The sequence below is a fragment of the Paraburkholderia sp. genome (genome assembly GCF_036488505.1).
Lineage (GTDB): Bacteria > Pseudomonadota > Gammaproteobacteria > Burkholderiales > Burkholderiaceae > Paraburkholderia.
On the sequence record NZ_DASXHN010000360.1, the window covers coordinates 1 to 55303 of the forward strand.

48 protein-coding genes and 1 pseudogene are annotated in these 55303 nt (G+C 64.0%); 23 read left to right on the forward strand and 26 right to left on the reverse strand.

Going from position 1 to position 55303, the window contains the following annotated elements:
• Positions 1 to 758: flavin reductase family protein (locus tag VGH68_RS21280; protein ID WP_331605681.1), on the forward strand; the 758-nt coding region annotated here is incomplete at its 5' end.
• Positions 759 to 773: 15 nt separating this feature from the next.
• On the opposite strand, the gene VGH68_RS21285 is transcribed toward VGH68_RS21280, so the two are convergent.
• Both VGH68_RS21285 and VGH68_RS21290 read right to left on the reverse strand, forming a co-directional pair.
• The gene (locus VGH68_RS21285; protein ID WP_331605682.1) at positions 774 to 1163 is read right to left on the reverse strand and encodes a hypothetical protein; all 390 of its coding nucleotides are present in this window, start codon (positions 1161 to 1163) and stop codon (positions 774 to 776) included.
• Positions 1164 to 1253: 90 nt separating this feature from the next.
• Positions 1254 to 1886, reverse strand: a complete 633-nt coding sequence (locus VGH68_RS21290; protein WP_331605683.1) for a CGNR zinc finger domain-containing protein — start codon at positions 1884 to 1886, stop codon at positions 1254 to 1256.
• Between the two features lie 448 nt (positions 1887 to 2334).
• On the opposite strand from VGH68_RS21290, the gene VGH68_RS21295 reads away from it, so the two are divergent.
• Positions 2335 to 3165: an META and DUF4377 domain-containing protein gene (locus VGH68_RS21295; RefSeq protein ID WP_331605684.1), complete on the forward strand. Its 831-nt coding sequence runs from the start codon at positions 2335 to 2337 to the stop codon at positions 3163 to 3165.
• Positions 3166 to 3406: 241 nt separating this feature from the next.
• Here the strand turns inward: VGH68_RS21295 and VGH68_RS21300 are convergent, their stop codons facing one another.
• Entirely contained in the window at positions 3407 to 3691 is a 285-nt protein-coding gene (locus VGH68_RS21300) for a hypothetical protein (protein ID WP_331605685.1), read from the reverse strand.
• Between the two features lie 291 nt (positions 3692 to 3982).
• The gene (locus tag VGH68_RS21305; RefSeq protein ID WP_331605686.1) at positions 3983 to 4765 is read right to left on the reverse strand and encodes an ABC transporter substrate-binding protein; all 783 of its coding nucleotides are present in this window, start codon (positions 4763 to 4765) and stop codon (positions 3983 to 3985) included.
• 484 nt (positions 4766 to 5249) lie between these two features.
• Between VGH68_RS21305 and VGH68_RS21310 the strand changes: the two genes are divergently transcribed.
• From VGH68_RS21310 to VGH68_RS21340, 7 genes are read left to right on the forward strand one after another with little or no spacing between them, the layout of a single operon-like run.
• On the forward strand, positions 5250 to 5777 hold the full coding sequence (locus tag VGH68_RS21310; protein ID WP_331605687.1) for a Na+/H+ antiporter subunit E: 528 nt from the start codon (positions 5250 to 5252) through the stop codon (positions 5775 to 5777).
• A complete protein-coding gene (locus VGH68_RS21315; RefSeq protein ID WP_331605688.1) occupies positions 5770 to 6030 on the forward strand; it encodes a monovalent cation/H+ antiporter complex subunit F in 261 nt (86 codons plus the stop codon). Before VGH68_RS21310 ends, VGH68_RS21315 begins: the two co-directional genes overlap by 8 nt.
• A gap of 3 nt (positions 6031 to 6033) precedes the next feature.
• Positions 6034 to 6276: a hydrogenase subunit MbhD domain-containing protein gene (locus VGH68_RS21320; protein ID WP_331605689.1), complete on the forward strand. Its 243-nt coding sequence runs from the start codon at positions 6034 to 6036 to the stop codon at positions 6274 to 6276.
• 3 nt (positions 6277 to 6279) lie between these two features.
• Complete coding sequence (gene mnhG / locus VGH68_RS21325) at positions 6280 to 6624, forward strand: monovalent cation/H(+) antiporter subunit G (protein WP_331605690.1); 345 nt, start codon at positions 6280 to 6282, stop codon at positions 6622 to 6624.
• Positions 6621 to 7334 carry a Na(+)/H(+) antiporter subunit B gene (locus VGH68_RS21330; RefSeq protein WP_331605691.1) on the forward strand — a complete coding sequence of 238 codons (714 nt, stop codon included), beginning with the start codon at positions 6621 to 6623 and terminating at the stop codon, positions 7332 to 7334. Before mnhG ends, VGH68_RS21330 begins: the two co-directional genes overlap by 4 nt.
• Before the next feature lie 13 nt (positions 7335 to 7347).
• The gene (locus VGH68_RS21335) at positions 7348 to 7722 is read left to right on the forward strand and encodes a cation:proton antiporter subunit C (RefSeq protein ID WP_331605692.1); all 375 of its coding nucleotides are present in this window, start codon (positions 7348 to 7350) and stop codon (positions 7720 to 7722) included.
• Entirely contained in the window at positions 7716 to 10802 is a 3087-nt protein-coding gene (locus VGH68_RS21340; protein WP_331605693.1) for a complex I subunit 5 family protein, read from the forward strand. Before VGH68_RS21335 ends, VGH68_RS21340 begins: the two co-directional genes overlap by 7 nt.
• A gap of 48 nt (positions 10803 to 10850) precedes the next feature.
• Here VGH68_RS21340 and VGH68_RS21345 read toward each other — a convergent pair whose 3' ends face one another.
• Complete coding sequence (locus VGH68_RS21345; protein ID WP_331605694.1) at positions 10851 to 11693, reverse strand: EamA family transporter; 843 nt, start codon at positions 11691 to 11693, stop codon at positions 10851 to 10853.
• Positions 11694 to 11847: 154 nt separating this feature from the next.
• Here VGH68_RS21345 and VGH68_RS21350 point away from each other — a divergent pair, with 154 nt between their 5' ends.
• The gene (locus tag VGH68_RS21350) at positions 11848 to 12708 is read left to right on the forward strand and encodes a LysR substrate-binding domain-containing protein (protein WP_331605727.1); all 861 of its coding nucleotides are present in this window, start codon (positions 11848 to 11850) and stop codon (positions 12706 to 12708) included.
• A 2-nt stretch (positions 12709 to 12710) separates the two neighbouring features.
• On the opposite strand, the gene VGH68_RS21355 is transcribed toward VGH68_RS21350, so the two are convergent.
• The gene (locus VGH68_RS21355; RefSeq protein WP_331605696.1) at positions 12711 to 16829 is read right to left on the reverse strand and encodes a chemotaxis protein CheB; all 4119 of its coding nucleotides are present in this window, start codon (positions 16827 to 16829) and stop codon (positions 12711 to 12713) included.
• A 494-nt stretch (positions 16830 to 17323) separates the two neighbouring features.
• On the opposite strand from VGH68_RS21355, the gene VGH68_RS21360 reads away from it, so the two are divergent.
• Complete coding sequence (locus VGH68_RS21360; protein ID WP_331605697.1) at positions 17324 to 18397, forward strand: chemotaxis protein CheB; 1074 nt, start codon at positions 17324 to 17326, stop codon at positions 18395 to 18397.
• A 59-nt stretch (positions 18398 to 18456) separates the two neighbouring features.
• On the opposite strand, the gene VGH68_RS21365 is transcribed toward VGH68_RS21360, so the two are convergent.
• A complete protein-coding gene (locus tag VGH68_RS21365; RefSeq protein WP_331605698.1) occupies positions 18457 to 19365 on the reverse strand; it encodes an AraC family transcriptional regulator in 909 nt (302 codons plus the stop codon).
• Positions 19366 to 19520: 155 nt separating this feature from the next.
• Between VGH68_RS21365 and VGH68_RS21370 the strand changes: the two genes are divergently transcribed.
• Positions 19521 to 20354, forward strand: a complete 834-nt coding sequence (locus VGH68_RS21370) for an oxidoreductase (RefSeq protein ID WP_331605699.1) — start codon at positions 19521 to 19523, stop codon at positions 20352 to 20354.
• A 300-nt stretch (positions 20355 to 20654) separates the two neighbouring features.
• Positions 20655 to 21140, forward strand: a complete 486-nt coding sequence (locus VGH68_RS21375; RefSeq protein WP_331605700.1) for a DinB family protein — start codon at positions 20655 to 20657, stop codon at positions 21138 to 21140.
• Between the two features lie 73 nt (positions 21141 to 21213).
• Here the strand turns inward: VGH68_RS21375 and VGH68_RS21380 are convergent, their stop codons facing one another.
• The 4 genes from VGH68_RS21380 to VGH68_RS21395 all read right to left on the reverse strand — a co-directional run bounded on the left by VGH68_RS21380 (position 21214) and on the right by VGH68_RS21395 (position 26025).
• Positions 21214 to 23043 carry an ATP-binding cassette domain-containing protein gene (locus VGH68_RS21380; protein ID WP_331605701.1) on the reverse strand — a complete coding sequence of 610 codons (1830 nt, stop codon included), beginning with the start codon at positions 23041 to 23043 and terminating at the stop codon, positions 21214 to 21216.
• On the reverse strand, positions 23040 to 23915 hold the full coding sequence (locus VGH68_RS21385; protein WP_331605702.1) for an extracellular solute-binding protein: 876 nt from the start codon (positions 23913 to 23915) through the stop codon (positions 23040 to 23042). The genes VGH68_RS21380 and VGH68_RS21385 overlap by 4 nt, the downstream gene beginning before the upstream one ends.
• Positions 23916 to 24070: 155 nt before the next feature.
• On the reverse strand, positions 24071 to 24757 hold the full coding sequence (locus tag VGH68_RS21390; protein WP_331605703.1) for a glutaminyl-peptide cyclotransferase: 687 nt from the start codon (positions 24755 to 24757) through the stop codon (positions 24071 to 24073).
• Positions 24758 to 24771: 14 nt separating this feature from the next.
• Positions 24772 to 26025, reverse strand: a complete 1254-nt coding sequence (locus tag VGH68_RS21395; RefSeq protein WP_331605728.1) for a helix-turn-helix domain-containing protein — start codon at positions 26023 to 26025, stop codon at positions 24772 to 24774.
• A gap of 211 nt (positions 26026 to 26236) precedes the next feature.
• Here VGH68_RS21395 and VGH68_RS21400 point away from each other — a divergent pair, with 211 nt between their 5' ends.
• The 3 genes from VGH68_RS21400 (at position 26237) to VGH68_RS21410 (ending at position 28302) form a co-directional block, all read left to right on the forward strand.
• Entirely contained in the window at positions 26237 to 27001 is a 765-nt protein-coding gene (locus VGH68_RS21400) for a DUF899 domain-containing protein (protein ID WP_331605704.1), read from the forward strand.
• Positions 26998 to 27828, forward strand: a complete 831-nt coding sequence (locus tag VGH68_RS21405; RefSeq protein ID WP_331605705.1) for a DUF2182 domain-containing protein — start codon at positions 26998 to 27000, stop codon at positions 27826 to 27828. The genes VGH68_RS21400 and VGH68_RS21405 overlap by 4 nt, the downstream gene beginning before the upstream one ends.
• Before the next feature lie 207 nt (positions 27829 to 28035).
• Positions 28036 to 28302 carry a DUF4148 domain-containing protein gene (locus VGH68_RS21410; RefSeq protein ID WP_331605729.1) on the forward strand — a complete coding sequence of 89 codons (267 nt, stop codon included), beginning with the start codon at positions 28036 to 28038 and terminating at the stop codon, positions 28300 to 28302.
• Between the two features lie 148 nt (positions 28303 to 28450).
• Here VGH68_RS21410 and VGH68_RS21415 read toward each other — a convergent pair whose 3' ends face one another.
• From VGH68_RS21415 to VGH68_RS21465, 11 genes and pseudogenes are all read right to left on the reverse strand, one after another.
• Positions 28451 to 29893 (reverse strand): aldehyde dehydrogenase family protein, encoded by a 1443-nt coding sequence (locus tag VGH68_RS21415; protein WP_331605706.1) that lies wholly within the window; start codon positions 29891 to 29893, stop codon positions 28451 to 28453.
• A 60-nt stretch (positions 29894 to 29953) separates the two neighbouring features.
• Positions 29954 to 31150: a fumarylacetoacetate hydrolase family protein gene (locus VGH68_RS21420; protein WP_331605707.1), complete on the reverse strand. Its 1197-nt coding sequence runs from the start codon at positions 31148 to 31150 to the stop codon at positions 29954 to 29956.
• Between the two features lie 94 nt (positions 31151 to 31244).
• Complete coding sequence (locus tag VGH68_RS21425; RefSeq protein WP_331605708.1) at positions 31245 to 33029, reverse strand: IlvD/Edd family dehydratase; 1785 nt, start codon at positions 33027 to 33029, stop codon at positions 31245 to 31247.
• 5 nt (positions 33030 to 33034) lie between these two features.
• Positions 33035 to 34453, reverse strand: coding sequence for an MFS transporter (locus tag VGH68_RS21430; RefSeq protein WP_331605709.1), 1419 nt, complete (start codon positions 34451 to 34453; stop codon positions 33035 to 33037).
• Between the two features lie 216 nt (positions 34454 to 34669).
• Positions 34670 to 35665, reverse strand: coding sequence for a LacI family DNA-binding transcriptional regulator (locus tag VGH68_RS21435; RefSeq protein ID WP_331605710.1), 996 nt, complete (start codon positions 35663 to 35665; stop codon positions 34670 to 34672).
• A gap of 166 nt (positions 35666 to 35831) precedes the next feature.
• On the reverse strand, positions 35832 to 36716 hold the full coding sequence (locus VGH68_RS21440) for an SMP-30/gluconolactonase/LRE family protein (protein WP_331605711.1): 885 nt from the start codon (positions 36714 to 36716) through the stop codon (positions 35832 to 35834).
• Positions 36713 to 37480 (reverse strand): SDR family oxidoreductase, encoded by a 768-nt coding sequence (locus VGH68_RS21445; protein WP_331605712.1) that lies wholly within the window; start codon positions 37478 to 37480, stop codon positions 36713 to 36715. The genes VGH68_RS21440 and VGH68_RS21445 overlap by 4 nt, the downstream gene beginning before the upstream one ends.
• Positions 37481 to 37580: 100 nt before the next feature.
• Positions 37581 to 39998: a glycoside hydrolase family 3 N-terminal domain-containing protein gene (locus VGH68_RS21450; RefSeq protein WP_331605713.1), complete on the reverse strand. Its 2418-nt coding sequence runs from the start codon at positions 39996 to 39998 to the stop codon at positions 37581 to 37583.
• Positions 39999 to 40264: 266 nt separating this feature from the next.
• Positions 40265 to 41396, reverse strand: a pseudogene (locus VGH68_RS21455) (ABC transporter ATP-binding protein).
• A 131-nt stretch (positions 41397 to 41527) separates the two neighbouring features.
• The gene (locus tag VGH68_RS21460; protein WP_331605714.1) at positions 41528 to 42373 is read right to left on the reverse strand and encodes a carbohydrate ABC transporter permease; all 846 of its coding nucleotides are present in this window, start codon (positions 42371 to 42373) and stop codon (positions 41528 to 41530) included.
• A gap of 2 nt (positions 42374 to 42375) precedes the next feature.
• Positions 42376 to 42675, reverse strand: coding sequence for a sugar ABC transporter permease (locus VGH68_RS21465; RefSeq protein ID WP_331605715.1), 300 nt, complete (start codon positions 42673 to 42675; stop codon positions 42376 to 42378).
• 826 nt (positions 42676 to 43501) lie between these two features.
• On the opposite strand from VGH68_RS21465, the gene VGH68_RS21470 reads away from it, so the two are divergent.
• Positions 43502 to 43795, forward strand: coding sequence for a BON domain-containing protein (locus tag VGH68_RS21470; RefSeq protein ID WP_331605716.1), 294 nt, complete (start codon positions 43502 to 43504; stop codon positions 43793 to 43795).
• 323 nt (positions 43796 to 44118) lie between these two features.
• Here VGH68_RS21470 and VGH68_RS21475 read toward each other — a convergent pair whose 3' ends face one another.
• The 3 genes from VGH68_RS21475 to VGH68_RS21485 all read right to left on the reverse strand — a co-directional run bounded on the left by VGH68_RS21475 (position 44119) and on the right by VGH68_RS21485 (position 46706).
• Positions 44119 to 45684 carry an alpha/beta hydrolase gene (locus tag VGH68_RS21475; protein ID WP_331605717.1) on the reverse strand — a complete coding sequence of 522 codons (1566 nt, stop codon included), beginning with the start codon at positions 45682 to 45684 and terminating at the stop codon, positions 44119 to 44121.
• Between the two features lie 417 nt (positions 45685 to 46101).
• Positions 46102 to 46317, reverse strand: coding sequence for a YMGG-like glycine zipper-containing protein (locus tag VGH68_RS21480; RefSeq protein WP_331605718.1), 216 nt, complete (start codon positions 46315 to 46317; stop codon positions 46102 to 46104).
• Positions 46318 to 46328: 11 nt separating this feature from the next.
• Positions 46329 to 46706 carry a hypothetical protein gene (locus tag VGH68_RS21485; RefSeq protein ID WP_331605719.1) on the reverse strand — a complete coding sequence of 126 codons (378 nt, stop codon included), beginning with the start codon at positions 46704 to 46706 and terminating at the stop codon, positions 46329 to 46331.
• Between the two features lie 931 nt (positions 46707 to 47637).
• On the opposite strand from VGH68_RS21485, the gene VGH68_RS21490 reads away from it, so the two are divergent.
• Together VGH68_RS21490 and VGH68_RS21495 are read left to right on the forward strand one after the other, a co-directional pair.
• Complete coding sequence (locus VGH68_RS21490) at positions 47638 to 48147, forward strand: helix-turn-helix transcriptional regulator (RefSeq protein WP_331605720.1); 510 nt, start codon at positions 47638 to 47640, stop codon at positions 48145 to 48147.
• Between the two features lie 2 nt (positions 48148 to 48149).
• Complete coding sequence (locus VGH68_RS21495; protein ID WP_331605721.1) at positions 48150 to 49475, forward strand: type II toxin-antitoxin system HipA family toxin; 1326 nt, start codon at positions 48150 to 48152, stop codon at positions 49473 to 49475.
• A gap of 46 nt (positions 49476 to 49521) precedes the next feature.
• Here VGH68_RS21495 and VGH68_RS21500 read toward each other — a convergent pair whose 3' ends face one another.
• Positions 49522 to 50205 carry a FadR/GntR family transcriptional regulator gene (locus VGH68_RS21500; protein WP_331605722.1) on the reverse strand — a complete coding sequence of 228 codons (684 nt, stop codon included), beginning with the start codon at positions 50203 to 50205 and terminating at the stop codon, positions 49522 to 49524.
• A gap of 213 nt (positions 50206 to 50418) precedes the next feature.
• Here VGH68_RS21500 and VGH68_RS21505 point away from each other — a divergent pair, with 213 nt between their 5' ends.
• The 4 genes from VGH68_RS21505 to VGH68_RS21520 all read left to right on the forward strand — a co-directional run.
• Entirely contained in the window at positions 50419 to 52203 is a 1785-nt protein-coding gene (locus VGH68_RS21505) for a gamma-glutamyltransferase family protein (RefSeq protein WP_331605723.1), read from the forward strand.
• 139 nt (positions 52204 to 52342) lie between these two features.
• A complete protein-coding gene (locus VGH68_RS21510) occupies positions 52343 to 53770 on the forward strand; it encodes an MFS transporter (RefSeq protein WP_331605724.1) in 1428 nt (475 codons plus the stop codon).
• 27 nt (positions 53771 to 53797) lie between these two features.
• Positions 53798 to 54361 (forward strand): GAF domain-containing protein, encoded by a 564-nt coding sequence (locus VGH68_RS21515; RefSeq protein ID WP_331605725.1) that lies wholly within the window; start codon positions 53798 to 53800, stop codon positions 54359 to 54361.
• Positions 54358 to 55303: MFS transporter (locus VGH68_RS21520; RefSeq protein WP_331605726.1), on the forward strand; the 946-nt coding region annotated here is incomplete at its 3' end. The genes VGH68_RS21515 and VGH68_RS21520, both read left to right, overlap by 4 nt.

Here is a 55303-nt window from a genome sequence, read left to right on the forward strand (position 1 = left end):
TTCTGCAGCCCGGAACGGGGCCGGTGGTGCTGCTGAGCGCCGGCATTGGCGCTACGCCCGTGCTCGCGATGCTACATGCGCTGGCGGCCAGCGGTTCGACGCGGCAAGTGCTGTGGCTTCACGCGTCTCGGGACCGGCAACATCATCCGTTCGGGGCCGAAGCCCGCCGTCTGCTGCTCGCGCTGCCGCATGGCCGCGGCTTCGTCTGTTATAGCCGGCCCGATCCACTCGACCGGATCGACGAGGATTTCGACAGCACCGGGCATCTGTCGCAAGCGTTGCTGGAAAAGGCCGGCGTGCCGCGCGAAGCGGATATCTATCTATGCGGACCGGTCGGCTTCATGGCGGAGATGAAAGCCGCGCTCGCGGCGCTGGGCGTGGCACCCGAGCGCATTCACGCAGAAATCTTCAACGGCGGCGAATCGCTGACGCCGGGTATCGTCGGTGCGCCACGAAACACGCCGCATTTGCCGAGCGACGATGCCAGCAATGCCAACGCGGGGCCGCTGGTGTCGTTCGCGCGCAGCGGCATCAGCGCGCACTGGAACGGCTCTATCTATCACAGCATTCTGGAGCTGGCCGAGGCCTGTGACGTGCCGGTGCGTTGGTCGTGCCGCAGCGGCGTTTGTCATAACTGCGAAAGCGGCCTGATTTCCGGTGCCGTCAGCTACGACCCCGATCCGCTCGATCAGCCGGCTCAAGGCAATGTGCTGATCTGCTGCGCCCGGCCGCGAGACGACGTCGTCATCGATGTGTGAACCGCACCCGGCGAATCACGCGCAGTTGCGCTTGCCATTGCCGCCCGGCGCAACGTCTGGGCGCATATGCAACAGCAGTGCCGCGCATATCAGACCGAAGCTCACACGCGGCGCGACCAATGCACCGAGCATCGCGATCAGGAAGGTCGCGAGGACCGCGAGCGAGCGACGCCTCGCCAGCCGCCGTACGGGCGGGGGCCCCTGCGACGCGCTCGCTCCGGCCAGCACCTGCCGCTCGAACACGTTATAGGCAATATCGGTACAGACGAACAGTCCCGCGTAAAAGGCCACCGGGTTCGATGCGAGCTTCGTGCGCGCGACCCACGCGGTCGCGAACGGCAACAGCGATACCGCGAACAGATGGACGAAGTTGATCCACATGAGCCGCAGTCGTCTTTGCTTCACGCATGGCATGCTCCAGCAGCGAACAGCAGGGCTGTCGAGATCGATTCGGCAAAAACCGCCAAGCCCGGCACGACGGGTAGCGCTCAGGCCTCAACCGTTCGCCTGTTCCTTGAGCCGCTTGCGGTGAGCCGCTACCTTCGCGCGGTTGCCGCAAATCGCCATGCTGCACCAGCGACGCGCATGGCCTCGCGTGTGATCGGCAAACATCAACGTGCAGCGCGGCCCTTCACACGCCTTGACGTAAGTAAAGTCTTCGTCGCATACGAGTTTGGCCATCGCCTCGGCAATCGGCAGCAACAGCGATTCGGGCGATGTCCAGCGTCGATTCGTGCGCAATTCGAAAACCGTCTTGCCGCTGATGCTGCCCGCGACGACTTCTCCATACCGCTGGTCGCGCTCGAGCAATTGGTTCAAACCACCGAGTTCGCGCAAGTCGCGGGTGGCAAGCGGCTTGCCCTTGCGCTTGTGCACAAATCCCCTGAACCACTCGCGGAGCTCACGGGCTTGCGACGCCACCGCGTCCAGCTCGGCCGGCGTGGACTGTGCCCGCAGAGCCGACAGCGCGCCGGCCGGCACGAGCCCGGCCTGTTCCAGCCATGCAAGCAGACCTTCTCCGTCGCTGAGCCAGTCGACCTGCTCATCGACCGGCGTGGCGATCGAATTGAGAAAATCGAGGCCCGGTGCATCGGCCACGAATATCGCGGGAATCGGGTGGTAGTCCATCTCTACGGAAGCGCGTCAGTGAGTGATAGCGAATCGTAACCCTCAAAAGCTCGACTGACAAGTTACGCCGGCGCAAAGCAACCTTCGATATCAGGATCGCGGGGGCTGCTCGAAAACTGGCGATCGCGGGCGCGACAGCGCTTTGGCACCGCGTCGGCACCGCCGCCAACGGTGCAAGGACGATCAGATATCAAGCCCCATCCTCGACATGCAGCGGGGAACGTAAAAAGTTTTCTCATGCACCTGCGTTATCCTGTCGGGCGTTTAGTCAATATCGGCCATCGTGACGGCACAGATGCTCGGTGGGCTCCGGTAGGGGTACGGGGCGCCCAAACCCTACCGTGCGCCCGGCTTGCGGCTGTTCCTGTCAGCGATTTGGCTGCCCGTCCATCCGCCCTTAACGCGGCCAGCCCCCTGGCACGTCCGCAGAACGAACGGAGATAACGACGTGAAATTCCGCATGCTATTGCTGCCACTGGCCCTTGCCGCCTGCTCGCACACCCCGGTCGCGACCAGCCCCGCGCCGTCGATCAGTACGCCGGGCGCAGCCACCGTGGCTGCCGCGCGCGCGCCGTCGGCCAGCGGATCCACTGTCCTTAGCCAGTATCACTGGCAACTGAACGACGCAATCGACAGCGAAGGCAATCGCATCGAGGCGTTGTTCGTCCGTCCGGACCAGCCGCTGCAACTGGATTTCAGTGCCGACCGGCTCAACGTGGTCAACGGCTGCAACAACATGGGAGCGGGTTACCACGTCCGGAAGGGACGGCTGCAGATCGGGCCGATAACGAGCACGATGATGGCCTGCCACCAGCCCGCTCTGTCCGCACTCGACGACGCCATTGCACAGCGTCTGCGAGGCAGCGTCAGCGTGAACCTGCTGTCGCGCGACAACGCACCGCGTCTGCAACTCGTGACCGACAGCGGCGACACCCTCAGTTTCACCGGCGTTGCGACCGCTGAAACCCGTTACGGCGGCCCCGGCGAACGAGCATTCCTCGAAGTCGCGGCGCAGACCGTGCCGTGCAACCTTCCGCTGATGCCGGGCAAGCAATGTCTGCTGGTGCGCGAGCGTCACTTCGACGAGCAGGGGCTGCCGAGCGGCACGCCTGGCCAATGGCAACCGCTGCATCAGGATATCGAGGGCTACACGCATACGCCCGGCATCCGCGATGTGCTGCGCGTGAAGCGCTTCGACATCAGCAACCCGCCCGCCGATGGACCGTCGGTCGCTTACGTGCTGGACCTCGTGGTCGAATCGGAGAAGGTTTCGCAATAAGCGGCGCCGCCAGCTCGGCGCGTTTGCGCATGCGCAAGGGTGGCCGTTTTCTCGCGTTTGATGCGGTTGGCGGTTGGCGGTTGGCGGTTGGCGGTTGGCGGTTGGCGGTTGGCGGTTGGCGGTTGGCGATTGGCGATTGGCGGGTGGCGGGTGGCAGGCGGCCACTGGGCCGCCTCCGCTTTCGAGCGGGTTCAATCGCGGACTGCGCGGAAGCACCCCACAGCACCCTTCCCGCTCTGCCTTACTGGGTCGCCGACGCACCGCTTGCCGGCGTGGCCACGACCGGCGCTACGCCGCTCGCCGCCGGCGTAGCGCTGGCGCCTGGACCCGCAGCGCTATTCGCGCGATTCGCCGCGTCGCTGTCACCCGGCGTGCCCCTGGCGCTCGCCGAGTTGCTCATTACGCCGCTGCTCCCGGCGCTCATCGGCTCGTTGCCGTTATCGTTCGAGCGCTTGCAAGCGGACACGCCCACCGTCAATACGACGGCCGATAGCGCAATCAGCATATTTCTCATGACCTGAAGCATGATTCGCCCTCCTTGGGATGACAGTGCTCGATGCCGGCCTGGCCGTTTCGACGACGGCGCCGCACGGTGCGGCGACGAACCGGTCAACGCATCGCCGCGATAAGAGCAAGCATCCGACATGCCCGTGCGTCGGTCTCGTTAGCGCGCACGCGTGCGAGACGCTTCGGCGGCGCAGCGTGCAGCCCCAGGTTTTCGCCAACCGATTGCGCGGTGTAGACGCGCGAAGCGTCGCGCGGTGACGGGCATCGCCGATGAAAGATGCATCGGCGATGCGGTTACAGCCGGCCCGGCTTACTGACCGTACACGTCGAAATCGAAATACTTCTTCGCAATGCGATCGTAAGTGCCGTCCGCGCGCATATCGGCAATCGCCTTGTCGATTTCGGCGCGCAAATCGGTATCTTCTTTGCGCAAGCCAATTGCGGTGCCACTGCCGAGCGTTTTGGCGTCATAAAGCGGATTGCCGGCAAATGCGAAATCCTTGCCGCGCGGCGTGCGCAAAAAGCCGGATTCCGCTTGCACCGAATTTTGCAATGACGCATCGATACGGCCTGACAGCAGATCCGAATAGACGAGATCCTGATCCTGATAAGGCACGATCACGGCGCCGGCCGGTTCCCAATAGGTCTTGGCATAGGTTTCCTGGATCGTGCCCTGCTCGACACCGATGCGCTTGCCCTTCAGCGCCTGCGGCGTCGGCTCGATCGCCGAGCCTTTCTTCGCGACCAGACGCGTCGGGATGCGGAAGACTTTCGACGAGAACGCGATCTGCGCCTCGCGCGCGGGTGTCATCGACATCGTCGAAAGCACGCCGTCGAACTTGCGACCCTTCAGCGCCGGGATCATCCCGTCGAACGAGTTTTCGACCCACACGCATTTCGCGCTCAGACGACGGCAGATCTCGTTGCCGAGATCGATATCGAACCCGACGAGCTTGCCATCGGCCGCTTTCGATTCGAACGGCGGATAGCTCGGGTCGACGCCGAATCGCACGGTCGACCAGTCCTTGGCGATTGCGCTGCCGGACGAGACGGCGAGCAGCGCAATCGTCAGGGTTGCTAGCATGGCTTTCATTGTTGCTCCTTTGTGACTTTATTGAAGAGATGCGGGATGGTCTGCCAGGACTTGATAGCTCAGAGCGCTGGCGCGCGAAACCCGACATTCGACCGTGATCCGGCCGCCCGCACAAATTCAATTAACAAATCGATCCATGCGTGCCACGCATAGATGCACCGGAAGCTGCACGCGTTTAACCCATCAAACAGCTGGTAAGCCAGAACCGCGGCTATCGAACAGTAAAACCCTCGCTGCATCGTATTGGGACAATTACGGAAGAATCATTTTGGTAAATCGCGCGATGGCCTATTGTTTTGCAAAAGAAAAAGCACGCGCAAAATATCGGCTTTCACGTCATTCGTTGAATCACCAGATTCAAATAAGTCTGCATCCATTCATCAACGACCGAAGACCGTAATCAGCACGACGCCCCGCCGCTGTTGCTTTGCCAGAAATAGTCACCTAGAATTTTCGGCAGAGTCCTTTTTCAGGAACGAATGACGTGGCTTCGAACAACGGAAAACCGGTGTCGTCGTTTGTTCCTCAGGGGATGCTCGGCCTCTGGATCATTCTGTTCGTCATCTGGATGATCGCCAATGCGTCGCTCGCAATCCAACCCGCTGTTGTGGGTCTCGCCATTACATTCGTCATCGCTCACGCGTTCGCATCGTCGAGCGACGCATGGCGCCAACTTCGTCTGACACCGCGCGCGCTTTATCACTTCATCGCGTTTAGCGGAACCTTCTTCGTCGAGCTCGTACGCGCCAATCTGAACATGATGGCGTACGTGTACTCACCGCGCATCGACATCAAGCCCGGCATCGTCAAGGTTCGCACCCGTTTGCAAACGCCGCTCGGCCGGCTCGCGCTGGCCAATTCGATCGCGCTCACGCCAGGCTCCCTCGTGATGGAGATGCGCGGCAATGTCCTGTTCATCCACTGGCTCGACGTGCAGACGACCGATATCGACGGAGCCACCGAAGCACTCGTCGCGCAGTTCGAAAAACATCTGGAGAAAGCCTTTGGCTGAGATCATGCTGCGGGTCGCCGGCGTACTGATCTTCGTCGCGATCCTGTTCGGCGTGATCCGTCTGGTGATCGGCAGGACACTGATCGACAGAGTGGTCGCGATCGACATGCTCACGGTCGTCTCAATCTCGCTGATCGCGCTTTACGCGCAGGTGTCGGGGCGCTTCGTCTATCTCGACGTCGCGCTCGTCTACGCGCTGCTCAGCTTTCTCGCGGTGCTCGCGATTGCCCGCTTTCTCGAAAGGGGGCTGTGAGCGATGCTCGAACTGCTCCTGGTGCTGATGTGCGCGAGCATTCTCGTGAGCGGTGTGCTCGCCGTCTGCCTGAAGGACCTGATGACCGCGATGGTGAGTTCGGGACTCGCGAGCCTGTTCGCGGCGGTGGCCTTCCTGCTGCTCGCCGCGCCCGATGTCGCAATGGCCGAAGCCGCGATCGGTTCCGGACTCGCGAGCTTCATCTTTCTCTATGCGATCCGTAAAACCGGCTATCAGAAAGGCTAGCGCATGTTCGAACTGGTCGGCAGCGTGTTTATTCTCGCGGGCGCGGTCTTTCTGTTCTCTGCCGGCCTCGGCCTGCTGCGCATGCCCGACGCGTACACGCGCATTCAGGCCGGCACCAAGGCGTCGACGCTCGGCAATATGCTCGTGCTCGTCGGCCTTGCGTTCTATCACCCGGGCTGGAGCTTCCGGCTGATCCTGCTGATCTATTTCGTGCTGGTGACCAACCCGGTGTCGTCGCATGCGTTGTCGCGCGCAGCGTGGTTGATCCGCACGCCGATGAGCGCGTCGACCGTGACCGACGCGCTCGCCGACGACGGTGAACTCGCCAGAGAAGAGGCGCAATCATGATGCGCCGCGGGTTCGCCGCGCTGACGGTGGTGCTGTTCGCAATCGTGTTCTGGCGTCTCGTCGGCGGCTATGCGCAATTGCAGGCGCTGCGCCCGCTCGCCGAGTATTACGTCGTCCGAGGGCCGCTCGAACTCGGCGCGCCGAACATCGTGACCGGCATTCTGATTACCTATCGCGGCTTCGATACGCTTGGCGAGGTCGCCGTGCTGTTCATGGTCGCGGCGAGCGTCGGCGTGCTGCTGAAAGAAGAAAGCAACCCCGCAACGCAAGCAACAACCGACGCAGCGGCCGACGAAACCCGGCGCAGCCGCCCTGCCGGTGAAATCGTGCAGACCGGCAAGCAGTTGCTACTGCCGATGATCTTCACCTTCGGCGCCTATGTGATCGTCAACGGCCACCTGTCGGCCGGCGGCGGTTTCCAGGGCGGCGCGATCGTCGCCTCCGCGGTGATGCTGATGTTGCTCGCGCGGCCCCGCTCGACGCTGAACGTCGCGCTGCTGAGCGTCGTCGAATCGTTTGCCGGCGTGATCTACGTGTGTATCGGCATTCTGGGTCTCGTGCTCGCGGGCGGCTTTCTCGACGCGCGCTTCTTGCCACGCGGCGAATTCGACGCATTCTTCAGCGCCGGCGCCATTCCGCTGATCTCCGCGCTGCTCGGCATCAAGGTCGGCGCGGAACTGAGCGTCATCATCGACCGCTTCAGAAGCTGAAGGAGACATGCGCATGAGCACGGGCTTGCCGGTTTCGACCATTCTGCTGATCACCGGCTGCTGCCTGTCGCTGATCGGCCTGTGGGGCATGCTGACCCACCGCAACATCCTGCGCATCATCATCGGCTTCGCGGTGATCGACACCGGCCTGCACATCGTGATGGTCGCGACCGGCTACATCACCGGCGGCACCGCGCCGATCATCGACGCCGCGCTCAGCAAGGCGGAGGCCGCGCGCCGCGCAATCGATCCGCTCCCGTCCGCGCTGGTCGTCACCGCGATCGTGATCGGGCTGTCGGTCACCGCGATCATGCTGGCGTTCGCGATCCGCCTTTACGCCGCCAAGAAGACGCTATCCATCGACGCGTTCACAGAGTCGAAATGGTAGCCGCGCTGTTTCATCCGCTGCACATCTTTATTCTCGGCCTTGGCGGCGGCTTCGTCATGCCGCTGCTGTACCGGCTCGGCAAACCGTGGCTCACGCTCGGCTTTTTTATCGCGCTGTGCGGCATCGTGCTGATCAGCGGCGTGTCGTTGTATGGGCTGATCGACGGTGGCGCGACGATCGAAGTACTGACCGCGGGCGCGCTGCCGCCGGTCTCGATCAGTCTGCGCTTCGGCTTGTGGGAAGGCTTCTTCACATTCAGCGTGAACCTCGTCGCGCTGCTCGGCGCGCTGCATCTGTGGGACCGCTTGCGCGGCAATTACGCGGCGCTGCTGCTGTATCTGATTCTGGTGATGGGCATCGACGGCATGGTGATGACCCGCGACCTGTTCAACCTGTTCGTGTTCCTCGAGATCGTGTCGATCGCAACGTATGGCCTGTTCGGACTCGATCGCACACCGGCCGCGCTCGCGGCCGCGTTCAAGTACATCATCGCGACCGTGATCGCATCGACTCTCTTTCTGCTTGGCGCTGTGCTGCTGTACTACGTGAGCGGCACGCTGAACATCGACGAACTGCTGTCGATGCGCGACCAGCTTGGCGGCCCGATCGGCACGCTTGCGATCCTGCTAGTGTTGTCGAGCCTCGTGATCGAGTTGAAGCCGTTCCCGGCCAACGGCTGGGGACTCGATGTCTATGAAACGATGCCGAGCGGCGTGGCCGCGATGGTGTCGGTCGGCGTATCGGCGGGTGTGTTCTTCGCGCTGCTGAAGCTGCTGCCGCTGTTCGACGGCCAGCTCACGCTGCTGGCCATCTCGGGCGGCGTGAGCTTCCTGATGTCGAACCTGCTCGCGCTGAAGCAGACGAAACCGCAACGCGTGCTCGGCTATTCGTCGATCGGACAGATGGGCTTGCTGATGTTGTCGCTCGCGCTGCTGCGTCAGGTCGGCGCGGACGACTCGATTCCGCTCGTGGTAGGCGGCCTCTTCGTCAACCATCTGCTCGCGAAGGCGGGCTTGTTCTGGCTGGTCGGCGTCGTGCGTCGCTGCGCCGGCACACCTCGCGCGGCGCTGTCGCGCAGTCCGCTGCTGATCGCGCTCATCGGGCTCTTCATGGTGGCGATCGCGGGGCTGCCGCCGTTCCCAGGCTTCTGGGCCAAGTGGGAACTGCTGATGCGCGTGACCGCCGCCGGCAAGTCGTACTGGATCGTGCTGATCCTGACCGGCTCGCTGCTCGAGGCGGCATATATGTTCCACTGGTTCGTGCGCGCGCTGAACGCATCGGATGACGAACTGGAAACCACGCCGAGCCTGTTCGCGCTGCTGCCGCTGCTCGGCGTCGCGATCCTGCTGATCGGCGCGAGCTATGTCGCGGCCACGCTGTCGGGGCTCGCGTCGATGTGGTTGTTCTCGCCGCTCGGGGCCGGCGCGCTGTTCTACGCGGCGGACCGTCTGCCGGGACGCGTGAAGGGCGTGCTGGCGCTCATCGCGATTGCGCTGATCGGCACACTGCTCGCCGAACGCACGGACGGCATCGCCGGGCTGTTCAGCTGGCTGCTGCTCGCCGGCAGCCTCGTGATCACCGCGGCGACGCTCTATCGCGACGATGAGCGTAGCGGTTTTTATCCGATGCTGGTCGTGCTGTCGCTGTCGATTCCCGCGCTGCTGCGCTCGTCTACGACGCTCGAATTCTTCTATAGCTGGGAAATCATCACGCTGGCGTCGTGCTTCCTGATCGCCAAATGCCGGCGCGCGGGGCCGCACGTGCTGACGTTCCTGCTGTTCTCGCTGCTGTCGGCGTTCTTTCTGCTCGCGGGCTTCGCGAATGTCGCGGCGATCGACGGCACCATCGAACTGTCCGCGCTGATCCACGCGGGACCGGAAGCAAATCGCGCATTCGTGCTGCTCGCGGCCGGCTTCCTGATCAAGGCCGGCGCAATCGGCGTGCATGTGTGGCTGCCGGGCGCGTACACCGAGGCGGAAGACGACGTGACCGCGATGCTGTCGTCGGTGGTCAGCAAGGTCCCGATGTTCGGCCTGCTGGTCGGCACGTACCTGACGATACGCTCGGAAGTCGGCCTCGAACTCGCGCACCTGATGACCTGGATCGGCATGCTCACGACCCTCGCCGGCGCGCTGATGGCGTTCCGGCAGAACGACTTCAAACGTCTGCTCGCGCTATCGAGCATGAGCCAGATCGGCTATATCGTGACCGCGATCGGCCTGATCAGCCATCTCGGCTGGGTCACCGCGCTGTATCTGATCGCCAATCACATGTTCGTGAAGGGCATTCTGTTCCTCGCGCTGGCCGGCGTGATCCTGCGCACCGGCACGCGCAACTTCGCCGACGTCGGCGGCCTCGCGCGCGAGATGCCGTTCACGTTCGCGATGGTGACGATCGCCCTCGTATCGATGTCGGGCCTGCCGCCGCTGATGGGCTTTGGCGGCAAGTGGCTGCTGCTGAGCGCGATGACCAGCAAGGGCTGGTATGGGCTCGCCGTGTGCGGACTGATCGCGACCTGCGTCGGCTTCCTGTACATGGCGCGCCTGCTGAACGGCATTTTCCTCGGCGCGCGACCGGCGCGGCGCGCTGTCGTGCGCGAGGCGCCGATCGCACTGCTGGTGCCGCAGTTCCTGCTGGTGGTCGGCATCGTGATCCTGTCGTTCTTTCCGAAGCTGCTGATCGGGCCGGTTTCGGCCGCAATCGATCCGCAATTCGCGGCGACGCTGGTGTGGGACGGCATGTCGCTCGAGAGCATCTACGGGTTCTGGAATCCGACGCCGGTCGTGATCGTCGTGCTGGCCGTCGCCGCGGTTCTGTTCGGGCTCGGCATGCTGTTCTATCGCAGCCGGCGCGGCAACGCGAAAGACCGGCCCGACCTGTATCACTTCTACCGCCCGATCCTGAGCCGCACGGTGCCGCCGGTCGCGCAGATGTTCTGGCGCGGCGCATCGCACTCGGCGCTCGTGGCGGCGGCGGGGATACGACGCGTGTATACCGGCAACGGGCAGACTTATGCGATGTACGTGTTGATGTATTTTCTGGCGATTTATTTCGCGAGTACCGGGTGGGGAAGGGGTTGAGTGCGGTGACTCGGCAGTCCGCGGCGAGACCGTGCGCGTCTGATCCCGTCAAAGCCCCAAACACACCGCTCCGGCCGCGACGACCAGGCAGGCGAGCCAGCGCGTTGCGCTGACCGCTTCGCGCAGAAACACCCGCCCGATCAGCACGGCGAACACCACACTGGTCTCGCGCAGCGCCGATACCGCGCCCATCGCGCCTGACTGCAGCGCCCAGATCACGATGCCATATGCCGCGATCGACACCAGCCCGCCGGCGATCGACGAGCCGATCGATAGCGGCTCGTCACGTACCGGGGTCCATAGCGGCGCCAATCCACGCACCGCGACGAACAGCACCGGCATCAGCCAGTAGAACAGGAACATCCACGCGGTGTAGGTGAGTGGCTGGCCGTTGGACAATCTGACGCCGATGCCGTCGATCACCGTATAGAGCGCGATCGTCGCACCGGTCGTCAGCGCGGCCAGCGCACCCGCGCGCGACACCTGCCGTCCCTGCAGCGCGATCGCGATGATGCCGCCCGAGATCATCGCGATCCCGACAGCGTGCAACCGGCCGATCGCCTCATGCGCGAAGAGCGCCGCGCCGAGCGTAACGAGCAGCGGCGACGAGCCTCGCGCGATCGGGTACGCGAGCGCGAGGTCGTTGCGGCGATACGAGCGCACCAGGCTCACGTTGTAGAAGATATGCACGAGCCCGGATGCGACGATGTAAGGCCAGCACGCGCTCGGCGGCCAAGGGCTGAACACCACGACGAGCGTGGCGGCGACCGCGATCGCGATGCTCATCCAGGTCATGGACAGGAACCGGTCCCGGTTGCCGTGCAGCATCGCGTTCCAACCCGCGTGGAGCATGGCAGCAAACAGTACGATGCCGCCGGTATAACTGAGCATGTGGGTTGCGGGTCTGACGGGGAACGGGAGATCGCTTTAGTGATTCATCAACAAGGATATCTATCTTGTGGTCGGTCAACAAACCAGATAAATTCGGCGATCGCATTAGACAAACTCTTTCGAATGAAACCGGTATTGCCCCCCGCTCAATGCACTGCGGGCCTTCGAGGCCGCAGGCCGGCTCGGCAGCTTCAAGGAAGCCGCCGCAGAGTTGCACGTGACTGCCGGTGCGGTGAGCCAGCACGTGCGCGTGCTGGAGGCGTGGCTTGGCGCATCGTTGTTTGAGCGGCACAACCGTCAGGTCAGGCTGACGCTGGCGGCGAAGGCCTACCTGCAGAACATCGGCCCGTTGTTCGAACAGCTTTCCCAGGCAACCGCGAAATACGGTGTACCCGAAACGCTCTCCCGGGCACTGTCCGTGAATGCGCCCGCGACATTCACGTTGCGTTGGCTGGTGCCGAGGCTGGCAAAATTCCGCGTCGAGCATCCCGACGTGGAGGTTAAGGTGGAAACGTCGAACGATCCATTGGAGAGTCTGAGAGAAGACTATGACGTGATCATCCGGGGTGGCCCCGACACGTTCTACGGCTATGCGATGCGGCCTTTCCTGTCCGAGGAGAGGCTTCCGGTGTGTAGTCCGGCGCTTTTGCAGCGGCTGCCGCTTCGCCTGCTAGGCGACTTGCGGCACCACACGCTGCTGCACACCTCGAGTCTTCCGCGGCTATGGCCCGACTGGCTGGCGAGCGCACAAATTCCCGCGCTGAGGCCGGCTGCTACTTTAACCTTCGACCACTTCTATCTGACCTTGCAGGCTGCCCTCGACGGAATCGGCATCGCGATGGGGCCGACCGCGCTGGTAGCCGGCGACCTCGCCGCTGGCCGGCTGATCGCACCCTTCGCCAGCCCCCGTTTGCCCTCGCGCAGCTATTGCACTTACGTCCAGGATCAAAAGTTCGGCGATGAACTGGTTACGCTGTTCCGTGCATGGCTCGAGCGCGAGGGTGGATCGTCATGACTTCACCTCGACGATCGAAGCTTTTGCACGACGGCAGCCAGCGCCTGCAGATTGAATGGCTTACCAAGACATCCATCGCAGCCCGCCTCACGCGCACGCGTCTCTTCCTGCGCGACGGGCCGGCCGGTCACCGCGACGATCGGAACATGCGACCAGTTGTGCAATTGCCGCAGTTGCGCGACGAGCTGATAGCCGTCCAGATCGGGCAACGTCACATCGGTGATGACCAGGTCGAACTCGGAGGCTTTGGCCGCTTGTAACGCATCGGTCGCATTCATCGACGTCGTAACCTGCGCGTCGTAAGCCGAAAGCAGTTCCGCCATGGCCTGCGATGACTCTTCCGAATCCTCGATCAGCAGCACGCGCGCACCCGCGAACACGGAGAGATCGGCGGGTTTGTCGCCGGGCTGCCGATGCACCGACGAAGCCACTGCGGGAAGGCAGACGACGAAGCGCGCTCCGCGGCCTTCGCCATCGGAGAACGCCTCGGCATTTCCGCCATGCAGACGGGCGAGCTGGCGCACCAGAGACAGCCCGATGCCAAGGCCAACGGCTCGCGCACGAGACGGCACATTGGGAGCCTGCTGGAAAATGTCGAAGATCGACTCCAGCAGGTTGGGCGCGATACCGATACCGGTATCGGCCACCTCCAGACACAAGCTGTTGGCCTCCTGCTGCAACCGGACCGTGACTTTTCCGCCCGGCGGCGTGAACTTCAGCGCATTACTCAGCAGATTCCAGAGGATCTGTTCGATACGAATCGAATCGGCCTCGATAAAAACGGGTGTGGCCGGGATCTGCAACTGTAGATCGATCCTGTTTGCAGCGAAGTCGTCACCTAGCGCCTCGGCGATCGAGCGGGCGATCTTCGCGACATCGGTCCGTTCAAAGTGCAGCGAAAGCTTGCCGGTCTGGATCCGCGAAAAATCAAGCAGGTCATCGATGATCTGGGCTTGCGCCAGCACCGATTTCTGAATCGCGCCGGCGACCTCCTGGACCCGGCTGATATGTCGCGCCTCAGGAATACGCGCCAGGATGTCAGCCTTCATGTGAATCAGATTGAGCGGGTTTTTAAGTTCGTGAGACAGCACCGCGATGAACTCGTCTTTCAGACGGCTCAGTTTCTGAATTTCGGTGTAGTCGGCGCGCTGCCGCGCCAATGCCAGGTCTTTTTTTCCCTGTACGAGCTTCCGTTGGGTCGCATCGTGAACGATCTTGGCAAAGCCTGAGAATCCGGCCGCATCGATGCGGCTGAGAAAGCCGCTGCAAAAGACCCGCTCGCCGCCTTTGGTCGCGTGCCAGCGTTCGTCTTCGGCACGGCCCTTACTGCGGGCTTTGGCGCGCTCTCGCGCCGGCACGCCGTCAGCACGATCTTCAGGCGTGAAGATCGCGTCAAGCGAGCCGCCCATCATCTCTTCGGCCCGGTAGCCGAAAATGTGAGTCGCTCCCACGTTCCAGCTGACCACCACACCGTCATCGTCGAGAACGATCATCGCAAAGTCGTGCGTCTCCCTTGCGGCGAGCTTGAGCTTCTCCTCGCTTTCACGCGCCAGCGTCTGCGCCGCCTTCTGTTCCGTGATGTCGATCAGTGCGAGCACGGCGCCATCGATGCGATCGTCGTCGGTACGGTACGGGATGACACGGGCGAGGAAAGCGCGCCCGTCCTTGCTCTGCACTTCCTTTTCGATCTTCCGCAGCGATTCGAAAGAGGCGCGCAGATCGTCGATCATCTCCGGATAATCGAGCTTGTGTGTCAGATGCTGAAGCGGTCGCCCGGTGTCGCTGGGCAAAATATTGAAAAGCGCTTCGGCAGGAGAGGTGTACCGCTTGATGTTGAGCGTCCGATCGACGAACACCGTGGCCACGCCGACGAGAGCAATCAGGTTCCTAAGATCATCGCCGACGCGTGCCGCCTCCTGAACCTTCGACAGAAGCTCGGAGTTGACCGTGACGAGTTCTTCATTGAGCGACTGCAGTTCCTCGCGACTCGCTTCCAGTTCTTCGGTTGCCGAGCGCAGTTCCTCGTTCATGGCCTGGAGCTCTTCATTCGATGCTCTGAGCTCCTCGGCCGATTCCTGCGCGTGCTCCAGCGAACTGCGCGCGCGGCCCTCGCTTCCCGCCAGTGCGTGCCTGAGGGAATCCAGCGTGTCGTCACCGGGCTCCCCGCTCATTGTCGGATCGGCTAGTGGAAGGGGCTCCAACAAGTCACAGGTCAGGGAAACCAACTGCTCGTCCTGCGCGAAGCCACGGTACGGGCGCAACGACAGGTCCACCGCGATTTCCCCGGATGCGGTGGAGAAAGGCACGGCCTCTTCGTCCTGGCGTCGCCCGAGCGTGAGGCAGCGCTGTATGGCCTGGCGGATGCGAGGATGGATGTCTTCGCGCACGATACTGAAAATATTCACTGCATGCGCTTGCCGTACGTTCTCGGTCAGCCGGATCGCATTCGCCGAGCGATGAACGATTGCGCCGTCCTTTCGTATGACGATCAGCGGCGGTCCAAACAGGTCGAACGACCCTGGCTGGCCAGGCGCCGGGACATCAGCGGGTTTCCTGCCCGTGGCGGAAGTGAAGAAGGTGTGACCGCCACCATCGAAAGGGAACTGTGGAATGTTTGCGTAACTGGGCAAAGCGGTCGTTCCCGCGTTCCCCAGCGCGCGATAGATCTTCCTGTACTTGTCCACCGGAGCAAACAGCTCGTGGGCGAAATCAGCCGATTCGGCCGTGCCTAGAAAAAGCAGCCCTTGCGGGCGTAGCGCGAAGTGGACCGCTTCGAGCACGCGCCTCTGCGCGCGGCGGTCCAGGTAGATCAGCACGTTGCGACAGGAAATCAGGTCAATGCGCGAGAACGGCGGATCGCGCAGCAGGTTATGGGCAGCAAAGATGACGGTGTCGCGCAGCGATTTCACCAGTCGATAGCGGTTTCCCTCCCTGGTGAAATACAAAGCCAGACGGGCGGGCGACACGTCGTTGGCAATCGCCGAAGGATAGCTGGCCGCCCGCGCGATCGCGATCGCGCGTTCGTCGATGTCACTGGCGTAGACCGTTATCCTTGGCCGGCGCGGTAATCGACGCACCACCTCGTCAAGAAGTATGGCGATCGAAAACGCCTCTTCGCCTGTCGCGCAGGCCGGCACCCACGCGCGCACCTCGTCGCGTTCGCCGAGATTTTTGATGAGTTCGGTGGGCAGTGTTTGTTCGAGAGCGTCGAACGCGTCGGGATCGCGAAAGAAGTTGGTGACACCGATCAGCATGTCCGCCAGCAGTTTCGGCGTCTCGTCGACATGGTCCGTCAGGAACTTCCTGTAGGCAGTCACCGAAGTGAGCGCGTTGACCTGCATACGGCGCTCTATGCGACGCACGATCGTGCCGCGCTTGTAGTTGGAGAAATCATGGCGGGTCCGGGCCCGCAGCGTATCCAGCAGCTCGTCTATCACGCTGGCGTCGGCGATAGCCAACTGACTGCCGTCTGCATCGTCGTCAGGATCCGACGGTGCCGGCAATGCGATCTGCGCCGCGCTTCGTACCAGCTCCAGCACCCTCGGAATGATTTGGGCGACCGGCAAGACGATGTCGACGTCCCCGGTGGCGATCGCGTTGCGGGGCATTTCACCGTACTGCGCTTCTTCCGGACGTTGGGCGATGGTGATACCACCCTGCTCCTGGACGTGAGCAATCCCCACCGAGCCGTCGGATCCGGAGCCCGACAGGACAATGGCGACAGCGCGGGCGCCATGCGCGTCGGCCAGGCTGCGGAAAAACACGTCGATGCTGGTGGGCGGCAGCCTCGGTGGTTCCGGGTCGCTCAGGCGCAGATATCCATCGACCATCGAAAGCAGCTTGCCGGGCGGAATGACATAGACGTGGTCTTTTTCGAGCGGCACGGCGCCGCTGACCTGCCGTACATGCAACGCCGTCACGCGTTGAATGACTTCATGCGCGTGGCTCGTGTGATCGGGCGACAGGTGCAGCACAACAACGAATGCGACGCCCGGCGTCGGCGGTGCAGTCTCGAAAAGGCGCAAAAGCGCCTCGACGCCCCCAGCGGAAGCGCCGATCCCGACCACGGCAAAGTCCGGTCCGGCGTGCTTGGGTTGCTCCTTCGGTGTACCGGCAGCCATATACCCTCCGATCGACTGACGCGCATGTGCGACAAATGCAGGACGTCTAGCCGACCAATATCACAGTTGTGGAATTCTCTCGCTCGACAGCGGCAGCCGATGCGCCGGCCAAAACGGCGCAACGCGGACATGCGCGAGCGCGGCAAGCGGTAAACCGTCGCGCGACGGCATATTGGTGTCGAGCAACGCTCTATCCGGCGTCCAGAGTGCGATGCACTGGAAAGCCGAATCTCCATCGAATGCATAGCGGGCCTCGCGGCCTGCGAACGCCAGTGCAAATGCCCCGGCTTGAGCTGCGGCCGGGTGGCCGTCGACCGCAGGAACGCGGAGCGGACCGTTCACCGACGGGGTGCTACTGGCCCAGATTCCACTGTTCATGTGGGTTCACATTACTGATTCGCTCGTCAGGCCGTGCAACCGCCGTTCCCAGGATCGCGGCTTGCTCGCCAAGGATGGACTCCGAATGCCGCCCCGTCCAGCCAGGGAAACAATAGATGACCGAATACGGCGCAAGCGGAATTTATCGGAGGAACATCGTGCCTCGCTCCCAGCATTACAACGACCGGGTTGTCGCCGTCGGTACGTCAGCGGGCGGCCTCGACGCTCTGCGCGCGCTGCTGTCTTCACTTCCGTCGGATTTTACCGTGCCGATGTTGATCGTCATGCATATTGGTGCCCATCGCAGTTTCCTGCCCGAACTGCTTCAGCCTGCTTGCCCGTTGCGGGTTGTCGATGCGGTGGACGACGTCCCACTCGAACCGTCGACGATCTACCTCGCACCGTCCGACCGGCATCTGCTGGTTCATCGCGGGCGAACGCGGTTGAGCGCAGCCCCGAAAGAAAACTTCGCCCGTCCCGCGATCGACCCGCTATTCCGCTCGGTGGCGGCGGAGTTTGGTGCTCACGCCGTCGCAGTGGTGCTCACGGGCGACCTGGATGACGGTGCGGCAGGCGCGGCCGCAGTTCACGCCTGCGGCGGTCGCGTCATCGTGCAGGCGCCAGAAGAGAGCGTTGCGCGGTCAATGCCCGCCTCTGCGCTTGCCGCTGTCCCAACCGCAACGGTGGCGGGTCTGGACCGGCTGGCGCAGGCCATCATTGACGCAGTTCACCAGCCCATTCAAGGAGTGCCTGTGCAAGTCGACAAGCGGCGCATAGAAATCGAAACAGAAATCGCTCGTACTGGAATTGCCTCGCCCGCCCAGCTCGACGAGTTGGGCAACCGGAGCACCCTCACCTGCCCCGACTGTGGCGGCGTGATCTGGCAAATAGGCGATGCCGCGCCCCTGCGGTACCGGTGCCACACCGGGCATGCTTTCTCCAAAGCCTCGCTCGAGGCCACGCAAAAGGCCGGTCTCGAAGACGCGCTGTGGATGTCGGTGCGGCGGATTGAAGAATGCGCCGAGCTGGCAGCCAGCCGTGCTCGCGCAGCGCAAACGCGCGGCGACGACGCAGGGGCGCGCTCGGAGCGCGTCGCGGCTGAAAAGCTCCGCAAACTTCAACAGTCGCTTCGGCAATTCGTCCTCGTGAACCCGACGGCGGACGAGGACGGTTCGTCGCCCGGCATATAGCAGGCCAAGCAGCACCACGGGACATGCCCATCGATGCGCATGCAAAGCCCGCCGGCGGATCAGTGTGACGACACATACGTTGCATCGGCGAACGCCGGCATCGCGAAGCTTTCGCGCAGGCGTTTGCTCTCGGCGGCCGGCGTCAGGCCGAACAGACGCTTGAACTCCCGGCTGAACTGCGAAGGACTCGTGTAGCCCACCGCGTGACAGGCGGCCTCCGCGCTCAGATCCTGACGCACCATCAGCAGCCGGGCCTGATGAAGACGCGTCGACTTGACGTATTGCATCGGCGATAGCTGCGTGACCGACCTGAAGTGGCTGTGGAAGCTCGGCACGCTCATGCCCGCCTCGCCGGCGAGCTGCGCCACGTCGAGCGGCTGCGCATAGGCGGCGTGGATGAGGCGCAGCGATTTGCCGATCCGGCCGAACTGCCCGCGCATCGCCAGCGCTTCTCTCATCGCGCGTCCCTGTGCGCCAGTGAGCACGCGGAAGTACAGTTCGCGCAGCAGCCCCTCGCCCAACACGGCCGCTTCCAGCGGCCGTTGCAACGCTTCGAGAAAACGCAATACCGACGATTGCATTGCGTCGTCCATCGGCGTCGACATCATGCTTCGCGGCGCCTGGACCGGCTCGCCTTCGGCGTACCGGTCGATTCGCGCAGCGAGTTCCGCGGCCACCGGGAAATCCAGATGGAGATACAGCGCCAGCAGCGGGCGTTCCGGCGTCGCATCGGTTTCCATGCTGAATGGCACGGGCACGGATACGGCGAGATAGTGACGCTCATCGTAGAGAAACAGCTGGTCGCCGAAATAGCCCCGCTTGCGGCCCTGGCAGACGATGACGACGCCGGGATCGTACAGCACCGGCGTGCGCGACAGCGCCCGGTCCGAACGCAGAATGCGAACGCTCGGCAGCGCCGTGAGGTTGTAGCCCTCGTCGCGCGCCAACTCGCGCAACAGGGCAACCATGCGTTGCCGGTCTCCGCGCAAAGGTTCAGGCCGCTCAGTGACGACACGTTGTGCTTTCATAGTTTTGTGCAAGGAAATCAGCGAGATCGGCCTTTTTAGCCGGTTCTCCTAAGATTAGCATGCACTTTTCTGTCAACGTTCAGGAGAGTGCGTCAATGGTACCCAGCAAGACTTTGCTCATCACCGGCGTCAGTAGCGGCTTTGGCCGCGCGCTCGCGCAAGAGGCGCTCGCGGCCGGTCACAAGGTTGTCGGTACGGTGAGAAGTGCGCAGGCCAGGCGCGATTTCGAGTCGCTTTGCCCGGGCAGCGCGTTTGGAAGAATGCTCGACGTGACCGAGTTCGACGCGATCGACCGCGTTGTGTCCGAGATCGAGACGAACATCGGGCGCATCGACGTGTTGGTCAACAATGCCGGCTACGGCCACGAAGGCATCATGGAAGAATCGCCTCTCGCAGAGATGCGTCGGCAGTTCGACGTGAATGTGTTCGGCGCGGTCGCGATGATGAAAGCCGTCCTGCCGTTCATGCGCGAGCGACGGCGCGGCCACATCCTCAACATCACGTCGATGGGCGGTCACATCACGATGCCGGGAATCGCGTACTACTGCGGCAGCAAGTTCGCGCTCGAAGGCATCTCCGAAGCGCTGTCGAAAGAGGTCAAGCCGTTCGGTATCGCAGTGACCGCGGTCGCGCCGGGTTCTTTCCGTACCGACTGGGCCGGCCGCTCGATGAGCCGTACGCCGCGCTCGATTGCGGATTACGACGAAAGCTTCGATCCGATCCGCGAGGCTCGCGAGGAAAAAAACGGCAAGCAGCTGGGAGATCCCCGCAAGGCAGCACGCGCAATGCTCACGGCTATCGCCGCGGAGAACCCGCCCGTTCATCTGTTGCTTGGCAGCGATGCGCTGGGCTTGGTTCGACGCAAGTTGTCGGCGCTCGAAGATGAGATACGGCAGTGGGAGAGCGTCACGGTCTCGACGGACGGCTGACGAGCGCGGGCGCCTCGACCTGGCTACGCTGGAACGCCCACCAGCTTCATTGCTGCGCCAGATCGAAGATCTCGAGCGTCGATCGAGAATCAGCGCTCGGTGATGCGACTAGCCGGTCACTTTCATGACGTTCGACACCAGTGCGTGGATCGCCGACAATCAAACGCCGGCCCGAACCCTCAGCCGCGCCCGCCACTCACGAAGGAACACCCCATGAATTTGCTGAACGATCGCTCGGAAAACGAACTCCCGCACGCGCCGGTTGGCGTTTCGCCGGCGTCCCCGCTTGCATCCGTGCGCATGCTGGCGCGCTACAAGGCCTGGGCGAATGGCATTACCTATTCCGCTGTGCGCTCGCTGCCAGATGGCGAAGCATTACGCCCACGACCAACCCGCTTCGGAAACATGGTTCACACGTTGAACCACGTCTATGTGATCGACGACATATTCAAAGCACATCTGCAGCGTGCGAAGCACGGCTATACGGCGAGAAATACGCAGGACACGCCAGCGTTGGACGACTTATGGCGAGCGGTTCAGGCGATGGATGCGTGGTACGTCGACTATGCCGATGCGCTGACGGAACGAGAGCTTGGCGAAATGATCCACTTCGAATTCGTCGGTGGTGGCGACGGCGCGATGACTCGCGAAGAGATGCTGCTGCATATCGTCAACCACGGCACCTATCACCGAGGCTTCGTTGCCGACATGCTCTATCAGGCGCGGGCGGCATCGCCGGCCAACGATCTGCCGGTATTTCTGCGCGACGTGTATCGCGCGTCTTGAGTGACGTGGCCGTTGTCATCGCAGGCGGTGGTGGCCACAAACACTTGCTGACGGTGCAAGCGCGGTGCGAGTGCTAGCCGGGCCACGCCGACACACCCGCGGCGTCGACGGCGAACCGGCACTGCTGCCCCTCGACGAGCGGCGTATCGTTGAGCGCGACATCGACCCTCGCGCCGCACACGTCCAGACGTGCGAATCGCTCGCCGCGGCGCAACTCGATCGCAACGACGCGGGCCGCGTGCGGGCCATCGGGCGCGAGCAGGATCGCGTGAGAGGCAAGCCGCCACATCACCGGCGCGCCCATCGGCAGATCCGCGCAGTTCGCTTGCACGACCCATCCCGGCGCAAGCTCGATGCGCCGCAGCGCGCGCACCACGCCACGACCGACATTCGATAGCCCGAGCAGTTCGGCCGCGCGCATCGTCGCCGGCCGCGCGAACACTTCCGCGATACTGCCAGCCTGCAATACCCGCCCCTGATCGACGACGAGAATCTCGTCCGCGAGCAGCGCGGCTTCGTCAGGGTCATGCGTGACGATGATCGTGACCGCTTCGATCTCGCGTTGCAGCTCGCGCAGCGATTGCTGAAGCCGCCGGCGTCGCGGCGTATCGAGCGCGGAGAACGGCTCGTCGAACAGCAGCAACTGACTGTGACGCGTGAGCGCGCGGGCGAGGGCCACGCGCTGCCGCTGGCCGAACGACAGTTGCTTGGGCAGATGGTTCTTCAGTGCACCGAGCCCGAGATGGCCTACCCAGTAACGCGCGGCCGCGGCATCGGCATGGACCGGAAACGCCAGTTGCTGCGCCACCGTCATATGCGGGAAAAGGCCATAGTCCTGCGGCATGTAGCCGATCTGACGCGCTTCGGGCGGCAACGCGCCGAGGTCTGTCGCGCCGAGCCTCACGCAACCCGCCTCGTTGGTTTCGAGTCCCGCGATCAGCCGCAGCGCCAGCGATTTGCCCGAGCCCGACGGCCCGATGATCGCCAGACGCCGCGTAGCCGGCGCCCAGGCGATGTCGAGACTGAACGCGCCGAGGCGGCGCGCGAGCCGGAACACGAGCCGCGGGTCTTCGGCGGCCGGCAGGGAAACCGGGCGCGCGGCGACAACGAGCGGCTCGTCGCCTGAGTCCGCGAGCGCAGCGCTCAACGGTTCGGTATCGCCGCGGCGGTAGGCCGACAACGCAGCACAGGTCACGGCGATCGCGAGCGTGGGCAGCAGCAGCGGCATCATCGCGGGTAGCCCCTGGCCGCCGAACACCACATAGGTGTAGACCGGCAGCGAATACGGGTGGTACGCGACCATCACCGTCGCGCCGAATTCGCCGAAAGCGCGCAGCCAGGCGAGCGCCAGACCGGCACGGATGGCCGGCCATGCGGCCGGCAGCGCTACCCTGAAAAAGCGGCTGCCGGCGTGATGGCCGAGCGTCGCCGCGACGTCTTCAAAGACCGGATCGGCGGCGGCGAAGGCCGAGCGTGCCGCGATCACCAGGAACGGGGCGGCCACGAAGGTTTCGGCCAGCACGATGCCGGTGAAGCTGTCGGTGAGTCCGCCGATCACGCGGCCAATCCCACTGTACGGGCCGACCAGGAACAGCAGCAGCACGCCGCTCGTGAGCGGCGGCAGCGCGAGCGGCAACTGCACGATAAAGCCGAGCACGGCCAGGCCGCGCGACGATGACCGCGCGAGGCAGTAACCGAGCGGCACGCCGCCCAGCAGAATGATCAGGGACGCGACGCTCGCGCTGGCAACCGAGACGCCCACGGCGGACGCGGCCGTATGCCAGTCGACCCCCGCCCAGTCGGCACGGCCGATCTCCGGAATGCTCGCGATGAACGGCGCGCACAGGTAGAGCGCGAGAAGCAGCGCAAGCCCGGTCAGTGGCCGGGCCGCGTGACGCTTCATTGCGCGGCGTCGAGCACGGCCTGCACCGAGGACGGCATCGCCTGTCCGTTGCCAGTGACGGTCGGCCTGATCACGTCGACGCCATGTTCGCTCAGCAGCGCGCGGCCCCTGGCGCTCAGCAGAAAGTCGATGAAGCGGCTCGCACCGTCCGGATTTGGCGCGTCCTGAAGAATCGTCAGCGTGTAGCTCGCCTTGGCCTGCAATTCCGGCGCGGGACGCAGAGCGGGTATTTTCAGGTCCGAGGTCTCGGTCGAGTAGAAGAAACCAGCATCGAGCTGCCCCGATTGCAGCCGGCCCACCAGTGTTTCCTCAGGCAGCACCTGCGCGGGATTGTCGGCTGCGCCCAGCGTTTTCTCGACGAGATCCGGCTGGTGATAGAGCGCCGCGGCCTTGCTCACCATTTCGACCGTGAACGCACCCTTCGGATCGAGCTTCGGATCGGTGCGGCCGACGCGGATGCCCGGCTCCTGCAGCACCTCGTCCCAGCGTTTCGTTTTGAAATCTTTGGCAAAGCGGCTTTGCGGGTTGTAGCCGATCGTCAGCGGCGACTCGGCGAAGTTGACATACCACGTGACGTGATCGCCATTGGCCGCGCCCATCAGGCTGGTATTGACTTTCGGGCTCGCGCTGATGAATACGTCGCCGCGCCGTAGTTTGCCCTTGATCTCATTGGCGATCTTGTTCGACCCGGCGGCATAGCCCCGGAAGTGCAGGCCCGTCTCCTTTTCGAACGACGGGCCGATACTGCGCTCCATCAAGTTAACGAGCGAACCGGCGTACAGCACATTGACCGTCGCTTGATCCGCCGCGCAGACCTGCGCATTCGTTACCGCCGCCAACACTGCAATCGATGCCAGAATCCTGCGCAACATAGCGTTCCCCGTTCGGCTATAAAGTTCGATATATTACGGGCGCCGCGAATGAAGCACAAATCGGCGTGAAACGCCTCCCAGGATCGATACACGAATGCTTGCCAGGTGTGAGCGCGTGAAGAGCCGCCGCTCATCGCGCGCTGGTCCGCGCGGATTCACTCGCTCGTCGAACCGCCCTGCAACGCCGGCCCGCCGTCCTGCGCCTCCGCTCGCGCCGGCCGCTCCACGGCTCTGACCAGACCGCTGCCGCCGCCTCCGCAGAAGAACAAATCGGCACCATTGGATTCGAGCCCGGAGATGCCCATACCGGCTGGCATCTCGACACTTTCGAGCACTTCGCCGGTGCGAGCGTCGATATGCCTCAACTCGCTCGCGTCGTTTTCCCAGGTGCCATGCCATAGCTCGCCGTCGACCCAGGTAATGCCGGTCACGAAGCGATTGGATTCGATCGTGCGCAGAATCGCGCCGCTGGCGGGATCCAGCTGATAGATCTTGCGCTCAGGATACTGGCCGACCCACAGCGACCCTTCGGCCCATGTGAGCCCCGAATCGCCGCCACCGCCGGGCGCGGGGATCGTCGACAGAACCTGGCCGGTCGCCGGATCGATCTTCTGAATGCGTCCGTGCGCAATCTGGAACAGATGCTCGCCGTCGAACGCGGTGCCCGCGTCGGCCGTCACGGCGACCGAGCGCAGCGTCTCGCCGCTCGCCGGATCGACGGCCTGCAGCCGCTCGCCTGTCGCGATCCACAGCTGGCGGCCGTCGTACGTGAGCCCGTGCACTTTGTCGACAGCTGTAAAGGGCCCATATTCGCGGATGATTTTGGCGGCTGATCGGTTCATGCTTGCCATCCTAATCATGAGGGGAACGGGGCGGGGAGTAACAATGCCGTCGCGAATCCGGTGACGGGCGGCGTCATCCAGCGGCGCGCACGCCCCTGGCCGACCGGCTGCACGTTGCCCGCGGCGGCAAGCGCATCGAGCGAGCGCTGCACCGTGCGCTGGCTCGCGCCGAGCACGAGCGCCAGCGCCGAACTCGACCAGGATTCGCCGTCGGCGAGAAACGCGAGCACCGCCGCGTGCTCGCCTTCGACAGGCGGCGCGAGCACGATAACCTCGCGCGCGTGACGCGGCTCCAGCGCGAAGCCGCGCCTGGTCGCGCCAATGCCGGCCAACGTTCCCAGCGCGCTACGCAACCGGCCGATTTCGACTCGCAAGCGCGCGCGGTGCGACTCGTCCGCGTGTTTGGCGCGGAACGCGCGTGCGACGAGGGTGTCGCGCGGCACATCGTCGGGCCACGCTTCGCCGAGCACGCGGGCGAGTGTGAAAAGGACCGGACGGCTCGCGAGCGCCACCGTCGCGTTGCGATCGCGGATCGCGTAGCGGCAGGCGTCCACGATGAGCAGGCTTTGGGCGGGATTCGATCGGCTATTGGAAGTGACGTCCGGAGCCAGCAAGCTCTCGACTTCGTCGAGCAGAATCAGCCTTGGCTCGTGATGCGCGATCACGCGCGCCGCCGGTTGGTCGAGCACGCGTGACGCGCTTTCGATCTCCGCGATCAACGCTGGAATGCCCGCATCGCGTGCCGAACGTTCGCCCCGCGCCAGCGCCGCGCGGGCGGCTTTGCTGCGAAGACGTCGCAGCGCGATGCCCGCGACCACCAGTTCGTGAGCGGCGCGCAACGCGGGCGGAAACAGCGCGGGATCGAGCGCGGCAAGCCGTCGCTCTGCGTCATCGAGACGGCCAACGAACAACAGACGCCGAGCCTGGAGATAAAGCCCATGCGCGGCATTGACGCGGTCGCCGTGCGCGTCGAGCACCGCGATGGCGGCATCGAGCGCTTTGGCCGGCCACCCGAGGTCGCGCGACGCCAGCGCAATCTCGGCTTCGGCAACCACGCACCTGGCGCGCGCGAGCGCTTCCTTCGCGCCGAACGCGCGCCCGGCGCGACGCACCAGCGCCTTCGCGCGCGCGAAGTCGCCGAGCTGCGCCATCGCGATGCCGCGCAATGCCAGCGCAGGCGCGTCGTCGCGCAACGCGACATGATCGAGCGCGCCGAGCGGATCACCCGCCGACAGTGCGCGCGCCGCCGCGGCGATCAGCCCGTCCACGACGCGCGCTTCGTGGCGCCGCACAGCCACGAAGCGCGAGCTGTTGCGTTGCGCGTCATCGAGCGACGCGTCAATCCGTCCACGGAATCCCGCCACACTTGTCACTCCCGCCCGTTCGCTGCCCAGCACTAATCTAGCACGACCATCAACCGTATCCGCCGCCGCATCGGCCTACTTCGCGCGGCGCGGACGACTCACCGGAGGACTCGAAATGACGACGCATACGACCGGAACACGCGACGAGTGGCTCGCCGCGCGACGCGCACTGCTCGACGCCGAGAAGGCATACACGCGACGCGGCGACGAACTCGCACAGCAGCGTCAGGCGTTGCCGTGGGTACGCGTGGACAAGACCTACCGCTTCGATACCGATGAAGGCAGCGCGACGCTCGCCGATCTGTTTCGCGGACGCTCGCAGCTGCTCGTCTATCACTTCATGTTCGGCCCGGACTACAAGGCCGGCTGCCCGCCCTGCTCGGCGCTCGCGGATGGCTTCGACGGTTTCGCCGTGCATCTCGCGCACCACGACGTGATGCTGATGGCGGTGTCGCGCGCGCCGCTCGCAAAGCTGCGCGCGTACAAAGAGCGCATGGGATGGACGTTCCCGTGGGCGTCGTCGTCGGGCGGCGACTTCAACTTCGACTTCAACGTGTCGTTCAGCGAGGACCAACAGCGCAAAGGCGAAATCGAATACAACTACGCGCGCAACGGCCACGCGATGGACGTGACGCCGACGCCCGAGCCCGTCGCGCAGTTCGCGGCTACTTGCGGCACGGATGCGGCCACCTATTCGCGCGATCGCCCCGGCATGAGCGCGTTCGTGCTCGAGGACGGCGTCGTCTATCACACGTATTCGACCTACGCGCGCGGCGTGGATGGGCTGTGGGGCATGTACCAGTGGCTCGATCGCGCGCCGAAGGGGCGCAACGAGACCGGCATCTGGTGGCGCCGTCACGACGAGTACGAACGGCAATGAGCGCCGTCGCACGTGCCGTTCGGGCAGGCGGCCAACCCGCAGCGGGGCGTCGCGCCAGCGGTTGCAGTCGCGCGTTTGCCGGCGTCTGCGCATTGCTGTTCGCCGCGAGCGTCGCAGCGACGCTCGCGCAGAGCCTGTCGATGGCGGCGATGGGCGAGTTGCCGATGCCCGGCGGCTGGTCGATGTCGATGCTCTGGATGCCGGCGTGCGGCCGGACGTGGACGCGCGGTGCGGCATCGTTTGCCGGCATGTGGACCGTGATGATGGCGGCGATGATGCTGCCGTCGCTCGCGCAGATGCTGGCGCGTTATCGCGAAGCGGTCGGATCGCAGGTGCGCGCGACGGAACTCGCGTTGCTGACGTTGCGGGTGGCCGGCGGCTACTGGGCTGTATGGATCGCGTGCGGCGTCGCGGTGTTCGCGTTGGGCGCCGCGCTAGCGACGGCCGAATTGCGATGGCAAACGCTTGCGCGTGCGGTTCCGTTCGCGGCCGGTCTGGCCGTGCTGTTGGCCGGCGTGCTGCAGCTAGGCGCGTGGAAGGCGCGCCACCTAGCTTGCTGCCGGGCAACGCCGCGTATCGGGGCGGACGCTGCCGCCGCGTGGCGGCATGGCGTGCGCATCGGCATTCACTGTGGCTGCTGTTGCGCGGGATTGACGGCGGTGCAGCTCGTCGTCGGCATGATGGACCTGCGCATGATGGCAGTCGTGACCGCGGCGATTATCGCCGAGAGGTTTTCACCGGATGGCGCGCGCATCGCACGGATGGTCGGTGCTATGGCCATCGGCGGCGGATTGTTGCTGATCGCGCACGCCGCCGTGAATGCGTAATCGCACGGGGACGAGCGGTTGCCGGGTCAACGCCACTGCAAGAATCGATACCTGGAGCCGGGCATATCGCAATATTGTTGTGCGGCGAGAAACAGTGAGTTTGCTAATTAGGTATTTACCCTAATCCGCGTGACCCGCACACTGTCTTCACTGCTGCAGGAAAACGAATCCGCAGCCAAACAAAGACAATATCTGGAGGTAGTCATCATGAAATCGCTCGTTCAAGCTGTCGTTATCGCCGCTACCCTTGCCGCTCCGGTTGCCGTTTTCGCCCAGTCGAATCAGCCGCTGACCCGCGCGCAGGTTCGCGCAGAGCTGATCCAGGTCGAGAAGGCCGGCTACAACCCGGCGCGTTCGAACCCGAATGAATATCCGGGCAACATTCAGGCTGCGGAAGCTCGTGTCGCCGCGCAAAACAGCGCGGTTGGCGGCGTGACCAGCGGTTCGTCGCAACAAGGTCACGCAGCTGAGTAAGCTGTTAGCTTGTTGGAAGGTAGCAAGAAGTTGCTGTAGCAGTACCTGCCGGGGCGCTTTGCCGTTAGTGCTCCAGCAGCTTCCCCTACTGGCCCGCCATCGCGGTTGAATGCGATGGCGGGCCAGTTCCGTTTACGGCGTCGTCGGATCAAACCGCGCCCGCGTTGATATACGCGGTCTTCACCGTCGTATAGAACTCGCGTGCGTAGGTGCCCTGCTCACGCGGACCATAGCTCGAACCCTTGCGACCGCCGAACGGCACGTGATAATCGACACCCGCCGTCGCGGTGTTGACCATCACCATGCCGGCTTGCACATGACGGCGGAAATGGCTCGCGTACTTCAGCGACGTCGTGCAGATACCGGCCGACAAACCGAACTCGGTATCGTTGGCTGCCGCGAGCGCCTCGTGGTAGTCCTTGACCTTGATCACCGACGCCACCGGCCCGAACACTTCTTCGCGATTGATGCGCATCGCGCGCGTCGTCTCGGTGACTAGCGCGGGCGCGAGGAAATAACCCTTTGCCGCACCCTCGACGCGCTCGCCGCCGAACACCGTGCCGCCCTCTTCGCGCGCGATCGCGAGATAGCGCTCGTCCTGCTCCAACTGCTTGTCGTCGACGACCGCGCCGATGTGCGTGCCGTCCGCGAGCGGGTCACCGACCTTCAGCGCACGCATGCGCGCCTTCATCCCTTCGATGAAGCGCTCGTAGATCCCTTCGGTCACGATCAGCCGGCTCGACGCGGTACACCGCTGGCCCGTCGAATAGAACGCGCCGTTGATGCATGCTTCGATCGCGACATCGAGGTCGGCGTCGTCGAGAACGACCATCGGGTTTTTGCCGCCCATCTCCAGTTGGAATTTCTTGCCCGACGCGAAGCACTTCGCGCCGATCGCGCGGCCCGTCGCGACCGATCCGGTGAAGCTCACCGCATCGACGTCCGGCGAGGTGACCAGCGCCTCGCCGACCACCGAACCGCGCCCCATCACGAGGTTGATAACGCCCGCCGGCGCGCCGGCCTCGGCGATGATCTTTACCAGCGACCACGTACTCGCCGGCACCAGGTCGGCCGGCTTGATGACGACCGTGTTGCCGTACGCGAGCGCCGGCGCGATCTTCCACGCTGGAATCGCGATCGGGAAATTCCACGGCGTGATCAGGCCGACCACACCGACCGGCTCACGCGTCATTTCGACGGTCATCCCCGGCCGCACCGACGGCAACACTTCGCCGCCCAGACGCAGTGCTTCGCCTGCGAAGAACTTGAAGATCTGCCCGGCGCGGCCGACTTCGCCGATCGCCTCAGGCAGCGTCTTGCCTTCCTCACGCGCGAGCAGCCGGCCAAGCTCGGCCTTGCGCGCGAGGATCGTGGTGGCCGCCTGGTCTAGCACTTCGAAACGCTGTTGCGGGGTCGACACCGACCACTGCGCGAATGCGTTGCGCGCGGCGCTGATCGCACGTTGCGTCTGCTCGGCGTCGGCCTGCGCGAATTCGCCGACCACGTCGTCGAGATTCGAAGGATTGACGTTGCGGGAGACGCTTGCGCCGTCGACCCACTGTCCGTCGATGTAGTTTGCAAACTGGCTCATATCCGTTCTCCTGTCCCATGCAGTTTTATCGCCATCTATAACGAACTGCCCGTGCCACCGTCACGCAGCAACCAGCAGGCCACGGGCGGCCAGATTGCGATACAGCGCGCGCACGCCGAACGTCCACGGCTCGATTTCGGTCGACAGACGCACGGTGTTGATCAACGCGCCGAGCTGCGGCGTCGAAATCGTCACGCGGTCGCCGAGATGGTGCGTGAAGCCGCCGCCAGGCGCGTCGCGATCCTTGATCGGCGAGAACATCGTGCCGAGGAACAGCATGAAACCGTCCGGATACTGGTGGTGCCGCCCGCACGTCTGCGCGACCAGATCGGCGGGGTCGCGGCTGATCTCGCTCATATGGCTCACGCCGTCGAGCACGAAGTCGTCGTCCTCGCCTTCGACGCGCAGCGCCACGCTCGCGCTACGCACCGAGTCGAGCGAGAACGTATCGTCGAATAAGCGCACGAACGGGCCGATCGCGCACGAGCCGTTGTTGTCCTTGCACTTGCCGAGCAGCAGCGCCGAGCGGCCTTCGATATCGCGCAGGTTCACGTCGTTGCCGAGCGTCGCACCGACGACGCCGCCGCGGCTATTCACCGCGAGCACGATTTCCGGCTCCGGGTTGTTCCACACCGACGCGGCGAGCAGACCGACGTCCGCGCCGAAGCCGACCGCCGACATCGGCTGCGACTTCGAAAACACCTCGGCGTCCGGGCCAATGCCGACTTCCATGTATTGCGACCACGCATCGCGCCGTTCCAGTTCCGCCTTCAGCTTCATCGCCGCTTCCGAGCCTGGCTTGATCTTCGACAGATCGGTGCCGATCGTCGATGCGATCGTCTCGCGCACTTCCTTCGCCTTCGCCGGATCGCCGCCCGCCTGTTCCTCGATCACCCGCTCGATCAGGCTCACCGCGAACGTGACGCCGCAGGCCTTGATCGCCTGCACGTCGCACGGCGCAAGCAGACGCACGGCCGGCCCCGCCGCCGCACCCGAGGCGGGCAGATTCGCTTCGATCAGTTGCGCGACCGGTCCGAGCGACGTGCCCGGCGCGCTGCGCGCGAGCTGCGCGGCATCGTCGCGTTCGAACAGATCGGCGGTGGTCGGCACCGTCGCGGTGATGTCGAACACCTCGCCGCCGCGCACGGCGATCACGCACGGTCCCTCGTGCTGCCCGGTCTTGCGCCACACGCGGCCAATCAGCAGCGCGTTGTCGAGGTCGTCCGGAAGGAAGCTGGATGGGGATGTTGCGGACATGGGGATGGCTCTCTCAGCAAGTTAGGGAAACGGGAAAGGCCGGGCTTCGCAGGAATATGAAAAACCCGCGAAACCCGGCCTCGCTCTTTACGTATCAGTGCGAATGCCTCGGATTGCCGCGCTCGGCAATCACCTTCAGATAAAGCGTCGCCGGTTCGAGACAGCCGCCGGTCGAAAGCTGGCCGACCGTCTTGCGATACAGCTCCTGCCACGGTGTTTGCGCAGGCGGAATCTCGAAGTGCACGGTTTCGCGGCGTCGCGCGAGTTCCGCTTCATCGACGAGCACATTGACGCTGCGCGCATTCAGATCGACGCGAATCCGGTCGTTCGTGCGCAGCAGCGCTAGGCCGCCACCCACCGCCGCTTCCGGCGACATGTTCAGAATCGACGGACTGGCGGACGTACCGCTCTGCCGGCCGTCGCCGAGCGTCGGCAACGACGTGATGCCCTGGCGCACGAGTGCCGCGGGCGGCGCCATATTCACGACCTCGGCGCTGCCCGGATAGCCGACCGTGCCGGTGCCGCGAATCACCAGGATGCAACGCTCATCGATCTCGAGCGACGGGTCGTTGATGCGCGCGTGATAGTCCTCGGGACCGTCGAACACGATTGCGCGCGCCTCGAAGGTGTTTTCCGCGCCGGGCTCGCTCAGGTAGGTCTTGCGGAACGCTTCGCCGACCACCGACATCTTCATGATCGCGCTATCGAAGAAATTGCCCGACAGCACCATGAAGCCCGCGCCGTGTTTGAGCGGATCGTCGGTCGTCTTGATCACTTCGCGATCCGGTTTCGGTGCATTGGCCGCGATTTCGCCGATCGTGCTGCCCGACACCGTCTGGCATTGCTCATGCACGAGCCCGCCCTTCGCCAGCTCGCGCATCACAGCTGGCACGCCGCCCGCGCGGTGAAAACTCTCGCCGAGGTATTCGCCCGCCGGCATGCAGTTGACGATCAACGGCACCGGTTCGCCGATGCGCTGCCAGTCATCGAGACTCAACTCGACGCCCATATGCCGCGCAATCGCGATCAGATGCGGCGGGCAGTTGGTCGACGCACCGAGCGCCGACGCGACGACGATCGCGTTTTCGAACGCCTGCTTCGTCATGATCTGCGACGGCCGCACGTCTTCGCGCACCAGATCGACGATGCGCTTGCCGGTCGCGTACGCCATCTGCCCGCGCTCGCGGTACGCGGCCGGAATGCTCGCGCAGCCGGGCAGCGACATGCCGAGCGCTTCGGCGAGGCTGTTCATCGACAGCGCAGTGCCCATCGTGTTGCAGTGGCCGATCGACGGCGACGACGCCGTGGTCAGCTCCATGAAACCTTCATAGTCGATCTCGCCGGCCGCGAGCAGATTGCGCGCATGCCAGATCACGGTGCCCGAGCCGACGCGCTTGCCGTCGTGCCAGCCGTCGAGCATCGGCCCGCCGGACAATACGATCGCCGGCATATCGACGGTCGCCGCGGCCATCAGGCAGGCCGGCGTGGTCTTGTCGCAGCCGGTGGTCAGCACCACGCCGTCGAGCGGAAACCCATGCAGGATTTCGACGAGGCCGAGGTACGCGAGATTGCGATCGAGCGCCGCGGTCGGCCGGCGGCTTTGCTCGGCGAGCGGATGCACCGGAAACTCCATCGGAATACCGCCCGCATCGCGAATGCCCGCCTTCGTGCGCGCCGCAAGCTCGATGTGATGCCGGTTGCACGGCGCGAGATCGCTGCCGGTCTGCGCGATGCCGATGATCGGCCGGCCCGACTGCAGCTCTTCGCGCGTCAGACCGTAATTCATGAAACGCTCGACGTACAGCGCCGTCATATCCGCGTGCGATGGATCGTCGAACCATTCCTGGCTGCGCAGCCGGCGCGGGGTGGATGCTGACATGATGCTTATCTCTCCGACATGGTGAGGGTTTCGTTGGCTGGCGCGGCCTGCTGCTTCGCGCCCGGCTCGCCGTCTCTCGCCGGCGCGCTGTGCGCCAGCATCGCGCGCGGCACCAGCAGGATCAGCCCACAGCTGACCAGCAGACACGCGCCGAGCGCGTAAGTGCCGTTGTTGATATCGCCGGTCAGATTCTTCGCCACCGCGGTGATCATCGAACCGGTAAAGCCCGACAGGTTGCCGATCGCGTTGATCATCGCGATACCGGCCGCGGCCGCCGCACCCGACAGAAGTTGTCCGGGGAACGTCCAGTAGATCGGCATCAGCGCGAGAATGCCGGCGGTCGCGATGGTCAGGAACGTGATCGCCAATACCACATGATGCGCCAATGCCGCGCTCATGATCAGGCCAAATCCGCCAATCAGCGCCGGGATCGCGGCGTGCAGGCGCCGCTCGCCGGTTTTCTTCGAATGCGCGGCGTTCGCCAATGTCGCGATGATCGCGACGCCATAGGGGATCGCGGTCAGCAGGCCAATATGCAGCGGATCCTGCACGCCGGTTGCCTTGATGATCGACGGCAGCCAGAACGCGAGGCCGTAGAAGCCGGTATTGAACGTGAGCAGGATCGCGACCAGCAGCCAAACGCGCGGATCGCGCACGGCCGAGCCGAAGCGCCGGGTCTTGTGGGTGCTTTCGCGCGCCAGATTGGCCGCGAGCAGCGTCTTTTCCTGCGGCGAGAGCCAGCGTGCATACTCGATGCCGTCATCGAGCGAGAAATACACGACGAATGCGGTCAACAGCGACGGCACGCCTTCGATCAGCAGCATCCACTGCCAGCCCTGAAAGCCGAACATGCCGGCTGTATGGTCCATCAGCCAGCCCGACACGATGCCGCCGAGCATCAGGCTGACCGGCATCGCGATCAGGAAGCCCGACATCACGCGGCTCTGCCGTTGTGCCGGGAACCAGTAGTTCAGATACAGGATCACGCCGGGAAAGAAGCCCGCCTCGCAGATACCGAGCAGGAATCGCAGCAGGTAGAACATCGTCGCCGTCTCGACGTGCGCGACGTGCGCAAGCGGCTCGACGAACGCGAGCGCCATCGACACCAGGCCCCACGTGAACATGATCCGCGCGATCCAGAAGCGCGCGCCGTAGCGATGCAGGAACACGTTGCTGGGCACTTCGAAGATGAAATAGCCCCAGAAAAACACGCTCGCGCCGATCGCGTACATCGTGTCGGACAGGCCGAGATCGTCGAGCATCTGCAGCTTCGCGAAACCGACGTTCACGCGGTCCAGATACGCGACCACGTAGCACAGCAGCAGGATCGGCAGCAGCCGGCGCACGACCTTGCGATAGGTCTTTTCTTCGAACTCGTCGGGCCGCGCGGCGGGCGCGGCGATCGCGGACGGTACAGCGGTCATGGGTATCTCCATCAGCGTGTTGTCGTGGGAAATGCCGTTGCGCGCCGGAGCGCCTCCACGCGCGCCGACGAACTCCGCCGATCAAGTTACCGGTAACATTTCTGGCTGTGGATGTTACGCGCGGCTCACTGTCCGAACAACCAAGGGATATCCCTGAGGTGGTTTCGCGTGCCCGAACCCGCTGGCCCGCCGGCTTTATCAGGCGGCGCAGCTTTTTTATGCGCTTTCCCGCGGGACGACCGTGAAGTCGATCTTGACCGGCTTGCGGCGCGGCGTGTGGCCGTTTTCGCGGTCGGCGAGCGCTGCGAGCAGCGTTTCGCCGGCCCGTTGCCCGATGCCGTAGGCATCCACCGACACCGTCGTGATGGTCGGCTGACAGCACCACGACACCTCGAAGTTGCCGAAGCCGGCAATCGCGATGTCGTCCGGCACCGACAGCCCGCGCCGCTGACATTCCATGATCGCGCCGAACGCCGACATGTCGCTCACGCACATCACCGCTTCGGTATCGGGCCAGCTTTCGAGCAATGCGCCGATCGCCGGCGCGCCGTGACTCATCGTGATCGGCGAATCGCCGAGCCGGATTACGCGCGGCTCGCCAAGCCCCAGCGCCTTCATTTCGGCGACGTAGCCGCGCATCCGGTCGTGACCGCGCCGGTCGCGCTCGCTTGCGCCGGCGATAAATCCGATGCGCCGATAACCGCGCTCGTGCAAATGCCGGACCATCGCGCGCGCCGCCGCCGAGTTCGAAAAGCCGACCACCGTATCGATCGGGTCGGTGGGCAGATCCCACATCTCGACGACCGGAATACCGGCGCGCTGCAGCAGCGTGCGCGTCGCCGCGGTGTGCCGGCTGCCCGTCAGCGCGACGCAGCGCGGTTGATGGCGCAGCATCGAGCGCACCAGCGCTTCCTCCTGCTCCAGCCGGTAGTCGGTGTCGCCGAGCAGCAGCTGCAGACCGTGCGGGGTCAGCGCGGCATTCAGGCCGCGCACGGTGTCGGAGAAGTTCGAGCTGGACAGCGACGGCACCAGCACCGCGACGAATTCGGAGCGGCCCGAGGACAGCGCGCCGGCCGCCGCGTCGGCGACATAACCAAGCTCGTCGATCACTTTCTGGACCCGCTCGCGGGTCGCCTGCGACACGTTGCGCCCCGCGAGCACACGCGACACGGTCATCTTCGAAACGCCTGCGCGTTCGGCAACATCGGACATGCGGGGCGGGACGGGCGGCCTGGACGTCATGGTGGGGATCGGTGCAAATGCGCGGAAGTCACGGAACGCACATGATAGCTGGCAGCATCGTGCCGGACGACCATCGCGATGTCCGCCCGGGTTCGCCGCCCGTGCTCGCCGCCTGGTCTGGCCACTGCCCTTGTCGTTAGCGTTTGAAGCCCACCGTGCAGCGCGCCTGCGCCTGCCCCGGCACCGGCGCGCGGAACGTGAACAACCCGCCCGCCTGCGGCTGATGCTGGCGCTCGACCGCCGTCAGTCCCTTCCACGCGGTCGATACGTACACGGTTTGCAGATCGTCGCCGCCGAACGCGAGCTTGGTCACGTTCGCGCACGGCAACGGCACCTGATCGACCAGTTCGCCGGCTGGCGAATATCGCTCGATACGCCAGCCGCCAAACAGCGCGACCCACAGGAAGCCTTCGGCGTCGACCGCCATGCCGTCCGGGTGGCCGTCGCCCGAAATGGCGGCGAAGATGCGCTTGCCCGACAACGTGCCGTCGTCCGCAACATCGAACGCATAGACGACGCGGCGCGTCGTATCGTTGTGGTAAAGCGTGCGGCCGTCCGGGCTCATCGCCGGACCGTTCGTGATCACGTAGTCGTCGTCCTGCGCGATCGCCGCACCGCTTTCGTTCACGCGGTACAGCGTGCCGCTCGGCGCTTGTTCCGCATCATCCATCGAGCCGAACCACAGGCGCCCGCGCGCATCGACGAAACCGTCGTTGAGCCGGTTGCCCGGCAGATGCCGTTCGACGTCCACCAGCTTGCTGAATTGCCCGGTCGTCGCATCGAAGCGATACAGGCCGCCGGGCAGCCCGCAGACGAAAGCAGCGTCGCCAAGCGGTGCGATAAAGCCCGGCTGATCCGGCGCCTGCCACGTCTGTTGTTCGCCAGTGGCCACGCTCAACCGATGAATCCGCCGTCCCTTGACATCGACGAAATACACCGCGTTTTCCGCGGCCTGCCACAGCGGCCCTTCGCCAAGTTCGGCGCCCACCGGCCATACGCACATCGTAACCGGCAAGCTCATTCTCCGTACCACCCGGCGTCGACGAAGTAATCGCGACCGGAGCAGCGCGACGCGTCGTCCGAGGCGAGGAACAGCGCCATGCGCGCGACGTGCTCGGGCTCGATACGCAGTGGCAGACACTGACTCGCGACGACCTTCGCCTCGCTCTCGGCCGATTGCCATAGCTGCATCTGCCGGGGTGTCTTCACCGCACCGGGGATGATGCAGTTCACGCGAATCCCCGCGCTGCCCAGGTCGCGCGCAAGACCGCGCGTGAGACCTTCGATGCCCGCCTTCGCGGTCATATAGATCGCGAGATTCGGCAACGCCAGATGCCACGACACCGAGCCGAGATTGAGGATCACGCCGCGCCCTGCTTCGCGCATCCCGTTCGCGGCGGCCTGCGCGCAGAAGAACTGGTGCCGCAGATTCACGGCCATGCGTTCGTCCCAGTAGCTGGCCGTGAGTTCGCCGATTTCATGCCGGTCGTCGTTGCCGGCGTTGTTCACGAGCACGTCGATCGGGCCGGCCGCGTCGACGATCGTCGCGAAGGTGCTTTCGATCGCTTCGACGTTGCGCAGATCGCAGCGGCGGAACAACGGCGGATGCTTCGCATCGCGCAGCGTTTGCTGCAACGCGAGCGAATCTTGCTCGGACACATCGAGGAAAAACACCCGCGCGCCCTGCTGCGCGAACGCTTCGACCATCGCGGCGCCGATCCCGCTGCCACCGCCGGTGACGACGACCGTTTTGTCCGACAGGCTTGGATAGATTGCGTACGACATCAGATGTTCACTTTTTACGAGTAGGACCACACATAGGGCGGCGAGCGTCGCGCAGCTGTTCGCGCGCGTGTCGCTCGGCCCTTCCTGAGCTGCCTGCCGCCTACGACAGGATTTCGACGTCGCTGAGCATACGCCAGTCTCGTTCGAGCGTTCGGGTCGCGTTGCCCGCCACCGTGACCGTACCGCCCAGATGGATATCGCGGCTCGAACTGCCGACCAGCAGATCGAAATCACCGGGCTCGACGATGCGCTCACCCCGTTCGTCGGTGAAGTTGAGCATGTCGACCGGCAACTTCACGCGCACTCGCGCCGACGCGCCGGCGCCCAGCGGTACGCGCGCGAACGCTTTCAGTTCGCGCACGGGCCGAGCCACCGATGCATGGCGGTCGCGCACATATACCTGCACGACTTCGGTGCCGTCGCGCGCGCCGGTGTTATCGACCGTGAAGCTCAACTCGATCGTGCCGTCTTCGAGCGGCACTTCGGGTTGCGCGAGCGCGAGATCGCCGTAACGGAACTGCGTGTAGCCGAGGCCGAAGCCGAACGGATAGCGGCTCCCGAAGTGGCACGCAACCGGCGTTCCCGAGCTCTTCAGCCGATGGTTGTACACGTACGGCACGGCGCCGGCGCTCTTCGGCACCGACAGCGGCAGACGGCCGCTGAAGTTGGCGCGGCCCACCAGCAGATCGGCCAGCGCATCGGCGCCGCGCTCGCCCGGCGCGAACGCCATGATCTGCGCGGCGATGCGGTCTTCGAGGCCGCCGAGATTGTACGGTCGGCCGCCGGTCATCACCACGACGGTCGGCGTGCCGCTGCCGACCACCGCGTTGAGCAACATCTGCTGCACGCCCGGCAGATCGAGGCTGTCGGTATCCGACCCTTCGCCCACGGTGCCGGACTGGAACAGCCCCGCCAGATCGCCAACGAACACGATCGCCACGCCCGCCTGCCGCGCGGCGTCGACCGCCGCCGCGATGCTGCCGATGTCACTGCTGATCAGCTGGTCGTCACGCGTCGCTTCGCCGTTCAGATCGAGCGATACGTCGCCCGGGAACACCGGCGCGCCCGCGCGGCGCTCCTTGATGATGTCGCAGCCTGGCGCATGGATCACCCGCTCGTTGCCGAGCCGCGCGCGCAACGCCTGCAGCGGTGTCGCGATCGATGCAGTCGATTGTTCGCCGCTGTTGATCAGATGCACCGGAAAGCTATAGCCGGCGAGCAGCGCGAGCGGATCGTCGGCGGTCGGGCCGATTACTGCGATTGTTTCCGCGCCATTCGCATTCAACGGCAGCACGCCACCTTCCGCACCTTCATTCCGCAGCAGCACCGCCGATTCGAGCGCGACCTGATACGCGGTGTCGCCCGCCGCCGCGCTTTTCACGTCGACGCGTTCGGGATCGACATACGGCCTCTCGAACAGGCCCAGTCGGAACTTCATACGCAGCACGCGCGAGACGGCGGCGTCGATCGTCTGTTCGGTGATCTCGTTACGCGCGAGCGCTTCTTTTAGATGCACCGCGCACTCATGTCCCGGTAACTCAACGTCGAGACCGGAATTGAACGCGAGCGCCGCCGCCGATGCGCTGTCGCGCGCCACCGCGTGATGACTGAACAGCAGATCCACGCCCGCATAGTCGGCGACGACGAGACCGTCGAAGCCCCACTTCTCGCGCAGCGTCTCATGCAACAGCTTGCGGTCGCCATGACAGGGCACACCGTCGACATCGTGATAAGCCGGCATCACCGAGCCTGCGTTCGCGAGCTTGACCGCCATCTCGAACGGCAGCATGAACACATCGTTGAGTTCACGCGGGCCCACATGCACGGGCGCATGATTGCGGCCGCCTTCGCTCGCCGAGTGACCGACGAAATGCTTCAGCGTCGCGAGCAGATCGCGTTGTTCGCCTTGCAGACCCTTCACGTAATGACATGCGAGCACACCGACCAGATACGGGTCTTCGCCGAGTGTTTCCTCGGTGCGGCCCCAGCGGGGATCGCGCGACACGTCGAGCACCGGCGCGAGTCCTTGGTGACAGCCGATCGAACGCGCCTGCTCGCCGATGATCCTGCCCACCTCGCCGACCACGCCGGGGTTCCAGGTCGCCGCGTAGTTGAGCGGCGACGGAAAGAGCGTCGCGTCCTTGATCATCAGCCCGACCAGACATTCCTCGTGGGACATCACCGGGATACCCAGGCGCGTGTCTTCAACCATCTTGCGCTGCAGTTCGTTGAGCGCGCGCACGCCTTCCTTCGGATCGACCGTATGGGTGCCGAGCGGACGCGTGATCTGGCCGAGGCCATGCTGCAGGATCTCGTCGACCGTGTTCTCGTTCGCGCTCTGTGCGAAATCGATGCTGCGCGTCTTGTGCTTGCCGTCGGTCGACAGTTTCAGCCAGGCGGCGTGAAGCTGCGCAATTTTTTCGTCCAGCGTCATGCGCGCGAGCAGGTCGGCAACGCGCTCGTCCACCGGCGCCGCGGCATTGCGGTAAAGCGGAACTTCACTTTGGCGAAGCAACATGGAGAACTCCTTTTTGATTATCCGTGGTGTGCGAACCGCGCAACGCGCCGACAAATCGTTTTCTCACAAGCGTGCGGCGGGGTGCCGTTTTATCGAATGCAATCCCCGCTCCTTCCCGATGCCTCTTCGAAATGCGCAATTCGTTCGGGCGATCGAACGCCGACGCAACGCGTAATGCGTCACGTCCTGGCTGGGTGATGTCTTGATTCGTTGCGACCCGCCCAACGCAAAGGACGGCAGCGAAACGCAGTGGAACGCGGTGGAACTCAGTGCAAGCGAGGCACCGCAAAATCGTTGTCGTCGAACACATGACATGCGTTCGGCGCTAGCGTCAGCCCAATGCGCTCGTCATGCGTGACGCCGCCGTCGCCGGGCAGCTTCGCGATCATCGTGCGGCCGTCGCGCGCACCGCCGTCGATATGCACGTAGCTGTGCTCGCCCATCCGTTCGACCAGACGCACCGCGCAGCGGATCGTCTGCACGCCGGGCTGGGCCGACGGCAAGCCGAGATGTTCCGGCCGGATTCCCAGCGTGATCTGCGAGCCTACCTGCAGCTTGCGGCCGTCGACCGCCGCGCGCACCTGCTCGCCGGTCGTCAGTTCAACCTCGATGCCTGTTTCGTCGATGCGCTTCACCGTGGCCGGCATAAAGTTCATTTTCGGCGAGCCGATAAAGCCCGCGACGAAGCGGCTCTTCGGCCGGTGATACAGATCGAGCGGCGCGCCGATCTGCGCGATGCTGCCGTGCTTTTCCATCTCGACGCCAGCATGCAGCAGCACGATTTTGTCAGCGAGCGCCATTGCTTCGATCTGGTCGTGCGTAACGTAAATCGCACTCGCGCGGCGAAATTCGCGATGCAGTCGCGCGATCTCGATGCGGGTCTGCACGCGCAGCGACGCGTCGAGATTAGACAGCGGTTCGTCGAACAGGCATACGCCCGGTTCGCGCACGATCGCGCGGCCGATCGCAACCCGCTGGCGCTGACCGCCGGACAACGCCGCGGGCCTGCGTTCGAGCAAACCGTCGAGTTACAACGCGGCGGCGGTGCGACGCACCTTGCTGTCGATCGTCGCCTTGTCGATCTTCGCCTGGCGCAAACCGAACGCCATGTTTTCGTAGACGCTCATATGCGGATACAGCGCGTAGTTCTGGAACACCATCGCAACGCGGCGCTGCGCGGGCGGCACGTGGTTCATTAGTTGACCGTCGATGCGCAGCTCGCCCTCCGTGATCGATTCGAGTCCGGCAATCATGCGCAGCAAAAGTGGACTTGCCGCAGCCCGACGGCCCGAGAAACACGCAGAACTCGTTTTCGCCCACTTCGAGGTGAACGCCACGAATGATCGGCGAATTGCCTTCGTACGCCTTCTGTACTTTGCTCAGGGTAATGCTTGCCATAGCTCGTTGTATTCGCAGTTAAATTGCCGGGAGCGCGCGTCGAGTTGCTGCGCCGCGGCTGCTTCCGTTGGACCGCGGTGATCGCGCGGCCCGCTTCGTCATCCGTTCGTTAGGCCTTCTTGTGCCGTTCTTCAGCCCTTCAGCGAGCCGGCCATCATCCCCTTGATCAGACGCTCCTGACCGAACGCATACGCGGCGATCAGCGGCAGCGACGTCATCGTGACGACCGCCAGCATCGCCGGAATATTCGACGAGTACTGCCCCTGAAAGTCCCACACCGCGAGCGGCAGCGTGCGATGCGGCGGCGTGGACGTCAGCATGTACGCGAAGATGAACTCGTTCCACAGCGCAATGCCGTTGTAGATCGCAACCGTCGCGAGCCCCGGCGTGGATAGCGGAAAGAAAATGCGCCAGAAGATCTTGAACGGACCGCAGCCGTCGAGCTGCGCCGCTTCCTCCAGCTCGTGCGGGATTTGCCGCATGAACTCGGTCAGGATGAAAATCGAGATCGGCAGGCTCAGCGCGACGTACGGCCCGATGAGCGCGAACTGCGTGTCATACAAACCGAGGTTGCGCGTGAGCAGATAGATCGGCACCAGCGTCGCGTGCAGCGGCACGATCATCCCGGCGATCACGAGGCCGAACAGCAGCTTGTTCAGACGGAAGCGCAAGCGCGCGAACACGTACGCGGCCATTGCGCTCAGCACCACGATAAGCAGCACCGACACGCCCACCACCAGCACGCTATTGGTGAAATAAGTCAGATACGGGCCATGCAGCACCGCCAGGTAATTGCCGAAATACACATGTGCCGGCAACGCCCACACCGGCGCCGAAAAAGTTTCCTCCTGCGTTTTCAGGCTCGTCACCACGACGAACAGGAACGGCAGCGTGGTCACGGTAAGCCAGATCAACGCGAGCAACGGCACGCCGATGCGGATCCTGCGGAAATGAACGCGAAATGCGGGTGTGGACATGCTCAGACTTCCGTTTCGTAACGACGGGTAAAGCGCATTGCGATGGCGGCGACCAGCGACACGATGACGAACATGGCGGAGCCGATCGTGCTGCCATAGCCTAGCTGGAACGAACTGAACACCGTGCGGTACATGTAGGTGGCCATCAGTTCCGACGACCCTTCGGGGCCACCGCCCGTCATCACGTAGATCAGGTCGAAATAGCGCAGCGAGCCGAGCACCGACAGCAGCACCGCGGTGCGGATCGCGCCTTGCAGATGCGGCAGCTTGATGCGCCAGAAGATCCATGATCGACAACGCAAGAAGTTTTTTTCTCATTAGATTTCCTATATGTATTTGGGCGTCTCCAAGCCGCGCAGGATGCATGTGTTCTCTCTATATATCCCCGCTCTCGCTGAAATGCTGGCTTCGCATTTCGAGGCGATTATAGGAACGGCCCTTCGACCAGGTATCGAACTTTCGGCTCAGGGAAAACGCTGTTACCGATAACAGTTGCGCGCCGGTTCGAGCCGATGTAGCACCCCGCTTCGTGACCATCGCGTGGTGGTCATTTGCCTGGCAAATCCGTTTGCGTCCATCGCAGAAAAAAGCGCATACGGGTCGCGCGGTGCATCGGGCTGCGCGTGCACAGGCGCACGAGGGCGCCTGTACGCCGGTTCAGGCCATATCGGATGTTGTGAGGATGCAACGACGTGCGCGGGGCGCGCCGGCGGATTGGTCTACGAGACCGGCATCGTCCCCGTCAGCAGGTGCGGTCATTAGCGACTATCATCAACGCATGATGCCGGGCAATGAGCCGGGCTCGGTCCGAACAACACCGGTTGCTTGCGGCAGGCGCAACGCTCCCCGGCAGACCCCGCCTTTCGGCTGCTCACGCTGTTCCCTCGCCACGCCGCGCGCGACGTCCCGCTCGAACACACTGCACCAGCACGCTTTTCTTCGGGCGAAGGCACGCAAGCGCTCACCGTCCGAAGCGGCGCACTCCTCGACACGCCATTGCGGTACTTAGCGATGCGCGCACTGCAAAGAGGATCGTGTCCGATGCGCTTCCCGGTCACGCATCGCGTCGGACCGGAAGACCTGCTGCCGGCGTTAGCCGGCACATCTGCGTATCTTCAAGGAGGTACCGTGAAAACAGTCATTGCTTCCGCACTCGCGTTGCTGATTTCCAGCACCGTCGTGCCGGCCGTTCACGCCGACACCGGCTCAAACGCGACCGACCAACAAGTCGCGCGTGATGTCCGAGTCAAGGCCGCCCGCAACGGCGTCAGTCTGTCTCATGTATTTGTGTTTTCGCGATCGGGCGCAGTCACGCTGATCGGATGGGTACCCGAGCGAGGACAAGTCGCACTGGCTGAACGAAGCGCGACTACGGTCGATGGCGTCACCTCGGTGAATAACCTGCTTTCTCGCGGACGCTGACAGCGACTGACATTGCCGCGCGGTCGAAGTCCGACGCAGCGCGCGCGTTGAAGGTCCACGACGTTTCGTGTCCCGCTGGTCCGGCTTGAATGACTGGCACGCTGCTTCGCACACGCAGCAGCGCGCGTGGGTCCGGTCGGCTGAATCAGAAAGCGCTTTCATAGCACTGCCGCGATCGCGCCAGCAGCTTCGTGTCATCGGCGTTCGTCTCGGAGCAGAAAAAAAGCCCACACTGAAGCGTGCGGGCCTTGTCGCGAAACCGGCGGCACAGCGGGCCGCGCGAGCGTCGATTAAAGCGTTGGCGTCTCAGGGTCTCATGGGTCTCAAGGCTCGTCGGAGCCGACCTGTTCCAATGCACTCAGATCCTCACCGAAATCGTCGGGTTGCCCGTCGGCCGTTTCATGGGTGTGCTTCGGCGACTTGACGACCGGCGGCGGCATCTTGCCGATGCCTTCGTCGACACGTTGCAGCAGATACGGGAAGAACGGATTCGATGCAATACGGAACATCGAATCGAGCGTCAGAATCAGCGTGCCACGTTCGCCGCGCGGCGCGAGCGTGCCGAGGTTCTCGTTGAAATTCTCTGAGTCGTCCGGCGCGATGCCGTAGAGCGCATCGGTAATCGGGAACGGAATCGCGACGTGCGACAACGAGAAAATATCCTGCGGATAGTCGATATCCAACGGCTTCACGCGCGTTTGCGTTTCGTCCGCATAGACGCTGCGCTCGACAGTATGAGCGGTGTCTGGCGACGCATTGGCAATGACCGTCGTGCGATAGTTCTGCGGGCCGATGCGCAGCAACCGGGAGAGCGCCGTATACGACGCAACGCGCAGGAAGGTCCTGAAGCGCACACTGCGGTTCAGATCGAACAGCACGACTTCGCTGCCGTTCTCGGGCAGCTTGTCGTAGAGCAGCGACATCACCGCGGGCGTGCTGACAGTGAAGTCGGTCACTGACTGGAACGTCAGAATGGGCGGCAATGCGTCGAGCCGGTTCTCACGCTCGAGTCTGGCGATCTGTTCCTGAATGACGCTCGTGAGCAGATATGACTGCCGTGCGCCGTTTACCGGAAAGGAGTTGTATTTGAACGGATTGAACTCCGGCACGATGCCAAGCCACGCGGCGCGCGCGAACGCCGGCAACACCGCGGGCCATCCGGCGAGACCCGCAAAGCGCGCGTAACGCGTGACGCCGATCATCGGCGAAATCAGTATGACGCGAGTCGGGCGCGTGAGCGCCGGATTCTCGATCGCATCCAGCGCATATTGCAGCGCCAGCGCGCCGCCATTCGAAAAACCGACCAGCTCGAGCGGCTTGCCGGGACCGATTCGCCGGCGCGCTTCGCGCACCGCAAGCCGCGTGGCCGCGGTCCAGTCCTGCCAGTGGACGTCGGCGAGACCCGCCGGCACCGTACCGTGCCCGGGCAAGCGGATGCCGATCGCGACAAAGCCGCGATCGCGGTAACGACGCGCGATATGCCGAAGGCTGTACGGCGAATCCGTCATCCCATGCAGCAGCACGACCGCGCCAATGGGCGGCCCCGAAGGCTCGAGAATGTACGAGTGGTTCCAGTTATCGGCGAAATGTGCCGGATAGATCGGCGAGCCTTCGTAATAGCGGTTTGCCGGAATGCGCTCGGATGGCTTTATCTTTTCGACGACATTGACGCGCACGTCTTCGAAAATCCGGTTCTCCGCCTTCACGTAGGCATTCCAGTCGCCGGTGTTCATTTCCTCGACGGTCATTTCGCGCGGCACATAGGTATGCCAGACCGACAGGGCCGGCCCTCGTTGCGAGTACCACGCACGCAATCCGAATGCGAGTATCGCCAGCAGGACCACGACCGATACGCTTATCTTTATTACCTTCAGCGACGTGCGTAGCATTCGAGTTCTCTTGTGAAGGTTGCACCGAGCGCAAGCTGCGGTGTGCGTTATGCGCTCAGGCTGTCAGCGCGACGGCGTTCCGGTCTGGATATCGTAGGTGCTTTTAATCATCCGTTCAAACTCTATAGCTAAAGCGCACGGCGCGTCGCCGGCCCCGGCCGGCTTACGGACAGATGACGTGCGTGATAACCCGGAGATCGTGGCGACCGGGGCGCCAACCGATCAGCTGTGGATCGGGCAGATGCGCTCCGTTATTTGGCATTTGACGCGGCAGTCAGCGGGAGGTGATTCTCGAAACGCCGGATGGCGTCGCGGCGATTTGCGCTCGCGACGGCGAGCCGCCGAGCCAGTCAGAAAGACCATCGAGGCCGGAAGCGGAACGCTGCCCGAGCCGGCCTCGCCTAGTCACAGGCGATACTAGCGGCCGCGGATATTGCCGGCCACACCGCCCGCCGCACCGCCGATGATCGCGCCGGTCCAGGCGTCGCCGCCCGAGATTGCCGCGATGCCGGCGCCGGCACCCGCGCCGATTGCCGCGCCGCTCATCGTGCCTTGCGCCTGCGGGCTCATATCCGTACAGCCGACGATGACCGCCAGCGCGCCGATGCTTACGAACCATCCAAGTCGTTTCATGATCGTGGTCCTTACTGGTTTTTCTGCAGGCCGGGTACGACCATCTGGAACCAGAGGGTCTCGATCACCGGATGCTGGATCATCGTGGGGTTGGCGGCGTAATACTGGTCGAGGCCAATGCGCACGCTGTCGAGCGTCTGGCCCTGCATACCCTTACCGAAGCGCTGCGCAATATCGTTGCTGTTCGCCGCATTGCCGGCGTACGCGCGCTCGATGTCGAGTAGATTGGCGATACCGACCAGGTACGCCTTCTTCGCTTCGTCCGACGACTGCATCCACTGTTGGCCCGTGACAATGGGAATACTTTCAGCGCGCGCGACGTTGCTCATCATTGCGAGCGACAGGAAAGTCACAGATATCAGCGTTCGCCATTGTGGTTTGATTGCCATCGCATACTCCAGGAAAGTGATGTTCTCCAGCGGCCTGCCACCGAATTGCAACCGGCAGCCTCGATCGGGTTATGTTGAATAGGGGTGTGTGTCTGGTCGACTCTCCTTTCAGGTTCACCGGACGACGTGGCTCGTCGGTTGGTTCTATTGGGCGCTAGACACCTGAATGACAGAAGAATTGATGACGGATTGGAGTCGCTTGCAAACGTGACATTCAAGCTCAACGACGTATGTTAATTCGGCTTCGCTGCATCAGACACCGTATAGAGTCTACAGCGTTTTCGGTAATTTCCAAGCTCGTTTGAGTGGAATACGGCGAGCCATGACCTCGTGACCAAGGACGTTTTTTGCATGCGCTGAATGCAGCGCAATGCGCGCGAGCGCCGCATTATTGGACGAATTTTCATGCATTGAGAACGTTACGCGCAGGTCGTGTCATTGGTATTGGAGCGGGTGAATTCCCGCTAATTCACGGCAGTTGACATTTCACTGTTCGACTGGTGTCTATTCCTCTTTCTATTCAGGTAGTACAGAACAATCACTGAACACGTGCGACTCGTATCTGATCTCCGGGTGTAGGCACGAATGGAACCGATTGATTCGCGCGAAGTGGATTGGTAGCACGATGATTCGTCGTGCATCGATTGGGGCGAGCGGACGTTACTGGAATGTCGCAGCGCAAATCATTCGTTGCGACTGTGGTCGCTGCCTGGTGGCAGCCTTCGGATGGCTGCGTAGCAGCGATGGAGGCGCTTGGTAGCACAGACGGTTAGTTGCGCCGCGCAGTGCATCCGCCGGGTGTGGCCCATGCGGCGGCATCGATCCGTATTAACAGTCTGTGGCTTGTATTTTGCAAATACAGTGTATAGACTGTATCGATCATTTACAGCTTATGGCTTGTTGCGGCGCCGAGCCGAATCGGAGATCGATCGTGGACTATCCCATCAAGACGCTGAACCAGCTAAGGCCGGTTTTGCAGGGCTTCCGAAAAGCCGCCGGGCTCACGCAGGCCGCGATGGCCAGTCATCTGGGCGTGACCCAGCAGACCTATGCGCAACTCGAGGCCAATCCCGCGGCGGTTAGCGTCGAACGGCTGTTCAAGGTCCTGCGGATACTGCAGGTCGAACTGAAACTCGCCCAGGGCGACGCGGCGCAAAGCGGCGCCAGCGAGGCAACCGAACCGCCGGCCGCGGCTCGGTCGCCTGCCCGCCGCGCCGCCAGCAAAGCGCGGATCGCGCCAGCCAGCGGCGCCACGCGCACGACCCAAACTGCCCGCGGTCTCGAAAGCGCGCCGGAAAAGCCCGCGCGCACCGCGAACGCGGCAAAGCATTCCGCCACCACAGCCCCGCACGAGGGTCGCGGCAAGAACGGCAAGAACGCGCGTGAGCCATCGCGCGTTGCCGCGAAATCCACCGCCGGCAAGAAGCGGGAGGACTGGTAAGCATGGCGCGCAACACACCAAACCGGCTGAACCTGTGGATGAATGGTCTGCCCGTCGGTTACTGGGAAACGACGCGCGGCGGTGAACGGCTTACGTATCTCGACGAATGGGTCGGCGATCCGCAAGGGCGCCCCCTCTCGCTATCGCTGCCCTTTACGCCAGGCAATCAGCCGTATCGCGGCCAGATCGTCGCCGACTATTTCGACAACCTGCTGCCCGATAGCGAACCGATCCGCCGGCGCATCGCCGCGCGCTACCGAACCGGCAGCACCGCGCCGTTTGCGTTGCTCGCCGCGCTCGGGCGCGACTGCGTCGGCGCGCTGCAGATGCTGCCGCCCGACGAAGAGCCCACCGACCTCACCAGCATCCGCGGGCGCGAACTCAGCGAAGCCGAGATTGCCGCGTTGCTGCGCGGCGCGACCTCGGCGGCGCCCCTCGGACAGCACGACCCGCTGGAAGACCTGCGCCTGTCGATTGCCGGCGCGCAGGAAAAAACGGCGCTGCTGCGCGATCGCAACCGCTGGCTGCTACCCGAAGGCAGCACGCCGACCACGCATATCTTCAAGCTGCCGCTCGGGCTCGTCGGCAACATGCGCGCCGATATGCGCACGTCGGTGGAAAACGAATGGCTCTGTTCGCAGATCATTGCGGCTTACGGACTGTCCGTCGCCCGCTGCGAGATCGCGCGCTTCGACGATCAGAAGGCGTTGATCGTCGAACGGTTCGACCGGCGGCCCGCCAGCGACGCGAGCTGGATCGTGCGGCTGCCGCAGGAAGACATGTGTCAGGCGACTGGCACGTCGGCGCTGCATAAATATGAGTCCGACGGCGGTCCGGGCATCGAGGCGATCATGCAGGTGCTCGCCGGGTCCAGTCGCGCGGCCGCGGATCGCCGCAACTTCTTCACGACGCAGATGATTTTCTGGCTGCTCGCCGCGACCGACGGTCACGCAAAGAACTTCAGCATCGCGCACTTGCCGGGCAACCGCTACGACGCCACGCCGCTTTACGACGTGCTGTCCGCTCACCCGATCATCGGTTCCGGCGCCGGTCGCCTGCCGGTGCAAAAGGTCAAAATGGCGATGGCGGTACGCGGCAAGAACGCCCACTACCTGCTCAATGAAATCCAGCGGCGGCATTGGATCGCGCAAGGACAACGTGTCGGGTTTTCCGCCGCTGACGTCGACGCGATGATCGCCGGGGTAACCGAGCAAACGGATACGGTGATCGATGCTGTGTCGTCCCGGCTGCCCGACGACTTCCCGATGGACGTCGCGGATGCGGTGTTCAACGGTATGCGCCGGCTGAACAGAAAGCTGACGCGGTAACGACGAACCAGCCAGGCGCAGCCAGCGCCCGGCGCCTACGCAGCCTTCAGCTATCGACGTGGCGCGCGACCAGCTCGTCCGCGTTGGCCGACGCGCGCCACTGAACACTCAGCAGGTGCTCGCGCATGCACCGCGCCGCCGCTTCCGCATCCCGCGCTTTCAACGCATTGACGATGGTCTGATGCTGCTGCGCGAAAAACTGCCGGGTTTCCTGCGCGGCGGTTTTCTCGCGGACTTCCGGCTTCACCCGCATTCCATTGATGACCTCCATCAACGCGATCAGCGCGGGATTGCGCGTGGCCTGCCCAATCAGCAAGTGAAACCGATGATCCCATTGCTGCCATTCGTCGTCGTTTTTCGCGGCGGCGTTCTTGCGCGCGCACTTCTCCAGTTCCTGCAGATCGTCGCCACTCGCCTTCGCCGCCGCGAGGGCCGCGAGCGCCGGCTCGAACAGCAGCCGCATTTCGGCGATGTCGGCCGGGCTGGTTCCCGCGCGCAAGCCCCGCAGCGACGGCGCAAACTTCAGCGGCCGCGCGCCCAGATACGTGCCACGGCCAACACCGCGCCACACGCGGCCCGACGCTTCCAGCGAAGCCAGCGCCGAGCGCAGCTCCCGGCGGCTCACGCCGAGTTCTTCGGCGAGCGCCCGCTCGGGCGGCAGCAAGTCACCGTCCTTCAGTTCACGCGCGCCGACGTAGTCGAGCAGCGCATCGAGTACCGCTTTTGCCATCAGTCTCACCGAACCAATCAGTATTGGTACCAACGATAGCAGAATCATCGCAGCGGCACCAAGCGTCGTCGCCAGCTTTTTTGTTCCGCTATACTAGGTCCAGTCTCGCGCGCTACCACCGGGTGCAACCCGGCCGCGTTCGCGCTTTCACTTTCGTTAGTCGAACCTTTCCATATTGGTTCGGATATTCGCCCGCTTCGCCAGGAGTTGCAGATGTCGTTTACAACCCGCCCGGAACTGATCGGCACGTTCGGCATGGTGGCCTCCACGCACTGGCTAGCCAGCGCGTCAGCCATGGCCGTCCTCGAAAAAGGTGGCAATGCGTTCGATGCCGCCGCTGCCGCCGGCTTCGTGCTGCAGATCGTCGAGCCGCATCTGAACGGCCCCGGCGGCGAGTTGCCGGTCGTGTTCTACAGCGCGCGCGAGGACCGGGTGCGGGTGCTGTGCGGACAAGGCGTGACGCCTGCCACGATGACCATCGAGCGGATGCGCAAGATGGGGCTCGACGTGGTGCCGGGCACCGGCCTGCTGCCCGCTGTCGTGCCGGGCGCGTTCGGGGCGTGGATGACCATGCTGCGCGATTACGGCCAGTTGCAACTCGAGGACGTACTGAGCTATGCGATCGGTTACGCGGAAAACGGCTATCCGGTGCTGCCGCGCATGGCGTCGTCGATTCTCGCGATCCAGGACTTCTTTCGCACCGAATGGACCACCTCCGCTGAACAATGGCTACGCAATGGCGAAGCGCCAAAACCGAACCACCTGTTCGCCAATCCCGCGATCGCCGAAACCTACAAGCGCATCCTGCGCGAAGCGAATACCCGTAGCGACCGCGCCGAACAGTGCGAACGCGCGCGTGACGTGTTTTATCGCGGCTTCGTCGCCGACGCGATCGATCAATACTTCCGCTCGACCGCGGTGCTCGATACGTCCGGCCAGCGCAACCACGGCCTGCTCGATGCCGGCGATCTGGCGCGCTGGGAGCCGAGCTACGAAGACCCGGTGTCGTACGACTACGCGGGCCTGCGCGTGCACAAGACCGGGCCATGGGGCCAGGGGCCGATGTTCCTGCAACAGCTCGCGCTGCTGAAGGGTTTCGATCTGGCCGCAATGGATCCGCTCGGACCTGATTTCGTCCACACCGTCATCGAATGCTCGAAGCTCGCGTTTGCCGATCGCGAAGTGTTCTACGGCGACCCCGCGTTTTCGCACGTGCCGATGGATGTGCTGCTCAGCGACGCGTACAACGACGAGCGCCGGCGGCTCATCGATGGGCGGCGCGCGTCGCTCGAATTCCGTCCCGGTCTGCTCGGCGACAGCGCGCAGCGCGCCGCGCGTATCCTCGCGAACGCCGGCCGCGAACAGGCAGGCGGCTTCGGCCAGGGCGAACCGACGTTCGCGCCGCTGCCCGAATTGCGCGGCGACACGGTGCATCTGGATGTCGTCGACCGCTGGGGCAACATGGTGTCGGCTACCCCATCCGGCGGCTGGCTGCAGGCATCGCCCGCGGTGCCCGGACTCGGCTTTAACGTCACCACCCGCGCGCAGATGTTCTGGATGGAAGAAGGCCTGCCGTCCTCGCTCGGCCCGGGGCGCCGCCCGCGCACCACGCTGTCGCCCACGCTCGTCACGCGCGACGGCAAGCCGTACGCGGCCTTCGGTACGCCGGGCGGCGACCAGCAGGATCAGTGGTCGCTGCAGTTGTTCCTCAAGCACGTGCATGGCGGCATGAACTTCCAGGCCGCCGCCGATGCTCCGTCGTTCCAGACCGCGCACTTCCCCGGCTCGTTCTATCCGCGCGCGATGCAGCTCGGCAAGATGTCCGCCGAATCGCGCTTCCCGGACAGCACGCTCGCCGAATTGCGCGCGCGCGGCCACGATCTGACGGTCGCCGAACCGTGGGCATTAGGCCGCGTATGCGCGGTCGGGATCCGCAACGGCTTGCTGCGAGGCGCGGCCACCCCGCGCCAGATGCAGGCTTACGCTATCGGACGATAAGCCGGGCTTCGTGAGCCGCCGACCACCTGCCGCTAACCCGCCCTTCACCCGCCGATAGCCCGACGATAAACGCCCCGGTAGCCGGCCCAAACGTACAAAGCGCGCATCGATTGCCGCGTCATTTTCAGGAGAAGTTGCCGTGTCCGCCGTTGCCGCCCGTCTTGAAAGACTGCCTTTGTCGAGCTTTCATCGCAGACTCCTGCTGATCGGCGGGCTGGGATACATGTTCGACGGACTTGATTCGTCGTCGCTTGCGTTCCTGCTGCCGGTCGTCAGCAAGCTGTGGCATCTGACGAGCGCCGAAACTGGGCTCGTTGCGAGCAGTACCTATATCGGCTACTTCTTCGGCGCGTTCCTGTCGGGCGTGCTCGCCGACGTGATCGGCCGCCGCCGCATCATGATGAGCGCGCTCGCGATTTACTGCGTCGCGTCGCTCGCCAGTGCCACCGCGCCGGACTGGCATACCTTCTTCTCGCTGCGTGTGGTGGCCGGCTTTGGCTCGGGCGCGGAGACGGTCGTGATCGCACCGTTCCTCGCCGAATTCGTGCCGCGGCGCTATCGCGGCATGTTCTGCGGCGCGCTGGTCGGCTTCATGTCGTTCGGCTATCTGACTTCGTCGATTCTCGGCTTCGCGGTAGTGCGCAACTTCGCCGATGGCTGGCGCTATCTCGCGGTCATTACGTCGCTGCCGGTCGTGATGCTGCTGTGGTGGCGCAGGACCTTGCCCGAATCGCCGCGCTGGCTGGAAAGCCAGGGGCGCGCGGCCGAAGCGAACAGCATCGTCAGCAAGATCGAAGCGTGGTTCGCCGCCAAGGGCATTGCGCTCGCACCGGTTAGCACGGTCAGCCCGGTTAGCGCCGCGCCCGCACCCGCGGCTGTAAAGGGCGGCAGCAGCGCCTGGCGCAACGTGCTCGCACTGTGGTCGCCGCGGCTCGCGCGCACCACCGCGGTCAGCTGGCTGATGTGGTTCTCGGTCGCGTTCGCGTATTACTCGTTCTTCTCGTGGATTCCAAGCCTGCTGGTTAAGGAGGGACTCACGATCACGAAGAGCTTCGGCTATTCGATCGCGATTTACGGTGCCCAAATCCCCGGCTACTTCTCGGCGGCATGGCTCAACGAAAAGATTGGCCGTAAGGCGGTGGTCGCTTCGTACATGATGCTCGGCGGCATTGCAGCGATCACGCTCGCGTTTTCACACACCGGCATTCAGATCATGGCCGCCGGCATCGCATTGTCGTTCTTCATGAACGGCGCATTCGCCGGCGTCTATGCATACACGCCGGAAGTGTTCCCGACCGCGGTCCGCACGACCGGCACCGGCTCGTCGTCTTCGTTCGGCCGCATCGGCTCGGTCAGCGCGCCGATCCTCGTCGGCCTCGTTTATCCGGTATTCGGCTTCCTTGGCGTATTCGCGATGACGACGACGGTGCTGCTGATCGGCGCGTGCGTCGTGTTCCTGCTCGGCATCGAAACGCGTAATCGCTCGCTCGAAGATATCGAAACGAGCGAACTGGAACCGGCCCACAACGTTGCGGGCCGGCTCGATTCCACCCACATGCATGGCTGAGAGCGCCCGCGCTTTGCCACACTCTTTATGCAAACGATGCAACCCACTCTGAGCGAGCCCGCGATGTCCGGCACGCAGGCGCTGAACATCGCCGCCCTCGAACGTCTCGCGATGGCCCTCCGGCTGAAAGACCAGCCACTGGAAATTTTCCGCACGGTTCACGCAGTAGCCGCCGAAACCATAGGCTTCGCGCTGCTCACGATCATGTCCTACGATGCGCAGCGCCATGAAGTAGAGCGCGTCTATACCAACATGCCGGAGGTTTATCCGCTCGGCGGCCGCAAGAAAAAGCAGGGCACCGCGTGGTCGAAACAGATCCTGCAGGATCTGAAGCCGTTTCGCGCCGCAACCTCGCAGGGAATTCGCGACGCATTCGACGATCACGCGGTGATGACCGGCATGGGCCTCGGCTCGATACTGAACATTCCGATTGCCTACGACGGCGTGTGCATCGGCACGATGAACCTGACACACAAGGAAGGCTGGTACACGAGCCGCCATGAAGACATGGGCCTCCTGATTGGCGCCTTTCTTGCTCCCGCTCTTATGAAGCAAAACAGGAAATTTTCTGCCGACAGCGCTGATTCATGAAAACACAAGCCGGTCTTCCCCACTATCAGGCACCGATCGAACCCGCCGTGGCCCAGGGCCGGTGGATGCTCGTCTTCCTGCTTGGCTACCTAGCGTTGATCGCCGATGGCGCCGACGTGATGATGTACGGCCTCACGCTGTCGCGCATCAAGGACGACTTCGGGCTGACCAATGTCGAAGCCGGCGCGCTCGGCAGTCTGACCTTGCTCGGCATGGCGATTGGCGGCATTGTGGGCGGCTGGGCGAGCGACCGTCTCGGCCGTGTGCGCGTCGTCGCATGGGCGCTCGCGCTGTTCTCGCTCGGCGCGGGGATGCTTGGTTTCTCGCACAGCTTTCTGGAATTCGCGGTGGTGCGCTTCATCAGTTCGCTGGGTATCGGCTGCATGGTGTTGGTGACGACGCTGGTCGCCGAATACGTGCCCACCGAGCGGCGCTCGCTAATTCTCGGCATGCTGCAGACCGGCATCTCGGCGGGCTATATCATCGTGATCGCGCTGAGCAACTGGATCCTCCCGCACTACGGCTGGCGCGCGCTGTACTACGTGTCGGCCGTGCCGGTGCTGCTCGCATTCGCGATCAAGTTCGCGGTGCCTGAACCGGCCTCCTGGCTCGCAAGCCGCGCCGCCGCGCTCGAGGGCAAAAGCAACGGCAACGGTACGACGCGGCAGCGCGGCGACAATCGCTATGCGCAGATCTTCCGTGACCGCCAGGCGCGCACGATGTTCATTCTGTGGACCTTCGCGTCGATCTTCGTGCTGTCCGGCTTTTATGGGCTGAACAACTGGCTGCCTACCTACCTCGAAAAAGAACTGCACATCAAGTTCAGCTCGCTGACCGGCTATATGATCGGCACCTATGTGGTCGCGTTTATCGGCAAGATCTTCGCCGGCTGGCTCGGTGATCGCTGGAGCCGGCGTGGCGTCTACGTGCTGGGTTGCATCG

What these genes read in the sequence shown, in the direction of transcription:
- VGH68_RS21380 (WP_331605701.1), bottom strand. Translation starts at nt 23,043, where the DNA reads ATGAAGCGTCACGCGGCCCGGCCACTGACCGGGCTTGCGCTGCTTCTC.
- VGH68_RS21495 (WP_331605721.1), top strand. Translation starts at nt 48,150, where the DNA reads ATGGCGCGCAACACACCAAACCGGCTGAACCTGTGGATGAATGGTCTG.
- VGH68_RS21335 (WP_331605692.1), top strand. Translation starts at nt 7,348, where the DNA reads ATGAGCACGGGCTTGCCGGTTTCGACCATTCTGCTGATCACCGGCTGC.
- VGH68_RS21355 (WP_331605696.1), bottom strand. Translation starts at nt 16,829, where the DNA reads ATGGCTGCCGGTACACCGAAGGAGCAACCCAAGCACGCCGGACCGGAC.
- VGH68_RS21305 (WP_331605686.1), bottom strand. Translation starts at nt 4,765, where the DNA reads ATGAAAGCCATGCTAGCAACCCTGACGATTGCGCTGCTCGCCGTCTCG.
- VGH68_RS21480 (WP_331605718.1), bottom strand. Translation starts at nt 46,317, where the DNA reads ATGAAACGACTTGGATGGTTCGTAAGCATCGGCGCGCTGGCGGTCATC.
- VGH68_RS21360 (WP_331605697.1), top strand. Translation starts at nt 17,324, where the DNA reads ATGACCGAATACGGCGCAAGCGGAATTTATCGGAGGAACATCGTGCCT.
- VGH68_RS21390 (WP_331605703.1), bottom strand. Translation starts at nt 24,757, where the DNA reads ATGAACCGATCAGCCGCCAAAATCATCCGCGAATATGGGCCCTTTACA.
- VGH68_RS21445 (WP_331605712.1), bottom strand. Translation starts at nt 37,480, where the DNA reads ATGTCGTACGCAATCTATCCAAGCCTGTCGGACAAAACGGTCGTCGTC.
- VGH68_RS21365 (WP_331605698.1), bottom strand. Translation starts at nt 19,365, where the DNA reads ATGGTTGCCCTGTTGCGCGAGTTGGCGCGCGACGAGGGCTACAACCTC.
- VGH68_RS21450 (WP_331605713.1), bottom strand. Translation starts at nt 39,998, where the DNA reads ATGTTGCTTCGCCAAAGTGAAGTTCCGCTTTACCGCAATGCCGCGGCG.
- VGH68_RS21415 (WP_331605706.1), bottom strand. Translation starts at nt 29,893, where the DNA reads ATGAGCCAGTTTGCAAACTACATCGACGGACAGTGGGTCGACGGCGCA.
- VGH68_RS21345 (WP_331605694.1), bottom strand. Translation starts at nt 11,693, where the DNA reads ATGCTCAGTTATACCGGCGGCATCGTACTGTTTGCTGCCATGCTCCAC.
- VGH68_RS21400 (WP_331605704.1), top strand. Translation starts at nt 26,237, where the DNA reads ATGACGACGCATACGACCGGAACACGCGACGAGTGGCTCGCCGCGCGA.
- VGH68_RS21440 (WP_331605711.1), bottom strand. Translation starts at nt 36,716, where the DNA reads ATGAGCTTGCCGGTTACGATGTGCGTATGGCCGGTGGGCGCCGAACTT.
- VGH68_RS21475 (WP_331605717.1), bottom strand. Translation starts at nt 45,684, where the DNA reads ATGCTACGCACGTCGCTGAAGGTAATAAAGATAAGCGTATCGGTCGTG.
- VGH68_RS21425 (WP_331605708.1), bottom strand. Translation starts at nt 33,029, where the DNA reads ATGTCAGCATCCACCCCGCGCCGGCTGCGCAGCCAGGAATGGTTCGAC.
- VGH68_RS21370 (WP_331605699.1), top strand. Translation starts at nt 19,521, where the DNA reads ATGGTACCCAGCAAGACTTTGCTCATCACCGGCGTCAGTAGCGGCTTT.
- VGH68_RS21515 (WP_331605725.1), top strand. Translation starts at nt 53,798, where the DNA reads ATGCAAACGATGCAACCCACTCTGAGCGAGCCCGCGATGTCCGGCACG.
- VGH68_RS21385 (WP_331605702.1), bottom strand. Translation starts at nt 23,915, where the DNA reads ATGTTGCGCAGGATTCTGGCATCGATTGCAGTGTTGGCGGCGGTAACG.
- VGH68_RS21410 (WP_331605729.1), top strand. Translation starts at nt 28,036, where the DNA reads ATGAAATCGCTCGTTCAAGCTGTCGTTATCGCCGCTACCCTTGCCGCT.
- VGH68_RS21290 (WP_331605683.1), bottom strand. Translation starts at nt 1,886, where the DNA reads ATGGACTACCACCCGATTCCCGCGATATTCGTGGCCGATGCACCGGGC.
- VGH68_RS21420 (WP_331605707.1), bottom strand. Translation starts at nt 31,150, where the DNA reads ATGTCCGCAACATCCCCATCCAGCTTCCTTCCGGACGACCTCGACAAC.
- VGH68_RS21320 (WP_331605689.1), top strand. Translation starts at nt 6,034, where the DNA reads ATGCTCGAACTGCTCCTGGTGCTGATGTGCGCGAGCATTCTCGTGAGC.
- VGH68_RS21435 (WP_331605710.1), bottom strand. Translation starts at nt 35,665, where the DNA reads ATGTCCGATGTTGCCGAACGCGCAGGCGTTTCGAAGATGACCGTGTCG.
- VGH68_RS21460 (WP_331605714.1), bottom strand. Translation starts at nt 42,373, where the DNA reads ATGTCCACACCCGCATTTCGCGTTCATTTCCGCAGGATCCGCATCGGC.
- VGH68_RS21340 (WP_331605693.1), top strand. Translation starts at nt 7,716, where the DNA reads ATGGTAGCCGCGCTGTTTCATCCGCTGCACATCTTTATTCTCGGCCTT.
- VGH68_RS21300 (WP_331605685.1), bottom strand. Translation starts at nt 3,691, where the DNA reads ATGCTTCAGGTCATGAGAAATATGCTGATTGCGCTATCGGCCGTCGTA.
- VGH68_RS21375 (WP_331605700.1), top strand. Translation starts at nt 20,655, where the DNA reads ATGCTGGCGCGCTACAAGGCCTGGGCGAATGGCATTACCTATTCCGCT.
- mnhG (WP_331605690.1), top strand. Translation starts at nt 6,280, where the DNA reads ATGTTCGAACTGGTCGGCAGCGTGTTTATTCTCGCGGGCGCGGTCTTT.
- VGH68_RS21330 (WP_331605691.1), top strand. Translation starts at nt 6,621, where the DNA reads ATGATGCGCCGCGGGTTCGCCGCGCTGACGGTGGTGCTGTTCGCAATC.
- VGH68_RS21505 (WP_331605723.1), top strand. Translation starts at nt 50,419, where the DNA reads ATGTCGTTTACAACCCGCCCGGAACTGATCGGCACGTTCGGCATGGTG.
- VGH68_RS21485 (WP_331605719.1), bottom strand. Translation starts at nt 46,706, where the DNA reads ATGGCAATCAAACCACAATGGCGAACGCTGATATCTGTGACTTTCCTG.
- VGH68_RS21500 (WP_331605722.1), bottom strand. Translation starts at nt 50,205, where the DNA reads ATGGCAAAAGCGGTACTCGATGCGCTGCTCGACTACGTCGGCGCGCGT.
- VGH68_RS21405 (WP_331605705.1), top strand. Translation starts at nt 26,998, where the DNA reads ATGAGCGCCGTCGCACGTGCCGTTCGGGCAGGCGGCCAACCCGCAGCG.
- VGH68_RS21430 (WP_331605709.1), bottom strand. Translation starts at nt 34,453, where the DNA reads ATGACCGCTGTACCGTCCGCGATCGCCGCGCCCGCCGCGCGGCCCGAC.